General features: G+C 65.7%; 52 protein-coding genes and 4 tRNA genes (2 of these 56 cut by a window edge). 16 read left to right on the top strand and 40 right to left on the bottom strand.

Annotated elements, in window-relative coordinates; genetic code table 11:
* The 13 genes from FURADRAFT_RS16315 to FURADRAFT_RS16375 form a co-directional block, all read right to left on the bottom strand.
* On the bottom strand, positions 1-76 hold the beginning of the coding sequence (locus FURADRAFT_RS16315) for an ABC transporter ATP-binding protein (protein WP_008955267.1). The gene continues 971 nt to the left of window position 1, outside the view; only the first 76 of its 1047 coding nucleotides appear in the window; the start codon lies at positions 74-76; its stop codon lies beyond the left edge, outside the window.
* Positions 77-79: 3 nt separating this feature from the next.
* On the bottom strand, positions 80-1690 hold the full coding sequence (locus FURADRAFT_RS16320; RefSeq protein WP_008955268.1) for an ABC transporter permease: 1611 nt from the start codon (positions 1688-1690) through the stop codon (positions 80-82).
* Between the two features lie 140 nt (positions 1691-1830).
* Positions 1831-2823: a Fe(3+) ABC transporter substrate-binding protein gene (locus tag FURADRAFT_RS16325; protein ID WP_008955269.1), complete on the bottom strand. Its 993-nt coding sequence runs from the start codon at positions 2821-2823 to the stop codon at positions 1831-1833.
* 209 nt (positions 2824-3032) lie between these two features.
* Positions 3033-4133, bottom strand: a complete 1101-nt coding sequence (locus FURADRAFT_RS16330) for a 2Fe-2S iron-sulfur cluster-binding protein (protein ID WP_008955270.1) — start codon at positions 4131-4133, stop codon at positions 3033-3035.
* Positions 4134-4238: 105 nt separating this feature from the next.
* Positions 4239-5876 carry an ethylbenzene dehydrogenase-related protein gene (locus FURADRAFT_RS16335; protein WP_236261614.1) on the bottom strand — a complete coding sequence of 546 codons (1638 nt, stop codon included), beginning with the start codon at positions 5874-5876 and terminating at the stop codon, positions 4239-4241.
* Positions 5877-6539: 663 nt separating this feature from the next.
* The gene (locus tag FURADRAFT_RS16340) at positions 6540-7808 is read right to left on the bottom strand and encodes a flagellar assembly protein T N-terminal domain-containing protein (protein WP_008955272.1); all 1269 of its coding nucleotides are present in this window, start codon (positions 7806-7808) and stop codon (positions 6540-6542) included.
* On the bottom strand, positions 7808-8434 hold the full coding sequence (locus FURADRAFT_RS16345) for an LPP20 family lipoprotein (RefSeq protein WP_008955273.1): 627 nt from the start codon (positions 8432-8434) through the stop codon (positions 7808-7810). Before FURADRAFT_RS16345 ends, FURADRAFT_RS16340 begins: the two co-directional genes overlap by 1 nt.
* A 105-nt stretch (positions 8435-8539) precedes the next feature.
* On the bottom strand, positions 8540-9454 hold the full coding sequence (locus FURADRAFT_RS21270; RefSeq protein ID WP_008955274.1) for a GlxA family transcriptional regulator: 915 nt from the start codon (positions 9452-9454) through the stop codon (positions 8540-8542).
* Positions 9447-10352 (bottom strand): O-acetylserine/cysteine exporter, encoded by a 906-nt coding sequence (locus FURADRAFT_RS16355; protein ID WP_008955275.1) that lies wholly within the window; start codon positions 10350-10352, stop codon positions 9447-9449. Before FURADRAFT_RS16355 ends, FURADRAFT_RS21270 begins: the two co-directional genes overlap by 8 nt.
* Before the next feature lie 19 nt (positions 10353-10371).
* Positions 10372-10821 carry a hypothetical protein gene (locus FURADRAFT_RS16360; RefSeq protein WP_008955276.1) on the bottom strand — a complete coding sequence of 150 codons (450 nt, stop codon included), beginning with the start codon at positions 10819-10821 and terminating at the stop codon, positions 10372-10374.
* A gap of 15 nt (positions 10822-10836) precedes the next feature.
* Positions 10837-11145 (bottom strand): DUF1272 domain-containing protein, encoded by a 309-nt coding sequence (locus FURADRAFT_RS16365; protein ID WP_008955277.1) that lies wholly within the window; start codon positions 11143-11145, stop codon positions 10837-10839.
* A 42-nt stretch (positions 11146-11187) separates the two neighbouring features.
* On the bottom strand, positions 11188-11739 hold the full coding sequence (locus FURADRAFT_RS16370) for an isochorismatase family protein (RefSeq protein ID WP_008955278.1): 552 nt from the start codon (positions 11737-11739) through the stop codon (positions 11188-11190).
* Positions 11740-11838: 99 nt separating this feature from the next.
* Positions 11839-12450 (bottom strand): LysE family translocator, encoded by a 612-nt coding sequence (locus tag FURADRAFT_RS16375; RefSeq protein WP_008955279.1) that lies wholly within the window; start codon positions 12448-12450, stop codon positions 11839-11841.
* A gap of 164 nt (positions 12451-12614) precedes the next feature.
* On the opposite strand from FURADRAFT_RS16375, the gene FURADRAFT_RS16380 reads away from it, so the two are divergent.
* On the top strand, positions 12615-14060 hold the full coding sequence (locus FURADRAFT_RS16380) for an aminotransferase-like domain-containing protein (RefSeq protein ID WP_008955280.1): 1446 nt from the start codon (positions 12615-12617) through the stop codon (positions 14058-14060).
* A gap of 8 nt (positions 14061-14068) precedes the next feature.
* Here FURADRAFT_RS16380 and FURADRAFT_RS16385 read toward each other — a convergent pair whose 3' ends face one another.
* Together FURADRAFT_RS16385 and FURADRAFT_RS16390 are read right to left on the bottom strand one after the other, a co-directional pair.
* Entirely contained in the window at positions 14069-15100 is a 1032-nt protein-coding gene (locus FURADRAFT_RS16385) for a hypothetical protein (RefSeq protein WP_008955281.1), read from the bottom strand.
* Positions 15101-15225: 125 nt separating this feature from the next.
* A complete protein-coding gene (locus FURADRAFT_RS16390; protein ID WP_008955282.1) occupies positions 15226-16386 on the bottom strand; it encodes a benzoate/H(+) symporter BenE family transporter in 1161 nt (386 codons plus the stop codon).
* A gap of 165 nt (positions 16387-16551) precedes the next feature.
* On the opposite strand from FURADRAFT_RS16390, the gene FURADRAFT_RS16395 reads away from it, so the two are divergent.
* On the top strand, positions 16552-16944 hold the full coding sequence (locus FURADRAFT_RS16395; RefSeq protein ID WP_008955283.1) for a DUF4399 domain-containing protein: 393 nt from the start codon (positions 16552-16554) through the stop codon (positions 16942-16944).
* Between the two features lie 438 nt (positions 16945-17382).
* Here FURADRAFT_RS16395 and FURADRAFT_RS16400 read toward each other — a convergent pair whose 3' ends face one another.
* The 5 genes from FURADRAFT_RS16400 to FURADRAFT_RS16420 form a co-directional block, all read right to left on the bottom strand.
* Positions 17383-17937, bottom strand: coding sequence for a YIP1 family protein (locus FURADRAFT_RS16400; protein ID WP_236261615.1), 555 nt, complete (start codon positions 17935-17937; stop codon positions 17383-17385).
* A gap of 103 nt (positions 17938-18040) precedes the next feature.
* Complete coding sequence (gene bfr / locus FURADRAFT_RS16405) at positions 18041-18505, bottom strand: bacterioferritin (RefSeq protein ID WP_008955285.1); 465 nt, start codon at positions 18503-18505, stop codon at positions 18041-18043.
* Between the two features lie 194 nt (positions 18506-18699).
* Positions 18700-19560 (bottom strand): hypothetical protein, encoded by an 861-nt coding sequence (locus FURADRAFT_RS16410; protein ID WP_008955286.1) that lies wholly within the window; start codon positions 19558-19560, stop codon positions 18700-18702.
* Positions 19561-19878: 318 nt separating this feature from the next.
* Positions 19879-21276, bottom strand: a complete 1398-nt coding sequence (gene gltX / locus FURADRAFT_RS16415) for a glutamate--tRNA ligase (RefSeq protein ID WP_040653126.1) — start codon at positions 21274-21276, stop codon at positions 19879-19881.
* Positions 21277-21373: 97 nt separating this feature from the next.
* The gene (locus FURADRAFT_RS16420; protein WP_008955288.1) at positions 21374-22003 is read right to left on the bottom strand and encodes a LysE family translocator; all 630 of its coding nucleotides are present in this window, start codon (positions 22001-22003) and stop codon (positions 21374-21376) included.
* Positions 22004-22172: 169 nt separating this feature from the next.
* Between FURADRAFT_RS16420 and FURADRAFT_RS16425 the strand changes: the two genes are divergently transcribed.
* On the top strand, positions 22173-23606 hold the full coding sequence (locus tag FURADRAFT_RS16425; RefSeq protein WP_008955289.1) for an aminotransferase-like domain-containing protein: 1434 nt from the start codon (positions 22173-22175) through the stop codon (positions 23604-23606).
* Between the two features lie 51 nt (positions 23607-23657).
* On the opposite strand, the gene FURADRAFT_RS16430 is transcribed toward FURADRAFT_RS16425, so the two are convergent.
* Positions 23658-24575 carry a L,D-transpeptidase gene (locus FURADRAFT_RS16430; protein WP_008955290.1) on the bottom strand — a complete coding sequence of 306 codons (918 nt, stop codon included), beginning with the start codon at positions 24573-24575 and terminating at the stop codon, positions 23658-23660.
* 124 nt (positions 24576-24699) lie between these two features.
* Between FURADRAFT_RS16430 and rlmD the strand changes: the two genes are divergently transcribed.
* The 4 genes from rlmD (at position 24700) to FURADRAFT_RS16450 (ending at position 28037) form a co-directional block, all read left to right on the top strand.
* Positions 24700-26250 (top strand): 23S rRNA (uracil(1939)-C(5))-methyltransferase RlmD, encoded by a 1551-nt coding sequence (gene rlmD, locus FURADRAFT_RS16435; protein WP_008955291.1) that lies wholly within the window; start codon positions 24700-24702, stop codon positions 26248-26250.
* A gap of 185 nt (positions 26251-26435) precedes the next feature.
* The gene (locus FURADRAFT_RS16440; protein WP_008955292.1) at positions 26436-27125 is read left to right on the top strand and encodes a YecA/YgfB family protein; all 690 of its coding nucleotides are present in this window, start codon (positions 26436-26438) and stop codon (positions 27123-27125) included.
* Between the two features lie 88 nt (positions 27126-27213).
* Positions 27214-27687, top strand: coding sequence for an NUDIX domain-containing protein (locus FURADRAFT_RS16445; RefSeq protein WP_014086405.1), 474 nt, complete (start codon positions 27214-27216; stop codon positions 27685-27687).
* Positions 27684-28037, top strand: a complete 354-nt coding sequence (locus FURADRAFT_RS16450; RefSeq protein ID WP_008955294.1) for a thioredoxin domain-containing protein — start codon at positions 27684-27686, stop codon at positions 28035-28037. Before FURADRAFT_RS16445 ends, FURADRAFT_RS16450 begins: the two co-directional genes overlap by 4 nt.
* Here FURADRAFT_RS16450 and FURADRAFT_RS16455 read toward each other — a convergent pair.
* The 3 genes from FURADRAFT_RS16455 to folD all read right to left on the bottom strand — a co-directional run bounded on the left by FURADRAFT_RS16455 (position 27998) and on the right by folD (position 30479).
* Positions 27998-28597 carry a hypothetical protein gene (locus FURADRAFT_RS16455; protein WP_008955295.1) on the bottom strand — a complete coding sequence of 200 codons (600 nt, stop codon included), beginning with the start codon at positions 28595-28597 and terminating at the stop codon, positions 27998-28000. The genes FURADRAFT_RS16450 and FURADRAFT_RS16455 overlap by 40 nt on opposite strands.
* A gap of 3 nt (positions 28598-28600) precedes the next feature.
* Positions 28601-29464 (bottom strand): formyltetrahydrofolate deformylase, encoded by an 864-nt coding sequence (gene purU, locus FURADRAFT_RS16460; RefSeq protein ID WP_008955296.1) that lies wholly within the window; start codon positions 29462-29464, stop codon positions 28601-28603.
* Positions 29465-29627: 163 nt separating this feature from the next.
* Positions 29628-30479, bottom strand: coding sequence for a bifunctional methylenetetrahydrofolate dehydrogenase/methenyltetrahydrofolate cyclohydrolase FolD (folD, locus tag FURADRAFT_RS16465; RefSeq protein ID WP_008955297.1), 852 nt, complete (start codon positions 30477-30479; stop codon positions 29628-29630).
* A gap of 114 nt (positions 30480-30593) precedes the next feature.
* Between folD and FURADRAFT_RS16470 the strand changes: the two genes are divergently transcribed.
* The 5 genes from FURADRAFT_RS16470 (at position 30594) to FURADRAFT_RS16490 (ending at position 31808) form a co-directional block, all read left to right on the top strand.
* Positions 30594-30670, top strand: a tRNA-Pro gene (locus FURADRAFT_RS16470).
* 26 nt (positions 30671-30696) lie between these two features.
* Positions 30697-30773, top strand: a tRNA-Arg gene (locus FURADRAFT_RS16475).
* A gap of 22 nt (positions 30774-30795) precedes the next feature.
* Positions 30796-30871: transfer RNA gene (locus FURADRAFT_RS16480), tRNA-His, on the top strand.
* A 45-nt stretch (positions 30872-30916) separates the two neighbouring features.
* A tRNA-His gene (locus tag FURADRAFT_RS16485) sits at positions 30917-30992 on the top strand.
* 141 nt (positions 30993-31133) lie between these two features.
* Entirely contained in the window at positions 31134-31808 is a 675-nt protein-coding gene (locus FURADRAFT_RS16490; protein WP_008955298.1) for a GntR family transcriptional regulator, read from the top strand.
* A gap of 56 nt (positions 31809-31864) precedes the next feature.
* Here the strand turns inward: FURADRAFT_RS16490 and FURADRAFT_RS16495 are convergent, their stop codons facing one another.
* Positions 31865-33034 carry an ABC transporter substrate-binding protein gene (locus FURADRAFT_RS16495; RefSeq protein ID WP_008955299.1) on the bottom strand — a complete coding sequence of 390 codons (1170 nt, stop codon included), beginning with the start codon at positions 33032-33034 and terminating at the stop codon, positions 31865-31867.
* 166 nt (positions 33035-33200) lie between these two features.
* Here FURADRAFT_RS16495 and FURADRAFT_RS16500 point away from each other — a divergent pair, with 166 nt between their 5' ends.
* Both FURADRAFT_RS16500 and FURADRAFT_RS16505 read left to right on the top strand, forming a co-directional pair.
* Positions 33201-35864: a PAS domain S-box protein gene (locus FURADRAFT_RS16500; RefSeq protein WP_008955300.1), complete on the top strand. Its 2664-nt coding sequence runs from the start codon at positions 33201-33203 to the stop codon at positions 35862-35864.
* Positions 35861-36484: a response regulator transcription factor gene (locus tag FURADRAFT_RS16505; RefSeq protein ID WP_008955301.1), complete on the top strand. Its 624-nt coding sequence runs from the start codon at positions 35861-35863 to the stop codon at positions 36482-36484. The genes FURADRAFT_RS16500 and FURADRAFT_RS16505 overlap by 4 nt, the downstream gene beginning before the upstream one ends.
* Positions 36485-36707: 223 nt before the next feature.
* Here the strand turns inward: FURADRAFT_RS16505 and FURADRAFT_RS16510 are convergent, their stop codons facing one another.
* The 5 genes from FURADRAFT_RS16510 to FURADRAFT_RS16530 all read right to left on the bottom strand — a co-directional run bounded on the left by FURADRAFT_RS16510 (position 36708) and on the right by FURADRAFT_RS16530 (position 42401).
* Positions 36708-38060, bottom strand: coding sequence for an MFS transporter (locus FURADRAFT_RS16510; protein WP_008955302.1), 1353 nt, complete (start codon positions 38058-38060; stop codon positions 36708-36710).
* Positions 38061-38097: 37 nt separating this feature from the next.
* Positions 38098-38604: a gluconokinase gene (locus FURADRAFT_RS16515; protein WP_008955303.1), complete on the bottom strand. Its 507-nt coding sequence runs from the start codon at positions 38602-38604 to the stop codon at positions 38098-38100.
* A 194-nt stretch (positions 38605-38798) separates the two neighbouring features.
* Entirely contained in the window at positions 38799-39818 is a 1020-nt protein-coding gene (gntR, locus tag FURADRAFT_RS16520; RefSeq protein WP_040653114.1) for an HTH-type transcriptional regulator GntR, read from the bottom strand.
* 203 nt (positions 39819-40021) lie between these two features.
* On the bottom strand, positions 40022-41089 hold the full coding sequence (alr, locus tag FURADRAFT_RS16525; RefSeq protein WP_008955305.1) for an alanine racemase: 1068 nt from the start codon (positions 41087-41089) through the stop codon (positions 40022-40024).
* Between the two features lie 7 nt (positions 41090-41096).
* Complete coding sequence (locus FURADRAFT_RS16530) at positions 41097-42401, bottom strand: D-amino acid dehydrogenase (RefSeq protein WP_008955306.1); 1305 nt, start codon at positions 42399-42401, stop codon at positions 41097-41099.
* Between the two features lie 137 nt (positions 42402-42538).
* Here FURADRAFT_RS16530 and FURADRAFT_RS16535 point away from each other — a divergent pair, with 137 nt between their 5' ends.
* Positions 42539-43027 carry a winged helix-turn-helix transcriptional regulator gene (locus FURADRAFT_RS16535; protein ID WP_008955307.1) on the top strand — a complete coding sequence of 163 codons (489 nt, stop codon included), beginning with the start codon at positions 42539-42541 and terminating at the stop codon, positions 43025-43027.
* 267 nt (positions 43028-43294) lie between these two features.
* Positions 43295-44494, top strand: a complete 1200-nt coding sequence (locus tag FURADRAFT_RS16540) for an ammonium transporter (RefSeq protein WP_008955308.1) — start codon at positions 43295-43297, stop codon at positions 44492-44494.
* A gap of 101 nt (positions 44495-44595) precedes the next feature.
* Here the strand turns inward: FURADRAFT_RS16540 and tssA are convergent, their stop codons facing one another.
* From tssA to FURADRAFT_RS16585, 10 genes are all read right to left on the bottom strand, one after another.
* Complete coding sequence (gene tssA / locus FURADRAFT_RS16545; RefSeq protein ID WP_008955309.1) at positions 44596-45693, bottom strand: type VI secretion system protein TssA; 1098 nt, start codon at positions 45691-45693, stop codon at positions 44596-44598.
* A gap of 43 nt (positions 45694-45736) precedes the next feature.
* Positions 45737-46000, bottom strand: a complete 264-nt coding sequence (locus tag FURADRAFT_RS16550; protein ID WP_008955310.1) for a PAAR domain-containing protein — start codon at positions 45998-46000, stop codon at positions 45737-45739.
* A complete protein-coding gene (locus tag FURADRAFT_RS16555; protein ID WP_008955311.1) occupies positions 45997-47421 on the bottom strand; it encodes a hypothetical protein in 1425 nt (474 codons plus the stop codon). The genes FURADRAFT_RS16550 and FURADRAFT_RS16555 overlap by 4 nt, the downstream gene beginning before the upstream one ends.
* A gap of 14 nt (positions 47422-47435) precedes the next feature.
* Positions 47436-50063, bottom strand: a complete 2628-nt coding sequence (gene tssH, locus FURADRAFT_RS16560; protein ID WP_008955312.1) for a type VI secretion system ATPase TssH — start codon at positions 50061-50063, stop codon at positions 47436-47438.
* Between the two features lie 62 nt (positions 50064-50125).
* Entirely contained in the window at positions 50126-51142 is a 1017-nt protein-coding gene (gene tssG / locus FURADRAFT_RS16565; protein WP_008955313.1) for a type VI secretion system baseplate subunit TssG, read from the bottom strand.
* Positions 51106-52962, bottom strand: coding sequence for a type VI secretion system baseplate subunit TssF (tssF, locus tag FURADRAFT_RS16570; RefSeq protein WP_008955314.1), 1857 nt, complete (start codon positions 52960-52962; stop codon positions 51106-51108). Before tssF ends, tssG begins: the two co-directional genes overlap by 37 nt.
* A gap of 1 nt (position 52963) precedes the next feature.
* Positions 52964-53137 (bottom strand): hypothetical protein, encoded by a 174-nt coding sequence (locus FURADRAFT_RS20735; RefSeq protein WP_008955315.1) that lies wholly within the window; start codon positions 53135-53137, stop codon positions 52964-52966.
* Positions 53134-54294: a DUF6708 domain-containing protein gene (locus FURADRAFT_RS16575; RefSeq protein ID WP_008955316.1), complete on the bottom strand. Its 1161-nt coding sequence runs from the start codon at positions 54292-54294 to the stop codon at positions 53134-53136. The genes FURADRAFT_RS20735 and FURADRAFT_RS16575 overlap by 4 nt, the downstream gene beginning before the upstream one ends.
* A gap of 192 nt (positions 54295-54486) precedes the next feature.
* Positions 54487-55641, bottom strand: a complete 1155-nt coding sequence (locus tag FURADRAFT_RS20260; RefSeq protein WP_008955317.1) for a DUF6708 domain-containing protein — start codon at positions 55639-55641, stop codon at positions 54487-54489.
* A gap of 1 nt (position 55642) precedes the next feature.
* Positions 55643-56619, bottom strand: the end of a protein-coding gene (locus FURADRAFT_RS16585) for a T6SS effector BTH_I2691 family protein (protein WP_008955318.1). Its footprint extends 1609 nt past the window's final position; the window shows 977 of its 2586 coding nt (coding positions 1610-2586); its start codon lies beyond the right edge, outside the window — the gene reads right to left on this strand; its stop codon occupies positions 55643-55645.

Consider the following 56619-nt stretch of genomic DNA (forward strand, 5'->3'; position numbering starts at 1 on the left):
CAAAGCTCATCGCCTCGACCACCGTGGTGGCGCCGTAGGCCTGGCTGACGGAATCCAATTCAAGCAAGGCAGTCATGATTCAGAGCGGGTCTTTCTGACGGGACAGCAAGATGACCGGCACCAGGCCGGCCAGCACGATGGCAACGGCCGGCAGCGCGGCATGCTCCCACTGACCTTCGGTGGTAAAGGAGAACACCCGGACGGCCAGGGTGTCCCAATCGAACGGACGGGTCATCAGCGTGATCGGCATTTCCTTCATCACGTCGACAAACACCATCAGCACGGCGGTAAGCAGGCTGCCCTTCAACAGCGGCAGGTGCACGTGGCGCAGCAGCCCCCAGCCGGCGTAGCCGAGGTTGCGCGCCGCTTCTTCCTGGCTGCGGGTGATGCGCCCCATTGCGCTATCGATGGCGGAATGGCCCACCGCCAGGAAGCGCGACACATAGGCCAGCAGCATCACCAGCAGCGTGCCCTTGAAGATGGCGGTGACGTCGGGACCGAGCGCGCCGCCGAACCAGCCCAAGAGCAGGTTGTCGAGCCAGGCGACCGGCACGAACACCCCCACCGCCAGCACCGTGCCGGGCACGGCGTAGCCCAGCGTGGCCAGCTTGGCCAACAGCCGCGTGGCGGGGTGCGGGTCGCGCCGCTGGGCGTAGGCCAGCGCCAGCGCCACCACGGCCACCGCCACGGCCGCCATCAGCGACAGCGCCACCGAACGCAGCGCGTAGCCCAGCAAGTCGGCGTTGAACTCCTCCGCCACCAGTTGCCACGCCCACCACACCAGTTGGCCGAACGGCAGCACGAAGGCCAAGAGCAGCACCAGCCCCGCCCACAGCGTCGCGGCCCAGCGCTGCCAGCCGGTCAGCCGCAAACGCGGCAACGGTGCGGCACGGCCGGTCTGGGTATAGGCGCGCCGACCGCGCGCACGCTGCTCCAGCCACACCAGCACGAACACCATCAGCACCAGCAGCGACGCCAGTTGCTTGGCTGCCGGCAGCGAGAACAGGCTGAACCAGGCCTTGTAGATGGCCGAGGTGAAGGTGTCGTAATTGAAGATGGCGACGGTGCCGAAGTCGGCCAGGGTTTCCATCAGCGCCAGCGTCACGCCGCCGATGATCCACGGCCGCGCCATCGGCAGCGCCACGTGCCAGAAACCCTTGACGCGCGACAGGCCGAACGATTGCCCCACTTCCAGTGCCCGCCGTCCCATGCTGGCGAAGGCGTTGCGCGCGAGCAGGTAGACGTAGGGGTAGAACGCCAAGGTCATGACCAGCGCCACACCACCGCTGGAACGCAGCGACGGCACCCAGCTGGAATCGCCGGTGGCGGCACGCAGCCAGCTTTGCAGCGGTCCGGTGAAATCGAACAGCCCCAGCTGGGAAAACGCCATGACGTAGGCCGGCATGGCCAAGGGCAGCATCAACGCCCAGTTGAAGAAGCGACGGCCGGGAAACTCGTAGAGCGCGGTGAGCCAGGCCAGCGGCACGCCGACCAGCAGCACCCCGCTGCCGACGCCCAGTACCAGCCACAAGGTGTTGCGCAGCAGTTCCGGCAACAGGTGGTTCTGCAGGTGAGCCCAGACCGCCCCGTCCGGGACCGCCAGTGCCGCCAGGATAACCGAGAGCGGGATGACGGTGACGAGGCTGACCAAGGCCGCCACGGGGCGCCAGCGGCGCGCGGAAGACAGCATGGATTGGTTCAGGAAATGATAAGGATTTGCAATTATCCCGCGAAAGCCCCACGCGGGACACCCGGCACGGCGCACCGCGCCCAAAAGGCAAAAACCGGCGGGAAGCCCCGCCGGTTTGGCAAGCGGACCGCCGCCGGCGCTTATTTGTAGCCGACCCGGTCCATCAGCATCACCGCCTCGGCCTGGCGCGCCCCGGCGTTGGAGACGTTGATCAGGTTGTGCTTGAAGGCGCCCCAGGCGGCCACTTTCGGGTCCGGCTTCACTTTCGGGTTGACCGGGAATTCCATGTCGACGTCGGCGAACAGGTTCTGCGCCTTGTCGGACGACAGCCACTCGATGAACCTGACCGCGCCGCGCTCGTTCTTGGCGTACTTCGCCACCCCGGCGCCGGAGATGTTGACGTGGGTGCCCTTGCCCTTCTGGTTGGCCCAGAAGATGCCGACCGGCAGATTGGGATTCTTGTTCATCAGGCGGCCGTAGTAATAGGTGTTGGCGAGGCCGACTTCGCACTGCCCTGCGGCGATCGCCTCCAGCATCTTGGTATCGTCCGCGAACACGTCGGTGGCCAGATTGTCGACCCAGCCGCGCACGATCTTCTCGGTCTTGACCGGACCATGCTCGCTCAGCAGCATCGCCACCAGCGACTGGTTGTAGACCTTCTTCGAGGTGCGCAGGCACAGCTTGCCCTTCCACTTCGGATCGGCTAGGTCCTCGTAGCTGGAGAGCTGGGCCGGCTGCACTTTCTGGGTGTTGTAGAACAGGGTGCGGGCACGGATCGACAGGCCGAACCATTCGTTCTTCGGGTCGCGCAGGTGGGCCGGGATGTTGGCCTCCAGCACCTTGGAGCTGACCGGCTTGAGCAGGCCCATCTTCGACGCTTGCCAGAGGTTGCCGGCGTCCACCGTCAGCAGGATGTCCGCCGGGCTATTGCTGCCTTCGGCACGCATGCGCTCCATCAGCGGGCCTTCCTTGTCGGACACCAGCTTCACGTCGACACCGGTTTCCTTCTTGTAGGCCTCGATCAGCGGCTTCACCAGTTGCTCGGCACGCGCGCTGTAAACCACGATTTCTTCCGCCATCGCCGAACCGGCAAACGCCGCCAGCACCGCGGCAAACATCAGCTGCTTTTTCAAGATCTGGCTCCTGCTTCGATGGTTATTGAGAATAAATATCATTAGCCACTATATCACAATAGGAATGATTATCAAGCCGGCATGAATCAGGTTTGAGTTCGGAACAAATCAAACGCCCGGCAGCAGCACTGCCCCACGGCCTGGAGGGGGCCCACAAGGAGTCGATCGGCCGCAACCGTGCCCAGACGCTATGCTCCCGAAGAGCTTGATCACCCCTCCTGCGTTGCCAAGCCTGCTAGCTCGAACGGCGGGCGGCGCCAGCGCCCGACAAAGCGGCGCAGCCCGCTGGTGAATGCACCGTCGAGCTTGTGGTCGGCGGCATCCGAGAACGGGTCGGTGTGCAGATCCCGTGCGGCGAGCCCCAGTTCGCGCGCGGTGACGGCGACCGCCTCGACCATCTTCGGCGGGCCCGCGATGTAAAGCTTGGCGCCGGCAAGGCTGGGCCAGTCCTGTGCGAGGCTTGCGGTCACGCGCTGGTAGCGGCGCGGCAACGGCCCCTGCTCCGACGGCTCGGCACGTGACAGCGCACAGTCCACGCGCAGGTTTGGGTACTGGCGCGCGAGCGCGGCAAGTTCGGCTTCCCAGTACACATCCGCTTCCACGCGTGCCGCGTAGTAGAGGTGCACGTGGCGGTGCGCGTTCGCGGCGAGCGCGGCGCCGATGATGGACAACACCGGTGCCAGCCCGGTGCCGCCGCCGATGGCGACAATCGGGCCGCCGTGGTTCTGGCGCCAATAGCCGTGGCCGTGCGGGCCGTCGACCGTGACCTCACTGCCGACCAGGTTGTCACGGCTCACGTAGCTGGAGGTTTTGCCCCCTTCCACCAAGCGGACGTGAAATTCCAGCTCGTCGGCGCCGGGCAGCGAGGCAACCGAGTACGCGCGCTGCGGCAGGTTGTCGAATTTCAGATAGAAGAACTGCCCGGCAAGGTAGTGCACCGGTTTGGCAGGCTTCACCCGCAGCACCACCACGTCGCCCTGACGGTGTTGCCGGGAGACGACCCAGCCACGCTGGCGACGCGCTGCGGGCAACGCGACCAGTTCATCCAGCGCCTCGATGCGCAGGTCGCCCTTGGGCGTGCAGCGGCAGGCGAGTACGTAGCCGTCGGCACGCTCGGTGGCGGAGAGGATGCCTGCGGTGGCGCTGTCGTGCGCGACCTCGCCACACAGCACCCGGCCCTTGCACGCGCCGCAGTCACCACTGGCGCAGGAGTAGGGAAACGGCACCCCATGGGCAATCATGGTTTCCAGTACGGTTTCACCGCCGTTCTCCAGCGGGATGGGCCAGTCCTTGAGTTCGATACGGGCCATGCTCGGCTTTCCTGATGATGGCGGCAGCCTGCCGCCGTGATGAGGTTTCGGATGTTGTCGGCCCCGCCATCGCTCACGCTGGCCGGCGACGGAACCGGAGCGGGGTTAGTGGGGCAGCCGCAGGCGCACTGGCAGAATGTGCCAGCTGTGGCGGGTCTGGTTATGGTTGAACGCCGCGAACCACAGGTAGACGCCGTCCTTGATCGCCACATCCTGCGTATCCGGTGCATCAAGCTTGCGTGAGAACTCCACCGTCCAGCGGCCGTTCTGCCAGTAGCCACGCGCCGCGACGTCACCCGCCGGGCCACTCATCGGCTTCTTCCAGTACAGCGCGGGGATCAGGGTGCCAACCGGAATCTTGTCGTCCAGCTCCTTGGAATAGGGCACGATCTCGTCAGGCCCCATGTTGAATTCGGAGCCGTGCGACTCGTAGGGCGACTGGCTGGTGCCGAGGCGGGCCTGCAGCTTGGTCAAATCCCTGGGGAGGTACTTGGGCGTGACGATCCGGCTCGGCCAGTTGACCGACCAGCCGTGCGGACCTTTGGCAAAGTTGTCCTGATAGCCGCTGTCCTTGTCCTTCTTGTCGCTCACGTAGCCGGCCGGGTAGCGCACCTCATGCTTGACCGGGTCGTAAGGCACCGGGGGGCCGAACAGCGAGTCTTCCGCCTGGCCGGTGGCACCGGTGCGGCTGGCTTTCCAGTGCCACAGGTCAACCACGCTAGCGTCGTCGGTGAAGTGATAACCTCGGCCCTGTAGTGGCTTCTTGACGCCCGGCAACGGATCCGGACCGAAGTGCCAACCGCCGCCGAAGGGGTTCTGCTTCGGGCTGATCGCAATCGCGAACTTGTCCTCGTAGTAGTCGATGGTGTCGGCGCCGTCGTAGGTATGGCGCGGGTCGTCACCAATCATCCGGACCCAGCCCTGCGCCGTCTTCTTCAGCGGCAGGCGCATGTAGGAGCGCGTGTCGTCCGGCCAGGAGGTGGCGATGTAGATGCGGTCGCTGTGAACGGCGGCACGCACCTCGATCGGGGTTTCGCCGCCGGCCACGTTCCAGCCGTGCGAGGTGTAGACCATCTGTTTCTGTGCGTTCTGCCACACGGCGTCGTCAAGCTTGCCGTCGACTAGCGGCGCGGTGTCGGCCTTGGCGGCGACCAGGTCGCGCGTCGCGCTCCAGTCGAGAGCGGCGAAGCCCAGTGCGCCGGAGACCCCCGCCACACCCATCACTGCGCCGGCTTGCAGCAGGTCGAACCGCGGGATGAATATCTTCAGTAACTGCCAGATACCACCCATCACGAACTGGGCGATCACGTGGATCAGCATGTAGGCGACCAGCGCCCAACTGGCGATCTCGTGCACGTAGCCGACCAGTTCCAGCCAGCCGAAGAACGGTAGGAAGTACAGCCAGATGCCGGACAGCACAGCAACCACAAAGGTGGCCAGGCCCAGCCAGTACACCGCACGGTTGATCGCCTGCCAGCGCGCCGCCTTGACGGGTGCCTTGAGCATCACCTTGGATACTTTCCAGCGCGCAGCCAGCCTGGCCTTGACCAGGAAGGCGATGTAGCCGGCGACAAGGCCGGTCAGAGCGATCGACGCCCACACGTGCCAGCGCACGACGTCGCCTTGCAGCATGATGGGCTCCAGCGCAGCACGCCAGCCGCCCTTGGCGTGGTCGAAAGCGAGGCGCAGGCCAGTCACCAGGGCGAAGCCCATGAAGAACAGCAGCAAGGTATGCCAGGCCATGGTTGGAAAGTCAGCCTTGCGGTTGGCCTTAGCGATTGCTCGATGCGGCAATGGAGCCGTCATTGTTATTTCTCCCAAGTTGTTGCAAGCCGGCTGCGATACCGCGGCACGGCCGTGTGTAGTGCGCGGCATTCTACATGATAATCAACATCATTCGTATTGTTGTCGATGAAGATAAAGAGTGCTGTTGCAGCGCTGCCATGCCCCTTAAGGGGGGCGCAGCGCATTGAGACATGGGAGGGAGCGATTCCGGCAACCCCGGCGCGGGGTTTCGGTCTTGGGAAGTGCCGCGAGCAAAAACGGCCCCGGCGCAGAGGCCGGAAGCCGTTCTATGTCGGGTTTGAGGTGAGCATCGGTGCAATGTGGCTGGAAATGCGGCCACGGATCAGTGAGTCTTGCGAGCCATCACCCGATGGCCCAAGGCTGGCGAGACAGGCTGTTGGCATGGCACCCAACGGCCGTCCGCGATGAAACGTCGTAACGCGTCTCGACAGCGCTTCGCAAGTGGGAGAGAAGTTGCCGCCGTCCGTCTTGACGGCGCTCGACCGGCGGCTGGTCCAGACTATCGAGCCGCTCATCGACCATGACCGCAGGCACGGTTCTCGGCGGGCCGTCGGCGGCGGCACTGGGCTCGTGCTCCCGTCGCCCGATGGCGGGATCGTTTCAGCGTGGCGGGAGGAAGCGCAGGTAATCGCCCTCTTCCACCGCGAGCCGGGCGTTTTGCACGACGCCGATCGACAGCCCCGGCTGCACCTGGGTCAGCACCACGGTGCCGGACAGCGCTTCGGCGATGCCCAGCTCGCCGGTCGAGCCGGCGCTGCGCAACGGACTGGCCGGCTGCGGCTTGTAGAGCAGCAGGCGATCGCCCACGGCGAGGCCGGCCAGGCCGCCGGCGTTGAGGTAGACGCGCTTGCCGGCGTCGACCCGCGCCACGCGCGCCGTGAACGGGATGCAGGCGACGGTGTCGGCGGTCTGCTGCACGGCCCGTTCCAGCAGCTTGTCCACCGCGTGCCCGTAGTCGCTGTGCCAGAACGCGGTGGAACCGAACGGGCGCGGCGCCGGCGGCGCCACCTGGCCGGTGCCGCTGGTGCTGAGGTGGTGATTGGCGAGCAGGCCGCCGGTGAGGGCATCGTAGACCCAGACCTCGACGTCGAACTGGCGCACCGTGGGGCGATAGCGCACCGCGCCACCCAAGAGGCCCGAGAACGGGCCGTTGTAGAACACGCCCTGTTCGCCGCCGTGGTCGCCGTCGAACAGCGAGGCGCGCAGCCCCTTGGCGGCGACCGCGGTATCCAGCACGCGCCCGGCGATCACGAACTGCGCCCCCTCGCGCCGTCCGATCTCGCGCACGGTGTCGGCACCGGCCTGCGGCTCGGCCAGGCGCGGATCGGTCAGCACCGAGACCTGGCCTGCGGCGCTGGCGAGGAACGGTCCGCCCACCGGCAGGCGGCGGGCCAGCTCGACCGGCAGCTGGGTGGCCAGCTCCGGCATGTCCGAGGCGTCGGCGGGGTGCTCGACGTTGAAATAGGTGGCGACCACGCGCCGCTTCAGTTCTCTGCCGCCGGACGGGGCGCAGCGTTGCGGGGCGGCGCGCATGGCGTCGGTGTCGACCTCGACCTCGACGTAGTAGAGATCGTCACGCTGGTATTCGCGCAGCACCGTCACTTTTCCCGACAGCGGTGCGGCGGTGAGCCGGGTGCTGTCGCCGAGCTGGCCGTTGTCGGCGTATTCGGTCGACTGCACGCTGGCGCCCTGCGTCAAGGCGGCCTGGCGCACGGCGTCCTGGATGGCCAGTTCGCGCGCCGCCGGCACGCCGTTGTCGAGCGTGGCCATGCCGGTACCCAGCAGCTTGGCCGCACCGGCGGGCGCCAGCGGCAAAACAAATGCCGCCACGAGGGCGGCAAGGCGGCAGGTGCGGCGCAGCGGCTTCATCACTGCGCTACATAAAAGTTGCTGTCGTAACGGCTGGCACCGCAGTTGCCGTCGGTGCAGGCGACACCGTCGACCGCGCTTTGCTGCGCCGCCTTCATCACGCTGCCGCTGCGGTCCAGCGCCTTCTTGTATTCGCGGTAGAAGTCGTTGTCGAGCACGATCTCGGCCACCGCCTCGGTGGTGCCGTCCGGCGCCATGGTGTTGGAGAGCACCTTGACGCCGCGCAGGTAGGCATCGACGTAGGTGCGGAAGGCGTCGTTGGTGGCCAGCATGTTGGACACCGAGCTGTTGCCGACCAGCTTCATGCCCTGCACTTCTTCGGCGACGGCGCGGAAGGCGTCGAGCTTGGCGGCGCGCAGCCCCAGCAGCTTGCGCTGCGACGGGCTCAGGGTGGTGCCGAGCGGCGCGGCGCCGACGCCGGTGACGCGGATGGTGACCGGCTGGTAGGGGTTCACTTCCTTCACCACGACCTTGGGCGCTTCCGGCTCGATGCCGGCCCCGACGTAGCCGGCCCCGCTGATCGGATCGCTGCCGGCGGCGGCGGTCGTCTGGCGCGGCGCGGCGCAGGCACTCAGGGCGAGCGCCAGGGTCAACACGGAGAGGGGAAGCAGCAAGGCAGGTTTCATGGCAATTACCGAAGATTATTTTGACCGGATGGTATGAATCAACGTCATGAAGCGTCAACCGGTTTATCGGCGCTGCGGCAAAAAACTTGAGCCGGCAGTGCGGTTTTACGCCCCGTGCCGCTCGGCCCGCCCCAGCTGGCGCGCCGACGAGAAGCCGGCCGACAGCGCCGCCTTCTCGCGCGACAGCCCGGCGGCGAGCCATTGCCGCGCCCGCGCCAGCCGAATCTGCTGCTGGTAGTCGTGCACCGACACCCCGGCGTGCTGGCGGAACAGCCGCGCCAGGTGGCGCGGGCTGACGTGCACCGCTTCGGCCAACGTTTCCACACTCCAGGTCTGCTCCGGCTCGCCGGCGATCAGGTCCTGGGCGCGGTGCACCGCCGGGTGCAGGTGGTTGCGGTGGCTGAGCCAGGGCGACAGCTCCGGGTCCTGCGGCGAGCGGCGGAAGTACACCACCATGTGGCGCGCCACGTCGCGTGCCAGCGCCGGGCTGGCGAGACGGGCGATCAGATGCAGCGCGAGGTCGATGCCGGCGGTGACCCCGGCGCTGCTGAACACCGGGCCGTCCTCGACGAACACGCGGTTCTCGCGCACTTTGGCGCTGGCGTCGAACTGGCGCAGGTGTTCGAGGTGCACGTGGTGGGTGGTGCAGTCGCGTCCGGCGAGCAGGCCGGCTCGTGCCGCCAGCAAGGCGCCGGAGCACACCGTCGCCAGCAAGTGGCGGCGCGGGTCCACGCGGGTGGCGAGCCAGCGCGCCATCTGGCGTGCCGCGTCGCAGTCGTATACCTCGGCCGAACCGGTCACGCCGGGGATCACCAGCAGCGTGCCGTCGGTCAGCGTCTCCGGCAGGGGTTCGATGCCGCCCAGCGGCAGGCCGAGCGAGGAAGTGACGCTGCCGCCGACGCCGAGGTAGCGCAAGGCGAACTCGGCGCCGAACTGGTTGGCGATGCGGAACGCCTCTGCCGGGCCGGCCAGGTCGAGCAGCAGGAAGCCCGGCGTCAGCAGGAAACAGACCTCACGCACCGGCGGCCTCCCGCTGGCGCCAGTAGTCCCGCAGGCGCTCGCCCAGCACGTTGATCACCAGCCCGCCCAACAGCAGCAGACTGCCCACCGCCTGCCCGGCGCTCAAGCGCTCGCCCAGCAGCAGGCTGGCGGCGGCCAGCCCAACCACCGGCACCAGCAGCGAGAACGGCGCGACCTTGTTGGCGGCGTGGCGCGCCAGCAGCCGGCTCCACAAACCGTAGCCGAACAGCGTCGCGACGAAGGCGAGATAGGCCACCGCCAGCAAGGACGACAGCGAGAAATGGCCGAGCGCGGCGGCGATGCGCTCGCCGCCTTCCAGCCACAACGACAGCAGCAGGAACGGCACGGGCGGGATCAAGCTCGACCACACCACCAGCCCAAGCGGCTCGACGCGGTAGCCGGCGCGGCCGATCAGGCGCACCACCACGTTGGACGCGGCCCAGCTCAACGCCGCCGCCACGGTCAGGGCGAAGCCGATCAGCGTCATGTTGCCGCTCTTGCCCACGCCGATCAGTGTCAGCCCGGCCAGCGCGCACAACAAGCCGACCAGCTGCGCCGCCTTCCAGCGCTCGCCCAGCACCAGCGAGGCCAGCAGCAGCGTGAAGAAGGCCTGCGCCTGCAGCACCACCGAGGCGAGGCCGGCCGGCATGCCGAGCTTGATGGCGGAGAACAGCAGGCCGAACTGGCCGACACCGACGGTCAGCGCGTAGGCCGCCAGCCAGTGCCACGGCACCGCCGGGCGGCGCACCAGCAGCACCGCCGGCAACGCCGCCAGCGTGAAGCGCAGCGCGCCCAGGAGCAGCGGCGGCACGTCGGCCACGCCCCACTTGATCACCACGAAATTGACGCCCCACACCAGCACGATGGCCAGCGCCTGGGCGATATCGGTCAACGGCATGTCGCCTCCAGTCGATTGATTACAGGGTATCGGCGAGATACCCGTCCATGTCCGGCGTGTCGACCAGCAGATGGCGCACACAGACTTCACGCTCGTGCCAGATCACCTGCAGATCCCACACGCAGAACGACTCGGCACGCGCCGCACGCCAGCCGTTCTCGTCGCGCACCCAGACCCGCACCAGGCACTCGTTGTCGTTATCCCAATAGACTAACACCAGATAGTCCATGCCGCGCCCGGCGTGGCGGATCAGCGCGCCGACGCCGGGACGCTGTGCCGTCAGCGCCGGCTGCGGCAACCCGGCCAGCGCGCCGTCCACGCCGATGGCGAAGCGGGCCTCGTCGAGCGGCAGGGCATCGTAGGCGATGTCGTACAGCTTGAGGCGCCAGCCGCCCGGCGCCGCCAGCACGCCACGGGCGGCCAACGGACGGGGTTGGTAAGGCGTTGGCCGAAACAGGTCCTGAATCATGATGGGACTCTTCCTCTAGCGCTGCTCGGGTGGCAACGCACCGAGCGACGCGACGAAGGCCGCGTGGGCCGCGACGTCGACCGGACGGAAAACCCCCCGTTCGCCCGCGGGGTAGTTGCCGAGGTGGTTGCCACGCCCCCAGTCCCGTGCCGGGCGGATCGGCCGGGGCGCGAAGCCGCCGCCGCAGTTCGGGCAGACATTGCCCAGCACCTCGTCGACGCAGCGGGCGCAGAAGGTACATTCGAAGCTGCAGATGCGCGCTTCCGGCGAGTCGGGCGGCAGCGCGGTGTTGCAGTGTTCACAGCTCGGTCTGAGTTCCAGCATGGTGTTGGCTCCGTATCTTGGCTCCGTATCGGGGGATCGGGCTCACAGCGCCGCCAGCGCGTCCTCGACGCTGGCGATGCGGGCGAAACGGCCGGCGAGCACCAGCTCGGTCTTGTCGCGGATCTCGGCGGGGCTGTAGCGGCGGCCGCTGACCGGGTGCGTCATGGCGAAGGTCAGGGTGGCGTCGGTGACGAAATCCACCTGGTAGCCGAGATCGGAGGCGACGCGGGTGGTGGTCTCGCAGCACTGTTCGGTGCGGATGCCACTGATTACCAGCCGGGTGATGCCGCGCTCGTCCAGCCACTCCTTCAGGCCGGAGCCGATGAGGGCGTTGTGCACGTGCTTGACGAAGGTGGCGGCCGGTACGTGGCTCAGCCAGTCGAGCGGCGTGACCAGGCCGGAGGCGGCGGAGAACGGGCCGTCGCCGTCTTCGTGCAGGATGTTGACCACCGGCACGCCGCGCGCCTCGGCCCCGGCGATCAAGGCCTGCAGGTGGTGGCGGAACGCCGGCAGCTCGGCCTCGTCCCAGTACGGGCGGTGCAGGAAGGATTGCTGGACGTCGATCACCAGCAGGGCGGTCTTCGGCTTGCTCATGGGTTTGGGCTCCTGTAGGAAACAGCCCTCAGCATAGCCATCATCTGGCCTTGCCACGAGGCCGCCGGCGGACAACACCCTGCCAAAAACGGACATCGTTCACAGCAGGCCGGCGTGGCGGATTTCGTCGCCCAGCAGCCACAGCGCGGTGCCGGCCATCAGCACGGCCATGACCGTGTTGAACAGCCGGCGCGCCCGCTCGCCGTCCAGCCAGCGGCGCAGCCGGTCGCCGGTCCAGGCCCACACCCCGATGCAGGGCAGGTTCACCAGCGCGCAGGCCAGGCTCAACAGCGCCGCCGCCCACAACACCTGACCGGCCTGCGGTGCGAACAGGATGGAGGTGTTGATCACCATGACCCAGGCCTTGGGATTGAGCCACTGGAACAGCGCGGCGCCCAGGAAGCCCAGCGGCCGGGCCTCGCTATCGGCCTCGGGACGGCCGGCGCGCAGGATGCACCAGGACAGCCACAGCAGGTAGAGGCAGCCGGCCACGCCGAGCGGCAGGCGCAACGAACCCAGGCCGTTCAGCACGTAGGCCAGCAAGGCGGCGGTGATAAACAGCTGCAGCGCCACGCCCAGGCTAATACCGAGCATGTGCGGCACGGTGCGGCGAAAGCCGAAATTGACGCCGGAGGCGGCCAGCATCAGGTTGTTGGGGCCGGGGGTGATCGACATCACGGCGAAATAGGTCAGCAAGGGCAGTTCGAGCATGGCGGCGCTCCTTCATGAGTGGGTCTGTCCACCATGCTAATGAGTCGCCGTGCCTTGATACAGTCGCAACAATGGCAAATTGTCATGGTGACAGTTTGTTCTTCCATCACTCTGTCACCTTCGCCTATCATGGGCTCTGTCACCGTCCAAGACCCTGCCCCGCCATGGAAACGCTCGCTTCGGCCAACCTCACCCTGTATCAGCAACTGGCGGAAGACCTGTCGCTGGCGATCAGCCGCGGCACGCTGCCGCCCGGCTCGCGCCTGCCGTCGGTGCGGCGCACCGCCGAGAGCCGCCGTCTCAGCCTCAACACCGTGGTGGCGGCCTACCGCGTGCTGGAGGACCGCGGCCTGATCGAGGCGCGGCCGCAATCGGGCTACTACGTGCGCTCGCGCCTGCCGCTGCCGGCGCGCCGCGCCGCGCAGGCCGCCGGTCCGGCGCGCGGCACCGACGGCGCGGTGCTGGACCTGATCGGCGCCTCGCTCAAGGCGCAGCAGACCCCCGGCTACATCGACATGGCGCTGGCCTGCCCGCACGGCGGCGAGTTTTACCCCGGCGCCAAGCTGGCGCGGCTGATGGGCCAGCTGTTGCGCAAGAACCCCGGCCTGGTCAGCACCTACGCGCTGCCGCCGGGATCTGAGCGGCTGCGCACCCAGATCGCCCGGCGCGGGCTGGAGCTGGGCATGGCGCTGCAGCCGGACGACATCGTCCTCACCCACGGCTGCATGGAGGCGCTGCAACTGGCGCTGCGCGCCATCACGCGCCACGGCGACACCGTCGGTATCGAATCCCCCACCTACTTCAACCTGCTGCCGCTGTTCGCCAGCTTGGGACTCAAGGCGGTGGAGATTCCCACCGACCCGCAACAGGGGCTGTCGCTGGACGCGCTGGAACGACTGCTGGCCGAGGGCCGCCTCAACGCCGTGATCGCCATGCCCAACGTGCACAACCCGCTGGGCTCGACCATGCCGCTGGAGAACAAGAAACGGCTGGCGGCGCTGGCGAACCAGTACCGCGTGCCGCTGATCGAGGACGCGCTGTACGCCGAGTTGCAGTTTGCCGACTCGCTGCAGCCGGCGGTCAAGGCCTTCGACCGCGACGGCTGGGTGATCGTGTGCGCCAGCTACACCAAGACGCTGGCGCCGGACTTCCGCGTCGGCTGGCTGGAAGGCGGCCGCTTCACCGAGGCCATCCGCAAGCTGAAGTTCGCCACCTCGATCGCCGAGCCGCTGGTATTGAGCGAGACGCTGGGGCTGTTCCTGGAGTCGGGCGGCTACGACCATCACCTGCGCGCGCTCAAACGCCGCTACGCCGTGCACGTCGACAAGGTGCGCGCGCTGATCGCCGACCACTTCCCCGCCGGCACCCGCGCCACCCGCCCCTCCGGCGGCTTCCTGCTGTGGGTGGAATTGCCCGAACCGTGCGACACGGTGGCGTTGTTCCACGCCGCCATCGCCGAGCGCATCAGCATCTCGCCCGGCCCGCTGTACTCGCCCAGCGGGCGCTACCGCAATGCGCTGCGCCTGTCGTGCTGCCAGCCGCTGGACGAGCGCTTCCTGGCGGCGCTGGTGCGGCTGGGCGAGCTGGCGCGACAGCAGGCCGGCGGCTAGGACGCGCCTCAGCCGCGCCGCTCGATCAGCTCGCGCAAGGGCCGCGGCAGGGGCTGGCGCAGCCACTGGCTGATCGCCGCCTCGTGGCGCTGCCAGACGATGCCGAGCGCCACCACGCCCAGGCCGAGCAGGGTCAGCGCGAACGGAAACAGCAGGCTGTCCTTGAACACGTCGTAGGCCAGGTGGCCGAGGTAGCCCGCCGTGCCCAGCGCGCCGTACACCACGAACACCCGGCGCGACAGCACCGCGCCCACCACGATCATCCCCAGGTTGACGCACAGGTAGAAGAACTTGCCCAGCTCGCTGTCCGAACGCAGCAGCGACAGGCCACACCAGAACGCCATCACGCCGAACAGGTAGAGCCAGAAGGCGAAGTCCCAGTCGCGGCGGCTGCGGATATCCACCCACAGCGCCAGCAGCACCACGGCCAGGCCGAACCACAGCGACACCAGCTTGCGCAATTCCCAGCCCACGTCCGGGTCGCCGGCCAGGAACGGCGTCAGGTCCATGCTCATGTACCACAGCGTGACGGCGACGGGCATCACCAGGAAGGGCAGACGGTAGCGCCACAGGGCAACGGCGCCGGCGGCGAGCGTGGCCAATTCCATCATGAGCCAGCGCCCGTCGATGAACACGTGGTAGTCACGGTAAGTGAACGGTCCGGCCCACCAGCCCAGCAGCTGCTGCAGGCCGTACACGGCGAGCGGCGTGAGCACCACCACGAAGGTGGCGGTGATGCCGGCCGGAATTGGCAGCCGCCGGCGCAGCAGCCACTCGGTGAGCGCGATGCCGGCCACGGCGTACACCAGGCAGATCAGCAGCAAGCCGCCGCCGCCGAAGCGCTCCCAGCCCAGGGTCATGAACAGGCTCATGGCGCCGATCGCGATCAGCCCGCCCAGGTAGTAGAGGATATGGACGAAACGGAAGCTCGGCGTGTCGTGGCCGCTCTCCGCCAGGAACTGCCACAGCCCCTCCGCCTGCTCGGCGCTGATCACGCCGCACTTCACCGCCTGGTCCAAGCGCTCACGATCCAATTCCATGCCCACCCCTCCGTTCGGCCGCCGGCCCGCACGGCCGGTCTTGCAAGCACTATAGCCAAGCCGGCGCAGTGCGCTCCTTAAGCGCCCTCTTCGGCCAACGTTGGCCGAAGCACGCAACCCGGCCGTCAGCCGCGCCGCGCGTTCAGCACCAGCAAGGCCAGCGTGCCGCCCACCAGCCCCCAGAACGCCGAGCCGACGCCGAACAGCGTTACCCCGGAAGCGGTAATCAGAAAGGTGATCAACGCCGGTTCGCGCTCGGCGTCGTCCCTCATCGCCGTGGTCAGGCCGCCGGCGATGGTGCCGAACAGCGCCAGCCCGGCGATGGCCAGCACCAGCTCCTTGGGAAAGGCCGCGAACAGCGCGCCGACGGTGGCGCCGAACACGCCGAGCAGCAGGTAGATGCCGCCGGCCGCCACGCTGGCGAGGTAGCGCCGCGCCGGGTCCTCGTGCGCCTCGCGGCTCATGCACAAGGCGGCGGTGATCGCCGCCAAATTGACGGCAAAGCAGCCGAACGGCGCCAGCACCAGGTTGACCAGCCCGGTGCCGGTCATCAGCACCGAGATCGGCGGACGATAGCCGGCAGAGTGCAGCACCGCCACGCCCGGCACGTTCTGCGAGGCCATGGTCACCACAAACAGCGGCAGCCCCACGCCGAGCAGCACGCCGGGCGAGAACACCGGCGTGGTCCACAGCGGCGTCGCCAGCTCCAAGGCCAGGCCGCCCAGATGCAGGCCGCCCTGCCCCGCCGCGATCAGTCCGCCCAGCAACAGCACCAGTACCACCGCGTAGCGCGGCAGCAGACGCTTGAGGAACAGGTAGGCGACGAACATCGGCAGCACCAGCGCCAGGTTGGCCTGCATCGCGCCGAACACGTTCATGCCGAACTTCACCAGGATGCCCGCCAGCATCGCCGCCGCCATCGGCAGCGGGATGCGGCTGATGGCGCGCTCGAACAGCCCGGTGACGCCGGACAGCGTGATCAGCCCGGCTGAAAACACGAAGGCGCCGATCGCCTCCGGCAGGCTCACCCCGGACAGGCTGGTGATCAACAGCGCCGCGCCCGGCGTCGACCACGCCGTCACCACCGGCACCTTGTAGCGCAGCGACAGGCCGATGCAGGTCAGCCCCATCGCCAGCCCCAGCGCCATCAGCCACGAGCTGATTTCAGCGGGGTTGGCGCCGGCGCTGCGGGCAGCCTCGAACACGATGGCGGCGGAGCTGGTATACCCCACCAGCACGGTCACGAAACCGGCGGTGAGCGCGGGAAGGTCTTGGCGGGTCAGCATGGTGGCATCAGAAGCAGGAAAAACGCCCAGCCTGCCGTGCCGGCGTCATGTTGTCCAGCCCGAACAGGCACTCCGCGCGGAGGGTAGCCAGAACGGCCAACGTTGCCTCAACCAGCATCCTGGCATACAACGAAACGTTACCCACCCTCCGTAACGGACCCCACCATGAAGAAAATCCTGTTGGCCCTGAGCCTGTCCCTCGCCGCCGCCACGGCGCTGGCCGCGGAACGCGTCTACTTCGTCGAACCGGCCGATGGCGCTGCCGTGAAGAGCCCGTTCAAGGTGCGCTTCGGCGTCGAAGGCATGGCGATTGCCCCCGCCGGCGACATGAAACCCGGCACCGGCCATCACCACCTGATCATCGACGGCAGCCCCGTGCCCCTGAACGAAGTGGTCGCCACCGACGACAGCCACCGCCATTTCGGCAAGGGCCAGACCGAAACCGAGCTGACGCTGCCACCAGGCGAGCACACCCTGACGCTGCAGTTCGCCAACGGCGCGCATCAATCGTTCGGCCCGGCGATGAGCAGCAGCATCAAGGTACGGGTTGTCCCCTGAGAACCTGCTCACGCTCTTTTTACGCGCTGCGCGGGGCCGGCACATGGCCAGATACGAGGCGGACGAGGCGGCTTTGGCATTCCAAGACCAAGTCGACCGACGACGCCGATGGCCGTTTGCCGGCCCCGCCCCCGCAGCGGGAGCCCCCTCCGCCCTCCTCTCGCCCCGTCGGCATTGCCCACGCGCCCGCTTCGGCCAACGTTGGCCGAAGACACCTCCAGGTGGCATGCGCCAACGGCCGGCTTAACCGACACCGCCGGGACAGGACACAACGAGGCCGCACCGGCCAAAGAAATGGCGGAAGACCCCTGCCGGGCCTTCCGCCTTGCGCTTCCTGCCGTGACATTGTTCCGAGACCCCAGTCCTCCCATGACAAAAGGCCAGGGACGTCCCGACGTCCCTGGCCCTTGATCGGTTGCCGCCCGGAACGCTAGCGCGTCACAGCAGCGGCACCACCAGAATCGCCACTACCAGCGCCCAGATCAGCGCCCCGAACGAAAAGATGGTGTAGGCGCGCGATACCGTGGTCACCGACTCGTCATGCTGGAACCAGCCATCCAGGCCGTGATAAATCAGTCCACCGGAGGCCAGCAGGGCCAGCAGGGCGACCACCACGTTGAGTGCCGGCGACGGCACGAACAGCGACAGCGACGACAGCCAGATGGGGATCGGCGCATACGCCGCCAGGCGGAAGCCGTCGCGGTACTCGAGCGGGTGGTCCCGGCTTTCCACCGACTGGATCAGCCAGCCCATGGCAAACACGCAGCCCCACTCCACCACCAGGAACACCAGCGAAATCCACACCCAGTTCATCAGCGTGGTATCCGGGGCGTATACCGCGCGGTGCCAGGTGGCGGCGTAGAGGATCATCGCCACCGGCAGCAGCGACAACGGCAGCACTACCTTGAAAAAGGTTGCCATCACGGAAGGGTGTTGCCTGGCCAACTCCGGCCAGCCCTCATGCGACGACCAGATCATTTTGGGAGCATTCATCAGGTTCACGGCATTCCCTCCGGGTGACAAAAAACTGCACGCATTACTTTAAAGCTAATGCAGCAGGTCACAAATTCAAGGTCGACTCCGGGAATGCCGCGCCCTAGGTCTGCGACTGCAGATAGTTGGGCAGGCCGATCAGCTTGATCAGCCCCAGCTGCTGCTCCAGCCAATGGGCATGATCCTCCTCGGTATCGTCCAGCTGGGCCTCCAGCAACTCGCGGCTGACGTAGTCGCCCTCCTGTTCGCACACGGCAATCGCCGCACGCAGCAAGGCCACCGTGTCGTACTCCAGCTTGAGGTCGTTGGCCAGCATGCTCTCGACGTCCTTGCCGATGTTGAGCTTGCCGGGGCTCATCGCCGGGGTGCCTTCGAGAAACAGGATACGGTTGATCAGCCCGGCCGCGTGCCCGGTCTCCTCTTCCATTTCGTGGTTCAGCCGCTCAAACAGCTTGCCGAACCCCCAGTCGTGGTACATGCGCGAGTGGATGAAATACTGGTCGCGCGCCGTGAGTTCACCGGCCAGCTGCTTGTTGAGCGCCGCGATAACGGCCTTGTTGCCTTTCATGGTCGGTCTCCTGAGGTGAGGGAATTCCACCTGCCGCAAGGCGCACCGGCACCCGCGCTCCGAGCGGAGGCAATCCCGTTACTGAAAACGGCACGCAGCGGGCGACGGCAGCAGGCGGCTCGCACGCAACTGCCGCCCAAGGAGTCGGCACGCCGCAGCCCTCTCCCGGAGCGGCGGAAATTCAGCATGCAGGTCTAGTCATGATGCTCAAAACGGTGGTCACAGCTCGGACACTTGGCCGCGGCTTCCACCGTCCAGAACACGTGGGTCACCGTCTTTGACCCGTCCGTGTTGTAGCGCTCGTACAGCGAGCTGCGGCCGTTCACCGACTGGCGCACCAAGGCCCCCCAGCTGCGCGGGTCGTCGGTGATATCGACCCCCGCCGAGGCCGCCGTGGTCGCGGCAACGGTAGTCGTGCTGTCGAGGTGAGCATAGACGATGTTCAACTCTTCGAAGTCATGGGCATTGGGGTGCGTGCTCAGCGTGCTGCCGGCGTTGCTGCCGGTGTTGGAGAAGTAGTCCATGCAGGTGTTCAGCGAGCTGCCGTCGGTGGACTGGTGGTCGAGACCGAAGGTATGCGCTGTCTCCTGGCAGATCACGTGCAGCTTCTCGTTGGGATTGTTGTAGGTCGCCAGGTTGAAGTACGAGTCGTTCATCTTCGCGGTGCCCTGGGTGATGTGGGTGCCGCCGGTGATGTTGATCGAGGCCAGCCCGAGCCAGCCGTTGTAGCCGTACTTGCCGTTGCACACCTGGGTGGTGCCGCTGACCATCGAGCACCGTTTCGTCGACTGTCCGGCAACGACGGCGGTGAGCAGCGGGGTCGAACTCGCCCCGAAACTGGTCGGGCTGTTCCAGTCGCTGGACGCCTGATGGAGATAACTCACCCAGTCCGCCGCGGTCAGGTTGTTGCCAAGCGACAAGGTGAACTGGGCGCTCGTGCGCGCCCAGTGGTAGCCGCCCCAGGAATGGGTCGCCATGGCGGCCCCCGGCAGCGCCGCCAATGCCGACCCCATGGCCAGCCACAACAGTGAACGTCGATACGTCGCGTCGAACATGGTGCTCCCCCCGATGGTTTCAGCGACAGCGGCCGGCCCCGTTACCGGGGCGCCGGGCTGGCGCGCATTCTTCCCGGCAAGCCGCCCCGCCGCCGTCGCGGCGATCTCGGCTCTCCATGTTCAATAGTTATAGTGGGGTGCCTGCAAAATCCAAACTGCAAGTGCATGCCGTGACACGATGCGGCCGTTTCTCTCTTCCTGGCACGAGACAGGGCCGCCGCGTGCGCACTCCGAAATGAAAAACCCCCGCCCTCCTCTCGGAGCGGCGGGGGGCATCGTCATTCGCCTTCGGCCAACCTTGGCCGAGGCGTCAACGCATCAGGCCTGAGCCTGGCCCATGCGGCGCAGCACTTCGTCCTTGCCGATCAGCGCCAGCACGGCGTCGACCGACGGCGTCTGCGTGGTGCCGCACACCAGCACGCGCAGCGGCATGCCGAGCTGGCCCATCTTGATGCCTTCGGCGGTGCAGAACGGCTTGAACAGGTGGTGGATCGCCTCGGCGTTCCATTCGGTCAGCGCGGCGAGTTGCTCGGCGAAGCGCGCCATGCGCGCCTTGCTGTCGTCGGCCAGGTGCTTTTCGACGTCGGCGGCGGCCGGCTCGCGCGTCTTGTAGAAGTAATCGCACTCGGCGGCCAGCGCGTTGAGATCCTGCACCCGCTCCTTGACCAGCGCAATGACGTCGCTCAGGCACGGGCCGCTGGACGGATCGATGCCGGCCTCGGCCAGTTTCGGGGCGATCAGTTGCGCCAGGCGCAGGTTGTCAGCGGCCTTGATATGCTGGGCGTTGAGCCACAGAAATTTCTCGTTGTTGAAGCGGCTGGCCGAGGGGCTGACGTCCTTCAGGTCGAACCATTCGACAAACTGTTCCAAGGAGAAGAACTCGTCGTCGCCATGGCCCCAGCCGAGGCGCGCCAGGTAGTTGAGCAGCGCTTCCGGCAGGATGCCTTTGGCGGCGTAGTCGACCACGCTCACCGCGTCGCGGCGCTTCGACATCTTCTGGCCGTCCTCGTTGAGGATCATCGGCAGATGGCCGTACACCGGCAGCGGCGCGTTAAGCGCCTGCAAGATGTTGATCTGGCGCGGGGTGTTGTTGACGTGATCGTCGCCGCGGATGACGTGGGTGATGTTCATGTCCCAGTCGTCCACCACCACGCAGAAGTTGTAGGTCGGGCTGCCGTCCGGGCGGGCGATGATCAGGTCGTCCAGTTCCTCGTTCTGGAATTCGATGCGGCCCTTGACCGCGTCGTCCCACGCCACGCTGCCGGTGAGCGGGGTCTTGAAACGCACCACCGGCGGCACCCCCTCCGGCGGTGCCGGCAGGGTCTTGCCTTGTTCCGGGCGCCAGCGGCGGTCGTAGCGCGGCTTTTCCCCCTTGGCTTCCTGCTCGGCGCGCAGGGCGTCCAGCTCATCCTTGCTGCAGTAGCAGTAATAGGCATGGCCGGAAGCCAGCAATTGCTGGATCACCTCTTTGTAGCGGTCGAAGCGCTGGGTCTGGTAGAACGGGCCTTCGTCGTAGTCGAGACCGACCCAGTGCATGCCGTCCAGGATGGCCTTCACCGATTCCGGCGTGGAACGTTCGAGATCGGTGTCTTCGATGCGCAGCACGAAGGTGCCTTGGTTCTTGCGGGCGTAGGCCCAGGAAAACAGTGCGGTGCGCACGCCGCCGATATGCAGGAAGCCGGTCGGGCTGGGGGCGAAACGGGTACGGATCATGATGGCCAGGGTCTGACGAAAAGACGAAAGCGCTATTGTACGCTGCCCGCAAAAAAGCCCGCAAACGCGGGCTCGATGATAGCGGCAGGCTCTGGCCCCCTCACACGAACGGCACGCCGTCCAGCACCCCCGCCGGCAGCTTGTCCGCCACCAGCCACAGCGCCATCCCGGCCAACAGGCCCGCCATGATCCAGTTGAACGCCGCCAGCCGGCGCGGCGAGCGCAGGAAGCGCGCCAGCGCCACCCCGCCCCAGGCCCACACCCCAATGCACGGCAGCGCCACCATGAAGGCCACCACGGCGAACAGGCCGCCCGCCTGCCACAGCGGCATGCCGGAAGGCAGGAACAGCAGCGCCAGGTTGACGCCCATCAGCCAGACGTTGGGATTGAGCCAGTTGAACAGCACCCCGCCGGCAAAACCCATCGGTCGCGCCGTGTCGCCGGCTTCACCGGGCTGGCCGGCACGCGTCATCTGCCACGCCAGCCACAGCAGGTAGCTGCAGCCGGCCAGTGCCAGCCACAGTTGCAGGTCGGTCATCAGTTCCTTGATATGGCCCAGCGCCACCGCCAGGATGGCGATCTGGCAGGCCAGCCCCAGCGCCATGCCGAGCAGCGCCGGCAGGGTGCGGCTGAAGCCGAAGCGCACACCGGACGAAGCCAGCACCAGGTTGTTGGGACCGGGGGTGATGGTCATCACCATCAGGTAAAGCGTCAGCGGGACGAAGTTCATGCGGGTTCCAGCAAAAAACAGGGGGTTTCGATGGAGACATGGTAGCGAGCCTGCCATTACAATAACAGATTCAAAAAAAACGCATTGCAACCATAACAGTTTGGACAATTCCAAACTGTTATGGTCGAGTCAGCCGCCAACTGTACCGCTTGACGTCAACGGAGCCCCCATGAATCACGAGCCGCTCTACCAGCAACTGGTCAACGAATGGATCACGCTGATCCAGAACGGCGTGATGCGCCCGGGCGAGCGCCTGCCCTCGGTGCGCCAGGCCTGCGCCATGCACAAGGTCAGCCCGTCCACCATCCTCGCCGCCTACCGCGCGCTGGAAGACCGTGGCGTGATCGAGGCGCGGCCGCAGTCGGGCTTCTACGTCAAGTCTTCGGCCAACCTGCCGCTACCGCGCATGCGCCGCCAGAGCACGGCGCTGCCGACCAGCGACGACGTGCTCGACCACATCGAGGCCTTCATGGCGGCGCAGACCGGCGAAGACTTCATCGATCTGTCGCTGGCCAGCCCGCGCGGCAGCGACTTCTACCCCACCGGCCGCGTCAAGCAGATCCTCAACCAGCTGATCCGCCAGCAGCCCGAGCTCGCCACCGACTACCCCTTCCCGCCCGGCTCGGCACGCCTCAGACGCCAGATCGCCCAGCGTGTGGTGAGCTGGGGCTGCGTGCTGGCGGCCGAGGATATCGTCATCACCAACGGCTGCTCCGAGGCGCTGTCGCTGGCGCTGCGCGCGGTGTGCAAGCCGGGCGACACCGTCGGTCTCGAGTCGCCCACCTACTTCGCGCTGGTTCCGCTGCTGAAGAGCCTGGGCTTGTCGGCGATCGAGATCCCCACCCACCCCACCACCGGGCTGTCGCTCGACGCGCTGGAGCTGCTGCTGTCGGAACAGCGCCTCAACGCCATCGTCGCCATGCCCACGGTGCACAACCCGCTCGGCTGCAGCATGCCGCTGGAGGCCAAGAAGCGCCTGGCCCAGCTCGTCAACCAGTACCGCGTGCCGCTGATCGAGGACACCCCGCACGCCGAGCTGTTCTACGGCCAGGCGGTGCCGGACGCGGTCAAGGCCTACGACCGCGACGGCTGGGTTCTGCTGTGCTCGAGCTACAGCAAGACGCTGGTGCCGGGCTTTCGCATTGGCTGGATCGCGCCGGGGCGCTACCTGAAGGAAGTCACGCGGCTCAAGGTGGCCAGCACGCTGGGCCAGCCGCGGCTGCTGGAAGAGACGGTGGCGGAATACCTGGAAAGCGGCGGCTACGACCACCACCTGCGCGGGCTGCGCCGCCATTTCATGAGCCAGATGGAGCGGCTGCGTGGCATGGTGGCCAGCCACTTCCCGGCCGGTACGCGCGCCACCTCGCCCTCGGGCGGCTGCCTGTTGTGGGTGGAACTGCCCTCCGCCACCGACACCCAGCAGCTGTTCCGCGCCGCGCTGGCCGAGCGCATCACCGTGGCGCCGGGCACCATCTACTCGGCCAAGGGGCGCTACCGCCACTGCCTGCGGCTCTCCTGCTGCTACCCGTGGAGCGACGCCTTCGAGCGCGCGCTGGTGCGCGTCGGCGAGCTGGCCGGCCAGAGCCGCAACACGACGGCATGAAAAAAGCCGCGGCCCGACGGGCAGCGGCTTGTTGGCGAAGAACGCCGGCGCTCACACCTTGGCGGGCTTTTTCGCCGGGCGCGGCTCCAGTTTGTTGACCGTCTCCGGCAGCGCCTCCGGCGCGGCGGGAGCCGTTTCGGCCGGCGCCAGCTCCGGCGCCTTGCTGCCGCCACTGAGCCAGCGCAGGGCCGACAGCTCGCCGCTGATGCGAGCCTTGTCGGCCGACTTGCAGCTCAGGCACACCGGCTTGCCGTTGCGCTCCCTGAGCGCCACGTCCACGCGCTTGCCGTGCACCGCCACCTGGCGGCTGGACTGCCACGCCAGCAGCACCTGGGCCAGCTGCTTGAACGACGGATCGTCGTACTTGTACGGATTCTTCAGCGCGGTCAGCCACAGCTCGCCGGCGGCATCCTCATTCAACAACACGGTCTGGTAGGCCACCGTCACCGCCGCTCCCGGCGACACGGTGCTGGCCAGCTCGTCGATGTCCTCGTTCTTGAGCCGCACGCAACCGTGGCTGCGGAAGCCCGGCACGCTGGTCGGAACGTTGGTGCCGTGCATGCCGAGCCCCAGCCGCGGGTCGCCAAAGCGCACGAAGGCGTTGCCGAGCGGATTGTCCGGCCCCGGCGGCACCGAGGTCAGCACCGGCTTGCCCTGCTGCTTCATTTCCTCCTGGATCGACTTCGGCACGTACCAGATCGGCTTGGGATAAATGCCGGTCACGGCGTAGGTGCCGGTCGGCGTCTGGGTCAGCATCTTGCCCACCGCCACCGGGTAGGATTTGAGCAGCGTACCGTCGCGATACACGAACAGCCGGGTCTGCGGCAGGTTGATCACCACGTGCAAGCCGCTGCCGTTGATCAGCACATCCGGCGCCGGCACCTGGGCCCGCGCCAACGCCGCGGCCACCAGCATTGCCGCCGCGACAACCCGCTTACTCCTTGCACCCACCATACCCATTCGTTCCATCAATTATCCGGTCGCGCCATTTTAGCAGAAACCCCGCCGTACACCCGCTTGCAAAAAACCCAGCGCGGCACGGCGTATTTTGCGAAAATTACCGTTTTACCGTTTTGATTTGACACGGAAAACGATGAATCCATCCCAACCAGTCGCCCTGATCGAATCCCTCGACTACGAAGGGCACGGCGTCGCCCATGTAGAGGGCAAGACGATCTTCATCGATGGGGCGCTGCCGTACGAAACCGTCAGCTACAGCTCCTATCGCAAGAAACCCAGTTACGAGAACGCCGACACCTGCGCGGTACTGAAAGAAAGCTTCCTGCGCACCACGCCACGCTGCCCGCACTTCGGCGTTTGCGGCGGCTGCTCGATGCAGCACGTCGAATTCTCGGCCCAGGTCGCCATCAAGCAGCGCGTGCTGGAAGACAGCCTCAAGCACATCGGCAAGGTCAGCGCCGAACGCATGCTGACGCCGATCGCCGGCCCGGCCTGGGGCTACCGCCACCGTGCCCGTCTCTCGGCGCGCCTGGTCGAGAAGAAAGGCGGCGTGCTGGTCGGCTTCCACGAGAAACGCTCCAGCTACATCGCCGAGATGAGCGAGTGCCACATCCTGCCGCCGCACATCTCGGCGCTGATCGTGCCGCTGCGCGAAATGATCTACACGCTGTCGATCCGCGACCGCATGCCGCAGATCGAAGTGGCCGTCGGCGAAAAACTCGACATTTTGGTGTTCCGCAACATGGACGCCATCAGCGCCGCCGACGAGACCATCCTGCGCCGCTTCTCCGACACCCACTCGCAGCCGGGCCGTCCGCTGCAGATCTGGCTGCAGCCCAAGGGGCCGGACACCTGCTATCCGCTCTACCCGCTCGACGCGCCCAAACTGACCTACACGCTGCGCGACTTCAGCGTCGAGATGCCCTACTACCCCACCGAGTTCACCCAGGTGAACCCGGAGATCAACAACGTCATGGTGACGCGCGCCTTGAGGCTGCTCGACCCGCAGCCCGGCGAGCGCATCGCCGACATGTTCTGCGGCATCGGCAACTTCACCCTGCCGATCGCCCGCTCCGGCGCCGACGTGCACGGCATGGAAGGCAGCGAAGCGCTGGTCAAGCGCGCGGTGGAAAATGCCAGCCACAACCGCCTCGAGCATAAGGTCAGCTATGAGATGGCCAACCTGTTCGACGTCACCGAGGAGAGCTTCGCCGCACTCGGCAAGTTCGACAAGATGTTGGTCGACCCGCCGCGCGATGGCGCCGTGCAGTTGCTCAAGGCCCTCACCGACGACACCGCGCCGCAACGCATCGTCTACGTCTCGTGCAACCCGGCGACGCTGGCGCGCGACGCCGGCATCCTGGTCAACACCAAGGGCTACACGCTGAAGGCGGCCGGCATCATCAACATGTTCCCGCACACCGCCCACGTCGAGTCGGTGGCCTGGTTCGAGAAGACCGGCCCGTGCAAGTCCAGGAAGGAAATGGACGAGATGGAAGCGGCCGAAACCGCCGCCCGCGAAGCCGCCAAGGCGGCCAAGAAGGCGCGCGAAGCCGAGGCCGCCCGCAAGAAGGCCGAGGAAGAGGCCGAGCGCGCCGCCAAGAAGGAAGCGCGCCGTCAGCACTACCTCGCCAATCAGGCCTACTACGACGCGCGCAACGCGGCCAAGAGCGGCGAGCAGTAAGCCGGTCACGGCAGCCTCCCGACGCAACGACGGGTTGGCTGCCCCGGCCCCTGGGGCGGGCAGCGCCAAGGACCGTGCCGCACTCGCGGCGCGCTTTCACACCGGTCCGGCATTGTTTTACCGCCACCCCGCCTCAAACGGCTGTTTTGCCCGATAATAGCCATCCTTTAGCGACGCCGATCACCATGAGCCACAAACCCCTCACCGACCGCGACTACCAAAACCTGGCCACCACCCTGGCCCGCTTTCGCGCCCAGCACTGCATGGGCCTGGAGCAGCTCGACGGCTTCTTCGCCGCCCTGCTGTGCGGGCCGGAACCGATCAAGCCGAGCGAGGTGCTGCCGCTGATCCTGGGCGACGCCTTCGACGACGAGACCGCCTTCAGCTCGCAGAAGGCGCTGGAGCAGTTCGTCTCGTTGCTGATGGGCCATTGGCTCGACATCGCCGATACCCTGCACTCGGGACGCGAGTTCCACCCCTGGCTGGAGCCGGATGAGCACGGTGTGGTGCACGGCAACGACTGGGCGCAGGGCTTCACCGCCGGGATGGAGCTGATGAACGAGGACTGGGGCTTGCTGTTCGAAGATGAAGAGCAGGCCGAGGCGCTGGTACCGATCATGGCGCTGGCGTTCGAACACCACCCCGATCCGGAAATGCGCCCCTACGTGGACAATGCCGACGCTGGACAGCGCGAGCAATGGCTCGCCGGCATCTCGCCGGCGGTCGAGGCGATCTACCGCTTCTTTGCCGCCATGCGCCGGCAGATGGAGCAGGAGAGTGCGGCGGCGGAACAGGCAGAGACGGCGAAACCCGCCGCCCAGACCCCGCGCCCGGTACGCCCCGGCAAGAAAAGCAAGGACGGCGGCCGGCGCTGAGCCGGGACGCAACCGCGCCACCCGGCCCACCCGGGGTGGCGACAGGCCGCCGGCGAGCGGTCCGACATAACCCAAAGAATCACGAGAAATGACGATACAGGAAGCAAGAAGACCGGAGCAGCGACTGCCGCCAACGCTGGCACGGCGCGCCACGGCGATCATCGAGATGCCGGACGGGGTGCTGGTGGCGGCGACGCGCGGAGGGCGCTACCAGTTGCCGGGGGGCAAGGCCAACCGTGGCGAGCTGCGCTCGCAGGCGCTGATCCGCGAGGTACGCGAAGAAACCGGCCTGCGCATCAACTCGATGCTGTACCTGTTCGACCACATCACCCCGCACGCCGCGCACAAGGTCTACCTGGCGATCGCCCAGGGCCAGGTCAAGCCGCAGGGCGAAGTCGAGCGTATCGCCCTGGTGACCTCGCCGGACAGCGAGCTCGACCTGATGCACGACGCGCGTGCCATCCTGCGCCGCTACGCCCGCGTGCGCAGCGACACCACCCCCAAGGGCGAGGCCTTGCGCGCCTTTCTCGGGCTGGCGCGCTACATCGCCAAGGTGGAATGAGCAGCGCCACCCTGCCCTGGCTGGAACTCGACGAGTTCCGCTTTCACCACATCCTTCCCACCCTGCCCGGGGCCACGCTGGTGCTGTTCGGCCAACCCCATTGCGGCGCCTGCCGGGTGTGGCACGCCCGCCTGCCCCGGCTGGTCCCGCCCCGCATCCGCCAGCTGTGCTACGTCGACATCGCCGTGAGCAGCGCGCTGGCGCACGAATTCGAGCTGTTCCACCTGCCGGCGCTCGCCCTATACGACAACGGCGCGTTTCACACCATGGTGAACGCGCCGTTGGAACGGGCCAAGTTGGCCGAAGCGATTCAGATCGCGTTGGCGTCGCCGCCGTCGGAAGCCCCCTGAGCCGCATCCCCCTGGTTCAGCTCGAGCCCCAGCTCGGGCGGCACCTGCACCCAGTCGAGCGACGCCGCCAGCGACAGCGTCGAGCCCATCAGCATCATCGCCAGCGGCGAGAACAGCAGCACGCCGACCAGCACGCGCAGCCGCGACACCCCGGATACCGCGGTCAGGGCATGCACCAGGATGGTAATGGTGAGCACCGACAACGCGAAGGCCCCGATCAGCGCCGCATCGTCCGGCAGCCAGCTGGTCAGCGGCTCGAGAATCTGCACGCTGTTGGCCGCCACCACCAGCCCGAACAACGAACCGCTCGGCTTCCACTTGCCCAGGCGCAGCCACAGCCCCATGAACTGGGTGAACAACAGCGTCTCCAGCCAGGTGAACAGCAGGAAGAACGCCACGCGCCCCTCGACGTTGTCACCCAAGCCGTCGGCGCCGGCGCTGGCGATGATACCGAGCGCCGTCAACAACAGCGCCGGCTGCCAGAACGCATACTGGTAGTGTTGTAGCGGCCGGACACGGAAACGCACCAGGTCCAGGGCATCGTCAAAGAGGATACGCATGTCTTAATCGAACACCACGGTTTTGTTGCTGTAGGACAACACGCGATCGTCCAGGTGCCAGCGCACCGCGCGCGACAGCACCACCTTTTCCAGGTCACGCCCCTTCTGCACCAGGTCCTCGACGTCGTCGCGGTGCGAGATGCGCGTGACCTCCTGCTCGATGATCGGACCATCGTCCAGCACCTCGGTCACGTAGTGACTGGTGGCGCCGATCAGCTTCACCCCGCGCGCGAACGCACGATGGTAGGGCTTGGCGCCGTCGAACGCCGGCAGGAAACTGTGATGGATATTGATCACGCGGTTCGGGAAACGTTCCACGAAACGCTGCGACAGCACCTGCATGTAGCGCGCCAGCACGATCACGTCCACCCCGGCTTCCTCGAGCAAGCGCCACTGCTCCGCCTCGGCCTCTTCCTTGTTGGTCTGCGTCACCGGCACCACGTGGTAGGGGATGCCGTTGAATTCGGCCATGCGGCGGCAGTCCTCGTGGTTGGAGATGATCAGCGGAATGTCGCAGTTCAATTCGCCGATGCGCCAGCGGTGCAGCAGGTCGACCAGGCAGTGCTCGTATTTCGAGACGAAGATCGCCATGCGCGGCTTGCGGCTCGACAGCGACACACGCCAGGTCATGCCGTGCTTGTCGGCAATCGGCTGGAACGCTGCGGCGAAGCTCTCCATCGGCAGCGTGAAGCCGTCGAGGCTCCACTCGATGCGCATCAGAAACAGGTTTTCGCTGACATCCTGATGCTGGTCGGCATGCATGATGTTGGCGTTGTAGGTCATCAGGAAGTTGGCGATAGCCGCCACCAGCCCCTTCTTGTCCGGGCAGCTGATCAGCAGCGTGGCCGAATTCTTGTTATGACTCATTGTTCACTCCCAGAAACGAAAGCCGATGTGCCGGCGGCGGCATTCCGCGCGCCAGGCAACACCGCATGTCTCACGGCAGGGGCAGTGCACGCGAAGGGGATAAACCAGCGCCCCGCACCGTCACGCCGCCGATACGACCCGGCGCCCTCCTGCCCGCAAGGCCTCAGGCGTTCAGGTTGGCCGAATCCAGCGTGTTCTGCAGCAGGGTGGCCACGGTCATCGGACCCACGCCGCCCGGCACCGGAGTGATGAAGGCGGCACGTTCGCTGGCGGTGGCGAACTCCACGTCGCCGCACAACTTGCCGCTGTCGAGGCGGTTGATGCCCACGTCGATCACCACCGCACCCGGCTTGACCCACTCGCCCTTGATGAAGTTGGGGATGCCCACCGCGGCCACCACGATGTCCGCCTCGGACACTTCCTTGGGCAGGTCGGTGGTGGCGCTGTGGCACACCGTCACGGTGGCGCGCGCCAGCAGCATTTCCAGCGCCTGCGGGCGGCCGACGATGTTGGACGCGCCGACGATCACCACCTTCTTGCCCTTCGGATCGATACCGTACTCTTCTAGCAGGGTCATCACGCCGCGCGGGGTGCACGGACGCAGCAGCGGCATCTTCACCGCCAGACGGCCCATGTTGTAGGGGTGGAAGCCGTCCACGTCCTTCTTCGGGTCGATGCGCTCGATCACCGACTGCGGATCGATCTGCTTGGGCAGCGGCAGCTGCACCAGGATGCCGTCGATGCTGGCGTCGGCGTTGAGCTGGTCGATGATCCCCAGCAGCTCTTCCTGCGAGGTGGAAGCGGGCAGGTCGTAGGCCACCGAGCGGATGCCGGCCTTCTCGCACGAGCGCTTCTTGTTGCCGACGTACACGCCGGAGGCCGGATCGTCGCCGACCAGAATGACGGCCAGTGCCGGAGCACGCTTGCCCGCCTTGAGGCGTGCATCCACGCCTTCGCGTACGCGCCCGATCAATTTTTCTGCTACTGCTTTGCCATCAATGAGTTGTGCCGTCATGCTCTGTCCCGAAACCAAACCAACCAAAAACGGCATTTTCTCATTTTTCACCCCCTAAGCTCAACGGGTATTGACAGCATTATGCTCGATCCGTATAGTTGCGCTCTCTGTCGTCGGGGTGTAGCGCAGCCTGGTAGCGCACCTGATTTGGGATCAGGGGGTCGAGAGTTCGAATCCCTCCACCCCGACCAGAAACTCCGCGCACTCGGTGCAGGATGCGCCCGTAGCTCAACCGGATAGAGCACCGGCCTTCTAAGCCGGGGGTTACAGGTTCGAGTCCTGTCGGGCGCGCCAGTAGTACAGCAGTAAGACAGTGGTGGATATAGCTCAGTTGGTAGAGTCCCGGATTGTGATTCCGGTTGTCGTGGGTTCGAGTCCCATTATCCACCCCAAAATTCCTGATTGAAGCGCCAGCTTCAGTCGTACCGCTTACGGCGGTGGATATAGCTCAGTTGGTAGAGTCCCGGATTGTGATTCCGGTTGTCGTGGGTTCGAGTCCCATTATCCACCCCAGTCTTGCAAAAACCGGCCCGAGGGCCGGTTTTTTTGTTGCACGTGCTCCTGCCGGCCGCAGTTTCACTTGTCTCCCCTGCCCCGCTCCGTAATAATTGAATACATTTGTATGTATCCGATTGACTGACAGAGCTTCCACCCATGACCACCCTGCAGCCGATCAAGCGCCAGACGCTGACGAGTGCCGTAACCGAATCCCTGCGCCAACGCATCCTGTCGGGCGAGTTTGCCGACGGCCAGCAATTGCGCCAGGAAGCGCTTTCCAATGAATACGGCGTGAGCCGGGTGCCTGTGCGCGAGGCGCTGCGCCAGCTCGAGGCCGAAGGCCTGATCCAGATCATCGACCACAAGGGTGCCCTAGTATCCAAACTGTCGCTGGACGACGTGCTGGAACTGCTGGACATCCGCGCCATGCTGGAAAGCTCGCTGCTGCGCGCCGCCATCCCGCGCCAGACCAAGGCCGACCTGGCCATGGCCGCCGACACCCTGAAGCAGTTCGAGATCGCGCTGCAGACCAACGACATCCGCCACTGGGGTGAGCTGAACTCGCGCTTCCACCTGGCCTTGTACCGTGCCGCCAAGCGCCCCAACACGCTGGCGCTGATCGAGCAGTTGCACAACAAGACCGATCGCTACACGCGCATGCAGATCCTGTTCACCCAGACCATGGAGCGCGCGCACGCCGAACACACCAAGCTGCTGGAGCTGTGCCAGCAAGGCGCGGCCGAGGAAGCGGCCGAGTTCATCCGCTTCCACATCCTGTCGGCCGGCAACGCGCTGGAAAGCTACCTCAAGAACCAGGGTTCGCCGCGTTAAAAACGCTTCGGCCAACCTTCTAAGGTTGGCCGAACGCGGCAGCAACTCTCACCGACTTACTTCATGCCCTTCAGCCTGTCCTCGCGATAGGCATGCACGACCTCCCCCCCCGCTACCTTGCCGATCACCGGCACGGTTTCGTCGATCGCCTCATGACTAGTCGGGCTGAACGGACGCCGGTAGCGCGTGATCACGCCGTCGACCGGCCGTTGCAGCTGCTCCAGCGCCCGGCGGATCGCGGCCCGGTCGGTACTGCCGGCCTGCTGGATCGCCCCCGCCAGCAGCAACATGGCGTCGTAGCCCTGCGCCGCCGAAGGCGGCGACGCAATGCGCCGGCCATGGCTCAGCGCCAGGTAGGCGTCGATGAACGCCTTGCGCCGCCCGCCGGCCCCCTCCGGAATGAAGGTCTGCACCATGCGCGTGCCGTCGGCGTTGGGACCGGCGTTGTCGATGAAATTCGACATCGACAGCGTCCAGCTGCCGATCAGCGGCACCTGCCAGTCCATCCGCGCCATGCCGTTGGCGATTTCCACCAGCTCCGGGCCGATGGCGTAGGTCAGGATGACCTGGGCCCCCTGGCGCGCCGCCTGGCGCAATGGCTCGTCCATGTCGCGCTCGTGCAGGTCGAAGCGTTCCACCGCCACCGGCCGCACGCCGTAGCGCGCCAGCGCGGCGGTCAGTTCCATCACCCCTTGCTCGCCGTAGCGGGTGGTGTCGGCGAAGATGGCGATACGGCGATAGCCGGCGCGTTCCACCGCCTCGCGCGCGATCAGCCGCGCCTGCACCGTGTCGGACAGCGCGACGCGAAACACATAGCCGTCGCGCGCAGGCTGGGTCAGCTTTGCCGCCGTGGCCACCGCGATCACCAGCGGCACACGCGCCTCCTGGTAGAGCCCCACCACCGCTTCGGCCACCGCGGTATTCACCAGGCCGACCGTCGCCACCACCGGCTGACGGATCAGCTCGGCGTTGACGCGCCGGCCGCGCAGCGCGTTGCCGCCGTCGTCGCGCTCGACCAGCTGCAGCGGCCGCCCCAAGACGCCGCCACGGGCGTTGATCTCCTGCGCCGCCAGCCGGATGCCGTTGCGCATGCTGAGTCCCATCGGCGAGGACCCTCCGGTATACGCCCCCGGCACACCGATGCGGATCGGCTCGACGGCGCCGGCCAGCGTCGCCCACAGCAACCCCGCCAGCATCAGAGCGCGCTTCAAAATAGTTGTTTTCATTGTCTCTTTTCTCCGGAGCGCAAGCTTAACGGGGCGCACGCCAATCAACAAGCCCGACGCTGCGGGCTAACCCGGCTTATCTTCGGCGTCGGCTTGGCCTACACTCACGTTCTGTTGCCGGCACCACGCCGGTGGTACAGGACCACCTCGTCCGGACACCTTACGCATGCTTCGCTACCACTCCACCGCCCAGCGCCAGCGCCCGAGCTGGTACCGGCTGTTCCCCAACGCCAGCATCGTGCTGTTCTTCCTGACCATGGCGGTGATGCTGTGGGCGCTCGATTCGCGCGAAGCCGAGCAGCTGCGTACCGCGCTGGCGCGCGACGCGCTGTGGGCGGAACAGACGCTGCAACTGCACCTCGAAGACAATCTCAACCAGCTCACCGAACTCGCGCGCGAAGCGGGACGCGACGATCTCGACGAAAGCGGCTTCCAGCTCCAGGCGGCGCAATTCATCGGCAACACCCCGGAACTCTTGGCGGTGGTACGCGCCGACACCGGCATGATCCTGCGCTGGATCGCCCCCTATGAAGACGGCCCGCTGACGCTGGGCGACGGCCTCTCGGGCCCCAGCGCCGACGCCTTCGTCAAGGCGCGCATCGAGAGCCGGCCGGTCTACAGCCGGCCCTACCAGAGCGCGGACGGCCAATGGCGCATCGAATTGCACGTGCCGGTGCTGCGCAACGGCCAGTTTGTCGGCACCATGATCGCCGTGTTCAACACCGGCACGCTGATCCGCCGCCTGCCTCCGTCGTGGTTTGCCGAGAAATACCAGCTCGAGCTTATCGACGCCGAGGGCCGTGACATCGGCCACAACGCCCAGCAGCGCCTGAGCGGCACGCTCTCCGAAAAGCTCGACCTGCCCGGCACCGGGCTCGCCATCATCGCCCGCCCGGTAAAGACGGCGACCAGCCCGAGCCGCGTCCTGCAACTGGGGCTGATCGTCGGCCTGACCCTGCTCACCCTGATGAGCCTGCTCAGCCTCAACCGCCATATCCGCCGCCGCGTCAGCGCCGAAGAAGAGCGCGACCGGGTGTACCGCCTGTCACAGGATCTGCTCGGCATCATCAGCCCCGAGGGCACCCTGCTCGAGGTCAACCCGGCGTTCGAAACCGTGCTCGGCTACACGCAAGCGCAACTCATCGGCACCTCCTTCCTGAGCTACCTGCACCCCAGCGAGCGCGACATGCTGAAGGAAGGTTTTTTCGACATGCTCGGCGCCGACCAGAGCCATCGCTACGTCGAGACCCGGGTGCTGACGCGCGAGGGCGCCACGCACTGGATCGTGTGGGCGCTGAGCCCGCTGCCGGAGAGCGGCGTGATCTACGTCTCGGGCCGCGACATCACCGCCAAGAAGGAAGCGCAGGAAGCGCTCTGGCAGGAATCCACCTTCCGCAAGGCGATGGAAGATTCGCTGGTGGTGGGGCTGCGCGCCATCGACCTCGAAGGGCGCATCACCTACGTCAACCCGGCCTTCTGCGACATCACCGGCTACCGCGAGCAGGAACTGCTGGACCAGCTGCCGCCCTACCCCTACTGGCGCTCCGGCGAAGCCGCCGAACTGCACCAGCGCCACATGGCGGCCGCACTGACCGGCAACGCGCCACAGGATGGCCTCGAGACCCAGATCCGGCGCAAGGACGGCAAGGAAATCCACGTCAACCTGCTGATCTCGCCGTTGATCGACCACGATGGCCAGCACACCGGCTGGATGACGGCGATGACCGACATCACCGAGCGCCAGGAGGCCAAGCAACGGCTGGAGGCCTCGCACGAGCGTTTCGTCACCGTCATCGAGGGCCTGGACGCCGCGGTGGCGGTGGTCGACCCGGCCAGCCACGAGCTGTTGTTCTGCAACCAGCACTACCGCCAGTGGTTCGACCCGGACAACGTGCTGGGGCAGGAGGAGAGCGCGAGCTGCTGCGACCTGCGGCTGGCCTTCCTGATGCGTGACGCCGAACGCTCCGAACTCGACCTCCAGCTGCAGCTGGCCAACCCGCCGCGCTGGCTGTCGGCGCGGCGCCGCCAGGTACGCTGGGTGGACGGCCGGCCGACGCTGATGGTGATCCTCACCGACATCACCCAGCAGCACGAGGCGGAGCAGCGCTACGAACAGCAGATGGAAAAGCTGCAGGCCACCTCGCGCCTGGTCACCATGGGCGAGATGGCCTCGACCCTGGCCCACGAGCTGAACCAGCCGCTGTCGGCCATCGCCAACTACCAGGCCGGCTGCATCGAACGGCTGCGCCAGGGCCGCGCCAGCGCCGAATCGCTGCTGCCGGTGATGGAAAAGATCACCGCCCAGGCCGAACGCGCCGGCAAGATCGTGCGCCGCGTACGCGAATTCGTGAAACAGAGCGAACCCGACCGCAAGCCCTGCCAGTTGACGGATATCGTCGAGGCCACGCTCGCCATCGCCGACATCGAGGCGCGCCGCTACGCCGCCACCATCGACCTGCAACTGCCGCCACGCCTGCCGGAAGTCTGCGTCGACCCGATCCTGATCGAGCAGGTGCTGCTCAACCTGATCAAGAACGGTATCGAGGCGATGCAGGACACCGAACCCGCCCGACGCCAGCTCATCGTCAGCGCCGACGTGCTCAATCCGCGCCGGGTCGAGGTCGCCATCGCCGACCGCGGCCACGGCGTGCCGGCGGATCTCAAGGAGCGCCTGTTCGACGCCTTCTTCACCACCAAGAAGGAAGGCATGGGCATGGGGCTCAACATCTGCCGCACCATCATCGAATTCCATCAGGGTCAACTCTGGGTGGAAGACAACCCGGACGGTGGTAGTATTTTCCGCCTGACCCTGCCGGTGACCGAAGCATGAACACGACCAAGCAAGCGCCCATCCACATCATCGATGACGACGAACCGTTCCGCGACTCCCTGCTCTGGCTGCTGGAAAGCCATGACTACCAGGTGGAGTGCCACGGCAGCGCGGAAGCTTTCCTGGGCCGGGTGGTGCTGTCCGGCGTCGGCTGCCTGATCGTGGATATCCGCATGCCCGGCATGAGCGGACTGGAACTGTTCGAGGAGCTGGACCGGCGCGGCAACCCGTGGCCGGTGATCTTCATTACCGGACACGGCGACGTGCCGATGGCGGTGCAGGCGGTCAAACGCGGTGCCCACGACTTCCTGGAAAAGCCGTTCAACCAGCAGGCCCTGCTCGACGCCGTGGACAGCGCGCTGGCGACCTGCCGTCAGCGGCTCGACAGCACCGCCAGCCTCAGCAAGATGGCGGAACGGCTCGACTCGCTCACGATACGCGAGCGCGAGGTGCTGGAAAAGGTGATCGAGGGCAAGATGAACAAGGTGATCGCCGACGACCTCGGCATCAGCATCAAGACGGTGGAAGCGCACCGCGGCAAGATGATGGACAAGATGGGCGCGCGCTCGATCGCCGATCTGGTGCAGGCGGTGGTGGCCTATCGCCAGCAGAAGGGCTGACGCCCCATAGAGCCGCTAACAGAACCCTCTTGGCGTTGTTGCGCGGCCTGGCCGTACTACCTTGTACTGTCTGCGGCCGCGCGCCTAGCCAAGACCGCTGCGCTGGGTTTTGTTAGCGACTCTTGATACTCAAGCCGGAGCACACAAGGCCGCCCGTCGCTGGGCGGCCTTGTGCGTTTGCGAAGCGTCTCGCCCACAGCCGGGGCAGGACGCTTTCACTCCTCTAGCGCGTCGCGGAAGGGGTGCCGGCCTTGGCGGCCCCACCGACACGGCGCACCGCATCCTTGCCCGGCTCCGGAATCGGCTCGATCTTGCCCAGCAGGAACACGAAGGCGAACACGCCGATCACCAGCACCACGCCGGCCACCAGGAAGGCGTTGGAAAACGACTGCGTGGCGCCGACGATATAGCCGGTCACGATCGGCGCCACCGCACCCATCATGTTGTTGGCGAAATTCATGATGCCGCCGACCGTGCCGGTACCGCCGTGCGGGGCGATCAGCGACGGCAGCGACCAGCCCACCGGCGCCGCGGCGGCCAGGCCGCTCAGCGCGATGGTGATCCAGACGATGGCGACGTAAGGATCTGTGGTAGTGGTGGCACCGAACACCGCCAGGCCACACAGCATGCCGGCCACCAACACGCCCTTGCGCACCCGCGTTTCGTCATGACCCTTGGCGATCAGATGATCGATCAGCCAACCGCCGACCAGGAGATCGGACAGCGTGGCGAACAGCCAGGGGATGGCGGCGAACGTCGCCGACTTGAGGATGCTCATGTGCATCGCCTGCACCAGGTAGCCCGGCAACCAGGTCAGGAACAGGTAGAACACGTAGCCGTAGGCGGCAAAGCCGATCGACAGCCCCCAGATTTTGCGTTGCTTGAGCAGGTAGCCCAGCATGTTGAGCGAACTCTCCTGGCTTACCCCTTCCGGCGTGGCGCCGCCCTGGACGATGTAGTCGTGCTCGGCCTTGGACAGCTTGCTGTCGGCGCTGGGGTCACGATAAAGCAGGTAGAAGGCCAGGAAGTAGCACAGGCTCAACAGGGCGGACAGGCCAAAGCCCCAGCGCCAGCCGAGATGCACCACGGTCAGGGCGACCAGCGGCACGCCGATCACGTTGGAGAACTTGGCGGCGGCATCGAACAGCGCGGTCGCCATGGCGCGCTCACGGCGCGGGAACCAGTAGCCGGTGGCCTTCGAGCTGACCGGGAAGCCCGGCGCCTCGGCCACCCCCAGCAGGGCACGCGCGGCGAACACGCCGCCGAAACCGCCGGCACAGGCGGTCAGCGTGGCCGCGATGCCCCACAGGAAAGCCCCCCAGCGCCCGACCTTGGTGACGCCGAAGCGGTCGAGCACCACCCCGGTGGGAATCTGCAGCAAGGCGTAGGCCCAGAAGAAGGCACTGAACAAGAGGCCGATGTCCCCGGTCGTGAGGTGGAACTCCTGCTGCAACTGCGGCGCCGCCACCGACAGGCTGATGCGGTCGAAATAGTTGACCAGCACGCCGATGCCGAGCAAGGCACCGATGCGCCAGCGGCGCGTCGGCACGCGGGCGGTGGTGTTGTGGGTCGTCATTGTGTTCTCCTCCGTGTAGTTATGACGTGTTTGGGTGCTACTTGCTGTGCAACTGCTCGAGCACGCGATCACGCAAGCTGGCGAGCGGTTGCTGAATGTCACAGACGATGGCCTGCTCGTCCGACTGCAGCGCCTCCAGGTCGCTGAACTGGCTGTCGATCAGGCTCTGCGGCATGAAATGGGCGGAACGAGCGGCCATGCGCTCGGCGATCAGGCTGCGCGAGCCGCTCAGGTGGACGAACAGCAGGCCGGGGTCGCCCTCGCGCAAGGCGTCGCGGTAGCGGCGTTTGAGCGCCGAGCACGCCAGCACCATGCGCTCTCCCCCTGCCCTTCCGCTGGCTAGCCGTGCCGCCAGCACGCCGAGCCAGCTGGCGCGGTCGGCATCGGTGAGCGGGATGCCGGCGGACATGCGGGCAATGTTCTCGGCGGGGTGAAAGGCGTCGCCTTCGATGAAAGTGGCACCGAGGGTTTCGGACAGAGCCTCGCCGAGACTGCTCTTGCCGCAACCGGCAACCCCCATGACCACGATGTTCGGCATTTTCATGTTAGCGCTAACATTTCAGGTTGAGAAAAACGCCTGCGGTAAGCGCGGGCGTTGGCTGTTTTTTCGAATGTTAGCGCTAACAAATCGAAGCAGGCAAGAATTTGCTTCATGCCGCAGACAGAGTGCGAGCGGGTGTTGCAAAACTGCCCACGCCGGCGCAGGCAGCCGGTACGACTGGAAACGGTTGTCGGCTGCTACGAGCTGGCCCGCGGCATGACGGTGAAACCCAGGTCATGGCAGGTCACGGCATCGGCTTCGCCGGCGATGCTCGCCAGCAGCAGCCTGGCCGCTTCGGTGCCGATGCGGTAGCGCGGCGTGGCCACCGTGGTCAGCGGCGGCGTCACCCAGCCGGCAGGCTGCAGATCGTTGAAGCCGGCGATCGCCATGCGCTGCGGCACCGCCAGGCCGAGTCGCTGGCAGGCGGCGAGCGCGCCGATGGCGAGGTCGTCGTTGCAGCAGAACACGGCGTCGCAGTCGGGATGGGCCTGCAGCAACCGCGTGAGCGCATCGGCCCCCATCTGCATCGTGGACGGCGCCGGGTCGAGATCTTCCAGTGCCGCGTCGTAGCGGCCGGCGGCGCGCAGCGCCTTGCGGTAGCCGTCCAGGCGCTTGAGCACGCGCTCGTCGAGCTGAGCCCCCATGAAGGCGATGCGCCGGCGCCCGCGCTCCAGCAGGTGGCGGGTGATCGCTTCGCCCGCGTCTTCCTGGGAAAAGCCGACGCAACGGCGACCGTCGGCGGTGAGGTCCATCATGTACACCGCCGGAATCCCCTGCCGCTCCAGGGTCTGGGCGAATTCCGGCGGCTGCGACAAACCGGTCACCAGCACCCCGTCCGGCTGATGCTCGAGGTAGGCGCGCAGCAGTTGCATCTCTTCGCCCGCGCTGTAGTGGGTATTGCCGATCAGCATCTGGTAGCCGGCGGGGCGCAGCACGTCCTCGATGCCGGCCAGGGTGTCGATGAAGACCGTGTTGGTCAGCGAGGGGATCAACACCAGCACGGTCTGCGAGCGCGCCGAGGCGAGCGCGCGCGCCGAGCGGTTGGGCACGTAGCCCAGCCGGTCGACGGCTTCCAGTATCTTGCTGCGGAGGGTATCGGAGACGCGCTCCGGCGAGTACAACGCGCGCGATACGGTGATCGCGCTGACGCCGACGGCCAGCCCGACATCGTGCATGGTGACGCCGCTTCCGGAGCGCAGGCGCGGTTTTCTAGACATGGTTGAACGGCTTGATTCGGTGAACGGGAGGCGGCGCGGCCGCCTTGCCGTGGCAGTGTATCAAACCACACTGCCGCCGCCCTATGCCTTTTGGCTGCGGCCCGCCCCGGCGGTGCCTGCCGCTTCACGGATCACTTTGGGAAGAGTCAAAAAAAAACCCGGCCAAATGACCGGGTGAAGCAGAGTGCACACGACTTTACAATTCAGCAATACACGAAATGGGCGCGCTTGACGTTGCAGAGCAGCTCGTAGGCGATGGTGCCGGCCTGAGCCGCCACCTCGTTGACGTTGACGCTGTCGCCCCACAGTTCGACCTCGCTGCCGATGCCGGCAGCCGGCAAGTCGGTCAGATCGACGGTGATCATGTCCATCGACACGCGGCCGATGATGCGCAAGCGCACGCCGTCGATCGCCACCGGGCTGCCGGTGGAGGCCAGCCGCGGGTAGCCGTCGGCGTAGCCGCAGGCGATCAGGCCGACGCGGGTCGGACGCTCGGTGACGAAGGTGGCGCCGTAGCCCACCGGCTCGCCGGCAGCGAGCTCGCGCACACCGAACACCCGGCTGGTGAGACGCATCACAGGCTTGAGCGCGGCATCCTGTGCGTAGCCGGCCGGCAGCGGGGTGGCACCGTACAGCATGATGCCGGGACGGCCCCAGTCGCGCCGGGTGCGCTCGTGCACCATGATGGCAGCGGAGTTGGCCACGCTGACCTCGCCCGGCAGACCGGCGCAGGCGGCATCGAAGGTTTCCATCTGCTGCGCAGTGGCAGACAGCGCCGGTTCGTCGGCGCGGGCGAAGTGGGTCATCTTGACGATGCCGTCCACCTTGCCGCTTTCGGCCAACCTTTGGTAGGCGGCCGCGTAGTCCTGCGGGAAGAAACCGGCACGATGCATGCCGGAGTCCATTTTCAGCCACACCCGGTAGGGCTTGGCGGGTTGGCTGGCGAGCAGCATGTCGAGCTGCTGCTGGCTCTGCACCACCAGCCACAGGCCATGCTGCTCCACCTCGCGCAACTCGGCCGCCTCGAACACCCCTTCCAGCAGCAGGATGGGCAGGGTCAGGCCGGCTTCGCGCAATTGCAGCGCCTCTTCCAGGCAGGCCACGGCGTAGCCGTCGGCGATGTCGGCTACGGCCTGGGCGCAGCGTACCGCGCCGTGGCCGTAGGCGTTGGCCTTGACCACGGCCAGCGCGCGGCCGCCGTGCTGGCGGCGTGCTAGTTCATAGTTGTGACGGAAGTGCTCGAGTCGGATCGAGGCAATCAACGGACGCATGCGAACCTCAGTGGCTGGTGACGATACGGGCGGTCGGTACCACCAGCTTTTCGCCGCCTTTGGCGTAACGCTGCATGGACAGGCCGTCGACGCTGATTTCCGGCTTCACACCCATAATCAGGTCGGCCAGTACCTTGCCGGAACCGGCGCTCATGGTCCAGCCCAGGGTGCCGTGGCCGGTGTTGAGCGAGAGGTTGGCGAAGCGGCTGCCGCCGATGATCGGCGTGCCGTCCGGCGTCATCGGGCGCAGGCCGGTCCAGAATTCGGCCGCCGGGATGTTGCCGCCTTCAGGGAACAGATCGCCCACCACCATTTCCAGCGTTTCGCGGCGGCGCGGGTTAAGGCACAGGTCGTAGCCGGACAGCTCGGCCATGCCGCCGACACGGATGCGGTTGTCGAAGCGGGTGATCGCCACCTTGTAGGTTTCGTCCATCACGGTGGACACCGGGGCGGCACTGGCGTTGGTGATCGGCACCGTCAGCGAGTAACCCTTGACCGGGTAGACCGGGATGTCGATGTCCAGCGTCTTCAACAGATCGCGCGAGTAGCTGCCGAGCGCCACCACGTAGTGGTCGGCACGGTGCTCGACGCCGTTGGCGCGTACGCCGGTGATCTTCTTGCCGTCGTGCTGGATGGCGTCGATGGTCTGACCGAACAGGAACTTCACGCCCTTGGCGCGCGCCAGTTCGGCCAGACGGGAGGTGAACAGCTGGCAGTCGCCGGTTTCGTCGTTGGGCAGTTGCAGGCCGCCGACGATCTTTTCCTTGACCCGTCCCAGCGCCGGCTCGGCCTTGACGCAGCCCTCGCGGTCGAGCACGTTGAACGGCACGCCGGTTTCCTTCAGCACAGCAATGTCCTTGGCCATGCCGTCGAGCTGGTACTGGGTGCGGAACACCTGCAGCGTGCCCATTTCGCGGCCTTCGTAGGCCAGACCGGTCTCGGCGCGCAGTTCCTTGATCTTGTCGCGGCTATACTCGGCGAGTCGCACCATGCGCGACTTGTTGGTGGCGTAGGCGGCTTCGGTGCAGTTGGCAAGCATTTTGCTCATCCACTGCCACTGGTACAGGCTGCCGTCCGGCTTGAAGGCCAGCGGGGCATGACGCTGGAACAGCCACTTGATGGCTTTCTGCGGAATGCCCGGTGCGGCCCACGGGGCGGAATAACCCGGAGAAATCTGGCCTGCGTTGCCGAAGCTGGTTTCCAGTGCGACGCCGTCCTGGCGCTCGATCACGGTCACATCGCAGCCAGCCTTGGCCAGATACCATGCAGTGGAAACACCCAGGACACCACCGCCCAGCACGATAACCTTCATGTTCTCTACACTCCCGACGTAGGGTTTGAACGTTTAGTGATTTCCGGTAGTATATTTACTTTAAGGCAGTTTTATTTACTGTTTTTTTACAAAAAAACAAATAAATTCAACAAAATATAGACAATACACAGGAAATTATGAGAGACAAACAAGTAGTGGAGCGCCCGCTCGACAAGATCGACTTGAGGATATTGAAATACCTGCAAAACAACGGCCGCATGTCGATGACCGAACTGGCCGACAAGGTCGGCCTGTCGACCACGCCCTGTACCGAACGGGTACGCAAACTGGAGCGTGACGGCATAATTGAAGGTTACTACGCCCGCCTGAATCCGCAAGCGATGAACTCCTCGCTGCTGGTATTCGTCGAGATCAAGCTGGCCGCCAAGTCCGGCGACATCTTCGACTCCTTCCGCCGCGAGGTGCAGAAGCTGCCGGAGGTGATGGAGTGCCACCTGGTATCCGGCGAGTACGATTACCTGCTCAAGGCGCGCATCTCGGACATGTCGATGTACCGCAAGCTGCTGGGCGACATCCTGCTCAAGCTGCCGCACGCCAACGAGTCGCGCAGCTACGTGGTGATGGAAGAGGTCAAGGAAACGCTGGCGCTGCCCATCCCCGACTGACCTGACCGCCATGGCATCGGTGAAACGATACCGACGCACCAAAACAGAACGCACCAAATGAAGTCACGTGCACCATGACGTGATCTCATTTGGTGCGATTTGACTTGAGTCGCCGCGAAATTCTCTCGTCGCGACGCCTCCCTATCCCCTCCCATCGTCCCGATACGCCAATCCGGTGCAGGCATGCCCCGTCATGCATCACGTGCACCATGAATTGGCACTGCTTTTGCTACAAGGCGAAGCACAAAAATATCTTTGGGACCGTTCATGACTCACTCCTCGACTTCCGACGTGCTATTCCTGCTGCTGGGGGCGGTGATGATCCTGGCCATGCACGCCGGCTTCGCCTTCCTCGAACTGGGCACGGTACGCAAGAAAAACCAGGTCAACGCGCTGGTGAAGATCCTCACCGACTTCGCCGTCTCCGCCATCGCCTACTTCTTCATCGGCTACGGCGTGGCCTACGGCGTGCACTTCTTCCAGCCCGCCAGCGCGCTCAACGCCGAAAGCGGCTACGGCCTGGTGAAGTTCTTCTTCCTGCTCACCTTCGCCGCCGCCATTCCGGCCATCGTCTCCGGCGGCATCGCCGAGCGCGCCAAGTTCCATCCGCAATCGGCCGCGACCTTCCTGCTGGTGGGCTTCGTCTACCCGTTCTTCGAGGGCATCGCCTGGAACAACCACTACGGCGTGCAGGACTGGCTGACGCACGCCTTCGGCCAACCTTTCCATGACTTCGCCGGCTCGGTGGTGGTGCACGCCGTGGGCGGTTGGATCGGGCTCGCCGCCGTGCTGAACCTGGGCGCACGCCGTGGTCGCTACAGCAAGGAAGGCCGCATCGCCGCTCATCCGCCGTCCAGCATCCCGTTCCTGGCGCTGGGCGCCTGGATTCTGATCGTCGGCTGGTTCGGCTTCAACGTGATGAGCGCGCAGAAACTGGAAGGCATTTCCGGGCTGGTGGCGATCAACTCGCTGATGGCCATGGTGGGCGGCACCCTGACCGCGATGTGGCTCGGCAAGAACGACCCCGGCTTCATCCACAACGGCCCCTTGGCCGGACTGGTGGCGGTGTGCGCCGGTTCCGACCTGATGCACCCGGCCGGCGCCCTGGTGGTGGGCGCCATCGCCGGCGCGCTGTTCGTCCAGCTCTTCACACTGACGCAGAACCGCTGGAAGATCGACGACGTGCTCGGGGTGTGGCCGCTGCACGGCCTGTGCGGTGCCTGGGGCGGCATCGCCGCCGGCCTGTTCGGCCAACCCTGGCTGGGCGGCGCCGGCCACGTCAGCCTGGTGTCGCAGCTGATCGGCACGCTGGGCGGCATCGCCGTCGGCTTCGGCGGCGGCTACCTAGTGTACGGTCTGCTCAAGCGCAGCGTCGGCATCCGCCTGAGCGAGGAAGAAGAGTTCAACGGCGCCGATTTGTCCATCCACCAGATCACCGCCACGCCGGAGCGCGAGAGCAACTGGTAGGTGCGGCCCGGCAACGTTCCGGCAAAGACAAGAGCAACACCAGCGAAAAGCCCACCTGAAGGTGGGCTTTTTGCCAATCGTGACACCGCCGTCCTGGCCGTTCAGCTGTGGTTGATATCCAGTAGCTCCTGCAATTGGCGCAGTGTCGAGTCATCCTTCACCACATGCTGCAGCCATTCTTCCAGGCTCATTTCCGCCCAGCGTGCAGCACGCTCGGCCAGCAACGCCACCGGGCTGTGCGGTTCGTTGTGACGAAAGTAACGGGCGACCTCGGCCAACATCTGTACTGCCTGCTGGCGGCTACGGACTTGGCCGTCAAAAGTGGACGCCGGTGCCGTCACTGATGGAGTTGTCGGAATGGCAGAAGGCATGGCGGTGTTCTCCGGCAGCGCGGTATGGGAAGGCGGGGCGCTGGGTGTAGCGACCGCCGCAGCGCCGCCCAGTTGCAGGCGGTAACGCAGCACCAGCTCCTGGCAGGCGTAAATGGCGTTGCGCACCTCGGCAAGACTCGGTGCTTCATCGCCGAAACGCTCATCGAGTCGCTTGTCCAATGCCTCGTAGGCACTCAGCGACGCCAACAGCAGCTCGGCCTGGCTGGCGAACCAGGCATGACCCGACAAGGCAGCCCCCTTGTCGAAATCCTCCCCGGCAAGCTTTCCCTCGGCCAACGCCGCCAGTTTCGCCTCCGGATCTTTCAGGCCCAGATTATCCACCTCGCGGGACTGCCTCCACTGCTGCCAGCTGTAACCGCCATGCTCGGGCTTGACGAGTGGGCTACTGCGGATAGCCACGCCGAGTTGCAGGTTGAGCCACTCCAGCTTGCCCACCCGCTCATCCAGATCATACGGGGCGAACTCCGGGTAGCCACTCTCCCAGTAATGCTCCAGCCAGTCGGCCAAGGCTGCCAGCCCCTGCGCCAGCCCGGCCAGACCATGTACCTGCACTTGGGCTTCGGCATACCAAACCAGCAGTTGCAAATCCTTGCTGCGCTGGCTCAGGGCCTCCTCGCACAGGCGGATCACCTTGGGCCATTCGGCCACTTTCAAAGCCTGCTCCCAGTCGCCTTGGGACAGCAACGGATCATCGCTGCGCCGGGCCTCGCGGATCTGGTCGAACAAGGGGGAATAAGCCAGGTCTTCCCCGGCGGGATGACCGCCCGGCAAGGGGGCCAGCAAAAGCGCAACAGAAGGGTTCTGCATCGTTGTGGTGATATCTCGGAAAGAAAAAGGAAAACGGAACGGACTAGCCCTTGCCCAACTCCGGCAGGGTGGCGATCAGCGTGGCGCCGCAGCTGACCTTGTGGCCTTCCAGCGCCACCGGCTTGCCGCCGACCAGCCAGCTACTATCGCCCTCCACGATGGTGCAGTTGCTGTGCCCCTGCTGCGGGCAGGTGACCTGATCGCCCAGCAAGGCCACCGGCTTGCCGAACAGCACCGTGCCGGAGGCGGCGCTCACCACCGTGCCGCCGTGGCTGGTCGGGTCCCCCAGACGAATGACGCGTTTCATGCGAGGTTTTCCTGTACTGCCGGCCGGGCCAGCGCCAGCGCGGCTTGATCGTGGTGAAACTGGGTGATGATGGCCGGTGCCTGCAGCCGGGCGCTGTGCGTCACCGCCAGTGCCGCCAGCATGGCGGGCGCGGCGGCCCCGACATCGCCCCAGTCACGCACCAGGTTGCTGGCGTCATCGATGGGGTGCAGGCCCACCTGGTAACGGGTGAGACTGCTGGAGATGGCGGCCAGGCGCGTGCCGCCCACCTCGACATCGCCGCAGTTATGCACCAGCCAGGCCACACTGTCGGCCTGGTTGCGCTTCGGGTCGGCCTCCTCGGTGCTGAACGGATAGTCCAGCAGTGCGGCATTCACCAGTGCATTGTCCAGCAAGGGCTGCAGTTGGCGTGTCAGCTGCAAGCTGCCCTGTCGCGGCACCTCGCAGCTGCTGGACTGGGCCAGGCTGGCCAGGTGCGGCAAGGCCGCCAGCGCCGCCCGGGTGTGTTCCGGCACTCGCCCCCAACCGGCGGGAGACGTCACGCCCTCGCGCTCCCAATACGGCAGATAAGGGTCGCGCCCGGCTTCCAATGCACTGTCCGTCGAAACGGCAAGCCCGTCGCGCAAGAACAGCAACAGCACCACGGCGACCCCCGGGCGGCCCAGTTGCAGCCATTGGGCCCGAATCGCCGCATCCGGCTCCTCCTCATCCGGCCAGGCCGGTGGGGCGTCAGCTGCAAGCACCACCGCCCCCGGCAGCTCGGGGTCTTGCGCCAGGAACTGCATCACGCGGTCGGCCACGGTGCCGCTGCCGGGCAGGAAACGGCAATCGCTGGTGGGCAGGGGCCCCTCCCCCTGAGCGGTCAGCCACGCCACCTCCTGGCATCGCCTGACGCGGCCGACCTGTTCGATCCCCGATACCCGCGGCAACACCTCCAACAGCAACGGCAGCGAGGCGGCCCCCGGCAGCTCGGCGTACAAGGCCTGCAAGCTCTCTTCCAGCCACGACATCAGGCCGTCCAGCACCTCGTTGCCAGGCTCCCACTCGTCGCGCGTCCGCATCATCCACTGGCAGGCGGGGGGCAACTCGTCCAGCCAGGCCGGCTCCTCTCTCTGCACGACAGCCTGCACCGACAACCAGCGGCAGCTCACCATCTGTTGCCGTTCGCGCAGCACGGCCAGATGCGTCTCCCGGGCTTCGTCACGCCGGGCCTGCTGCGCCGCGGCCTCCGACTCGGCTTGCGCCTGGGCGGCGGCCTGCTCGCGTTTTTCCTGACGCAATCGCCAGGCATACCCCAAGGCGGTGAGCAGCAAGGGCGGCAACAGGTGCGCCAGCAACATGACGGTGGGGCTGATCTGCTGCCACTCCACTGGAATCAGCAGCCACAACGCCCCCCACCACAGCAGGAAGATCAGGGCCAGTACGGCCAGCAGTTTCAGCATCTTGCCGCCCCCCCCTAGCTGACGCGAACCTTGAGCTGCTCGCCCTTGAGCGCCACAGCGATCTTCTTCACCGGTTTGCCGCTGGCCATGCGGGCGAGCAGGTCGCTCGAAATCTGTGCCAGCAACGTGCGTGTGAGGATGGCGTCGGCGTTGCGCGCACCGCTGTCCACGTCCAGGCAACGCGCCGCCATGATGCCTGCCAGCTCATCCGGAAACTCCACCTTGGCACCGTGGTTGTCCGCGATGCGCTGGCGGATTTTGTCCAGCTTCAGACCCACGATGGCGTGCAACACCTCGTCGCCGATCGGGAAGTACGGCACGATGGCCAAGCGTCCCAGGAAGGCCGGTTTGAACACCTGCTGCAGGGTGGGCCGCAGGATTTCCACCAGGTTATCCGGCGTCGGCTCGCGCGTCTCGCCTTCCACCGTCACACCGTGCTCGCAGGCACGCATCACCAGCTCGGAGCCGGCGTTCGACGTCAACAGGATGATGGTGTTCTTGAAATCCACCTCGCGCCCTTCGCTGTCCTCCAGCACCCCCTTGTCGAACACCTGGAAGAACAGCTCCAGCACGTCCGGATGCGCCTTCTCCACCTCGTCCAGCAACACCACCGAATACGGCTTGCGGCGTACCGCCTCGGTCAGCACTCCACCCTCGCCATAGCCGACATAGCCCGGCGGCGAGCCCTTGAGCCCGGACACGCTGTGCGCCTCCTGGTATTCCGACATATTGATGGTGATGAGATTGCGCTCGCCGCCGTACAAGGCCTCGGCCAGCGTCAGCGCGGTCTCGGTCTTGCCGACACCGGACGGCCCCACCAGCAGGAACACCCCCTTGGGCTTGCCCGGATCTTCCAGGCCGGCCTTGGCAATCTGCACCCGCTCGGCGATCTGCTCGAGCGCGTGATCCTGGCCGATCACCCGCTCCCCCAACAGCCGCGCCAGCTGCTGTACCTGAGCCAGCTCGTTGCTGACCATGCGCCCCAGCGGGATACCGGTCCAGCCGGCAATCACGTCGGCGATCACACTCTCGTCGACGCACTCGAACGCCAGCGGCTGCTGCTTGTGCAGCTCACGCAAAGCCTGGCGCTTGGCCTGCAGCGGGCTGACCTTCTTGCCCTTGGCTGGCTTAACCTCCCCCTGCTGCTGTTTCAGCTCGTCAATCTCGGCCACCAGTTGCTGCTGCGCCTCCCAGACCGTGTGCAGGCGCTCCAGGTCGGCCTGCAACTCGCCGCGCCGGGCTTCCAGCTCGGCGATACGCTCAGCATGGCCCTCCTCGCGCTGCAAGGCGGCAATCTCGCGCTCGGCATTGGCGATCAGCACCGCCACGTCCTCGATCGGTCCCGGCTTGCCGGCGCGCGACAGCGCCACGCGGGCGCAGGCGGTATCCAGCACGCTGATGGCCTTGTCCGGCAACTGGCGGCCGGTGATGTAACGGCTCGACAGATGCACGGCAGCGGCGACCGCCTCGTTGAGGATTTCCACCTGATGATGGGTGGCCATGGCGTGCGTCAGCCCGCGCACCATCTGCACCGCCACCTCCGGCGCCGGCTCCTCCACCTTCACCACCTGGAAGCGGCGCGCCAAGGCGGCGTCCTTCTCGAAATACTTCTTGTACTCGGCCCAGGTGGTGGCCGCGATGGTGCGCAGCTCGCCACGCGCCAGCGCCGGCTTGAGCAGGTTGGCCGCGTCGTTCTGACCGGCCGCGCCGCCGGCGCCGATCAGCGTGTGCGCCTCGTCGATGAACAGGATGATGGGCACCGGGCTCGCCTTCACCTCGTCGATCACCTGACGCAGACGGTTTTCGAACTCCCCCTTCACACTGGCACCGGCCTGCAACAGCCCCAGGTCCAGTGTGCGCAGACAGACACCGGCCAATACCGGCGGCACCTCGCCGTGCACGATCTTGCGCGCCAGCCCTTCCACCACCGCGGTCTTGCCCACGCCGGGCTCGCCGGTCAGGATGGGGTTGTTCTGCCGGCGGCGCATCAGGATGTCGATCATCTGGCGGATCTCGCCATCGCGCCCCAGCACCGGATCGATCTTGCCGGCACGCGCCTGGGCGGTCAGGTCGATGGTGTATTTGTCGAGTGCCACGCCGCTGCGGACCCTACCGGCCGGCATCTCCGCCGGCTGATCGGGCTCGGTGGCCGCCACCGGCCCGCCGCCCTCCCCGCCATGCTGGCGCAACGCGGCGTAAGCCGGTTGCAAGCGACCCGCTTCGACGCGCAGCAGGGCCGGGCAGCCGCTTTGCACCGCCGGACGCAGCGACTCATCACGCAACAGCGCCAACAGCAGATCCAGCGTGGACACGCTCTCCTGCCCGAACTCCGCACTGGCCAGCAGCCAGGCTTTCTCCAGCCACTTGGGCAGCCAGACCGACAGCACCGGGTTGCGGGTATTACCGGTGCGGAAGCCATCCAGGACGGCTTCCAGCCCCCGTTGCAAATCGGCCAGATCGATGCCGGCCGCCTGCAAGGCGGCGCGGGCGGCATTCATGTCCTGGTCGAGCAGGGTCAACAGCACATGCTCAATCTCGATCTCGTAGTGGGTGCGGGACAAGGCGCGGCTGGCGGCCTGCTCCACACTCTGCCGCGCCAGCGGCGTCAGGCGCTCGATCAGGGATTTCAGGGATACCGACATAGAGTTTCCATCAGATAAAGTGAATAAGGTCGGGTCAGGCTAGGCGCCATGCCAGGCAAGGCTCAGTGCAACAGCGCATAGCGCACGTCGTCCGGGTCGGCTGCCCGCGCCCCCAGCCAACTGCTGGCCCCCAGCCGCAATGGGGCATCTGCATCCAGCCGTGCCGGCGGCACATCGCGCTTGTCGAGCACCAGGCAGACATCCACCGCCAGTTGGTGCCCCACGGCAAACTGCATCAGCGCTTGCAAGGCGCGAGCTCCATCTCCCCCCGGCAGCAAGGCCTCGAATTGCGCACGACGCAAACACCCCAGGCGCAGTTGCAGCTTGGTCTGGCGATCCCACTGCCGCTCGCCGGCGAACAGCGACACCCCCAGTTCGCAGGACTGGCCACCCAGCTGGCTTTGCTCGGCCAACGGCACCTCCAGCCACAGCCCCGCAAACTGCTGCAACTGGGCACGGGTGCCGAACAGCCCCTCCACCAAGGTCTGCAGCGTCAGGGCCGACAGCGGCTTCTGGCTCAACAGGCCTGCGTAATAAATGAACAGCCGCTCATCCAGCAGGCCGTCCTGCGCCGCCTGCCCACGCAACCGGCTCAAACCGACCCCGGCCAGATCCAGCAGGTTGCGGCTGAAGCCATCCTGCTCGCCGGCCTCCTCGGCCAGCCAGAAGCGGTACTTGCGCCAGGCCGCGTAGAACAAGGCGATGGCGCGGTGGCTGAACAGATCGAGAAAGGAATGAAGAGTGGTGTCGCGGTATTGCTGCCGCCGCTCTAGCAAGAGCTCGGTATACGCCATCGGCAACACCCCGCTGGGCCCGGTCAGCCCCATGAAGCTGACCGTCATCTCGGCGGGAGCCGTGCCCTCCTCCGCCGCTGGCTGGTACTGCACCAGCTCGCTGGCTGGAAACGACAGCGACGCCAGGGTGCGGAAGCGCAGTTGAGCCGGCAGCGTGCGCCGCTGGCGACGCGCGCCCTCACACAAGCCTAGGAGGCGCACCGCCTGGAAAAAGCCGAACTGGCTGGCATCCCTGGCCAGCGCCAGCTTCAGATCACGAGGGCTTCGCCGGCTCGGGCTGGCCATGCCGCCACCTCCTCGTCACGTTGCACCGTCCTGACACGCAGGCGGGTAAAACTGTTGGGGGCGCAGTACAGCGCGAAGAACCGCTCCAGCAGGGAGGCGAACAGGTAGACGCTGCCGCCGACGTAGTAATCGGCATCCAGCGTCAGGGTGATCTCGGTACCGCGCACGAAACCGGAGAAATGCCGGCCGTTGACGCGCTGTACCGCCGGTTCGCTGCGGATGCCGACAATGCCCTGGATCTGCCGTACATTGGCCGCCGCATCGCCCAGGTTGTACAGCGTCAGCATTTCCTGCAGCGCCTCGCGTCCGGAATCGACGATAGACATGTAATTGAGCGACAGGTGCGAGATCAGGCGCCACTGCACCGCCCGCCCCAGCGGACTGCGCTGGCTGGCGCCGGGCTTGCGCAACAAGCGCACCCGCTTCACCACCGAATGCCCCGGCAACTGGAAATCCGTGCGCTGGGTGGCCTGGCTGCCGCCGAAGGGAATCTGCTCCGGCAGATCGCGGTTGCAGCACAGCAAGTCCAGACTCAGCACCTCGCCGGCCGGGCGTACCGCGTCGAACTGCAAATCCACCAGGTGCAACGCCATGTCGGTGCCACGGTCGCCCTGGCGCACCGATGGCTCGCGGGTGGCATGCCAGTAGAAGCGCGGTGCCTGGCCGCTGCCGTGCCGGGTGGCATAGAACGGTGGCACTTCCTCGCTGCTGTCGCCATCGCCGGATTTTTCCACCCGCACCACGCGGCGGATCTGCACCACCTCGTAGGCCTGCTGCTTGCGCGCGTCGGCCAGCACCGGGTAGCTGCTTTTCTGGTGCGTCACGCGGATTGGCTCGCCCGGCTGGGTAAACAGGTTGATCAGCGGCGTGCAGCCCAGCTTGAGGTGCGCCGGCTGCAGCTGGCTTTGCAGCCGGTGGTGGCGCTCACTGTCCGGGTAGTCGCGCAGCTGGATGCGCAGCAGCAGCGTGTCGCCCTGCAGCCGGGCCACCAGCGGCGCCAGGTTCAGCAGGTCGATGAACAGGAATTTGTCCGGGTAGCTGAAGTATTCCGACAGCAAACGGTAGCCCAGGAAGGAGCGCTCGTCGTACTCCAGCATGCCTTCATCCGCACCAAAGCCGACCGCCTGCAGGCTGTCTGCGGCCAACATGCGCGTACGTGCCGGGTCTTCGCTGCCATCCCCCACCTGCACCCGCAGCACGCTGGATAGCAGCAGCTCGTACAGCAGGTGCATCAGCGCCGGCTCACCGTCCAGGAAAAAGCGCAGCGACTGCAAATCGATGGCATTCAGCAACACCCCGCCCTGGGTCTGCAGCTTCAGCGTCAGCACCGCCGCCGCATCCGGCGCCAGGCTGCGCAGGTAGGGAGAGCCGCTGGTCAGCTCCAGCCGGGCCTCCTGCAGCTGCAGCGGGTACAAGTCCACCGGGTAGACGCTGCGAAACTTGCAGTTCACCCCCTGGATGGCCGGCGCCAGCACCTGCTGCCCGCGCTCGATACGGTAGCGTTTGCCGATCTCCGGCCGCTGCGCATCGCACTCGAACTGCACCACGGTGGCCGCCGGCATCGGCTGCAGGTAGTGCGGGTACATCACATCCAGAAAGCTGGTGGCCACCTCCGGGTAGTCGTCATCCAGCTTCTTGTGCACCCGCGCCGTCAGGAAGGCAAACGCCTCGATCAGCCGCTCGGTATGCGGGTCTTCGCACTGGTCGCCTTCCAGCTGCAACCGGCCGGCAATCTTGGGGTAACGGCGGGCGAACTCGCCCGACAGCTCGCGCAAATGGCCGAGCTCACGTTCGTAGTAAGGGAGGAGGGATTCGAGCATGTCAGGTATTCCGGGTTACAGGATTGCGCACCTGTTCATAGCGGCAGGTGCAGGCAAGCTGCTGTTCCAGATAGTTGGCAATGGCCATCAGCGCGCTGGTAACTTGCGCGCTGACGAACCAAGCCAAGGGTTGGCCGTAGCGGCAATAGCCAGGACAGGAACGGCGCAAGCTCATGGCGACAGCCACCCCAGTTGTTGCCGTGGTAAACGCCAGTCCAGACCGTGCTGCCAGGCGTAGTACAGCCACAGCCCTGCCGCGGTATACAGCGGCGGCAGCAGGTTGTAGCCCAGCAGCGCCAGCAGGGAACGGGCTTCGGAGTCATGACTGGCGGCACGGATGGCCTTGGGGAAACGCGGCTCGTAGCACAGCAGCAAGGAAGCGTAGTGGCCCAGACCCCAGATCACGAACACCGGGGTCAGCACCAGCCGCAGCCACAGAAAGCTGCGCCCCAGGTCGAAACCACCGGGCAGACTGAGCCGCGACACTGTCCACATGCTGGCCAGCGGGTTGGGCCACTTGCTACGCCGGCGGCGGGGTTTCGGCACCGCGTCCGGGCCATCTTCCATGAAGCGACGGATGTACTCCCAGAACGACAACAGATGCTGGTAGTCACGGCAGGCGTTGCCGACGAAAGCGCCATCGACACCCAACAGCTTGTGCGGGCTGTCGTTCTCTTCCGCCTTGGCAACCAACACCAACATGCCGCCTACACCCTCGTGGTTGGGCATATCCTTGGGGAGGCCTGCGTCAATAGCCTCCCAATCGTAAGCCTTCACACCCCCGAGAAAGCTTGGTCGCAGGAAATACACCTTCCGGGTATTGCGATTGAAGCGCACCACCAGCCGACGCATGGTGAAAGCTTCGAGCCGCCAAATTCGAGCCAGGTAGCGATAAAACGCATAAGCAACTGCAAAGATCATTACCCAGCTGACCAGCCCCGCCAGCAAGGATATTGGCTCAAGTCCCCCTTCCTCTGGCGAGACGGCAATGTTGTAGCTGATAACTGCCGTCGTGATGGAAAATGGCACCATGCCATATAGCAGGGCTCCAAACACCAGCGTCAGCAGGCCACGCTTGTCGTCGTTGTAGGTGCAGACATCCAAATAGCTGGCTGTCTTACAATAAATGGCCGCGTTGTCGTCCACTGATTTCGATCGACACTCACGGATATCCACTTCCTTAAAGTTCAGGTCATAACGAAGGCCGCGAGCCAGCATTTTTCTTGCGTCGGCCTCTCCTTCTTCAGCAACCTCTTTTTGAATATTGTCCAGCCACGAGCCCGGCTTGTGCCTGCGCCGCCCCATGGCGACCGACCACTCCAGAAAATACATCTCAACTCACCTCCAGCACTGCCGCACACAGCGCAGCCATGTGCCCAACCATGCCCAATGGGCTGCAGCTCCGCTGCTGGTAGAAGCCGGATGTTTCACCGCTACTTGCCGCAATTCCGGCATGGCAGAAGCAAGCAGCTAAAATGGCTGACTGCATGCGAAACGGGGAGGAAGTGAATTGCCTGCTCATGTCTACAGCCATCCCACCAGTTGCAGCGGCAAACGCCAGTCCAGACCGTGCTGCCAGGCGTAGTACAGCCACAGCCCTGCCACGGTATACAGCAGCGGCAGCAGGTTGTAGCCCAGCAGGGCCAGCAGGGAACGGGCTTCGGATTCATGACTGGCGGCACGAATGGCCTTGGGGAAACGCGGCTCGTAGCACAGCAACAAGGAGGCGTAGTGGCCCAGCCCCCAGACCACGAACACCGGGGTCAGCACCAGCCGCAGCCACAGGAAGCTGCGCCCCAGGTCGAAACCGCCGGGCAGACTGAGCCGCGACACTGTCCACATGCTGGCCAGCGGGTTGGGCCACTTGCTGCGTCGGCGGCGTGGCTCCGGCACCGCGTCCGGGCCATCTTCCATGAAGCGACGGATGTACTCCCAGAACGACAACAGATGCTGGTAGTCACGGCAGGCGTTGCCGACGAAAGCACCATCCGCAGTAATCTGGCTATGCGGGTTCACGCCATCTCTGGTGATAGCCCCGATAACCAACATCCCTCCCACGCCTTCGTGGTTGAGCATATCCTTTGGCAGTGCCGCATCGATCTCGTCCCAGTTATACGCAGTCACGCCCCCCAGAAAGGTTGGCCGCAGGAAATACATCTGCCGGGTCTCGCGATTGAAACGCACCACCAGCCGGCGCATAGTGAAAGCTTCGAGCCGCCAAATTCGAGCCAGGTAGCGATAAAACGCATAAGCAACTGCAAAGATCATTACCCAGCTGACCAGCCCCGCCAGCAAGGATATTGGCTCAAGTCCCCCTTCCTCTGGCGAGACGACAATGTTGTAGCTGATAACTGCCGTCGTGATGGAAAATGGCACCATGCCATATAGCAGGGCTCCAAACACCAGCGTCAGCAGGCCACGCTTGTCGTCGTTGTAAGTACAGACATCCAGATAATTCCCTGTCTTACAGTAGATAGCGTAATTGTCGTCCACCTTTTCTGCACGGCTCTCGTGGATATCCACATCCTTGACATCACCGCCGGAACTGACTCTGCTAGCAAGGCTTTTCTTTTTATTAGCAGCAAGCTTATAAGCAACATTTTTCTGAAACTTATCCTGCCACGAGCCTGGCTTATGGCGCATTCGATTTAAAGCCACCGTCCATTCCAGATAGTACATTTCAGCTTACCTCCAGCACTGCAGCATCCAAGGCTGCCATTTCTTCTTTGGCCATGCCAAACCCCGCAGTGCTTCGATCCTTGCGCAAACAAGATTTGTCGCACCAGCTTTCCAACGCATCATCACTGAACATCCAAATGGCAATCGTCAATCCGATCCCGGCAACCGTGAATAAACGAGCGCCACGCAATAGCAACAATGCAATACGCTCTGTAGCTAAAAATGCACTTACCTCGGTTGCCGCAGTCAGAATGACCTTTGCAAATTCCCCCTTACTTCTGACCAGTAACCATTCAAAGAACGGTCCTGCCGCCCCAATCGCAATACCCGCCCCAACCAAAGCACCAGAAATAGAAACCATCCCTCTCAATGCATAAACAGCTGCCAATGCACTAAATTGATTTTTTGCTGCCTTTTTCTGTGCCTCTACCGCACTATCAAAATCCACCAGTCCGCCAATAATCCCCCCAACCGCCCCCAGCGCCCCGGCACTGAGCTTGAGTGCTCCGAGCCCGACATGGCTGTTGCCGACCAGCGCGTGATTGCCGCTTTTGGCCATCCGCTCGCAAATGCCACCGGTTAACTCCAGCAGCACCGCCCCCATGCCAAGACTTGCAGCGGTGAGTTCCCATACCGCTTTCTGGCCGGGCGATTCTTTCAGGGAGTTGCTTTTCAACAGCAGGTTTGCCATTTCCAGTACTGCCACCACTGCGCCAAATCGCAGCCCGTTGAAATCGTTTCCCTTGCTGGCATCGGTAAGCAGCTTGTTGACCTGGTTACGCATGGCTTTGCTGACAGCGTATGTTTTGCTGTTGAACGCCTGCGGCGAGGGGTAGGCGGCCTCCAGGTCCTTGCTCAGAACCTTGCCCAGCGACAATTTGAGCAGGGCATGCAGCACATTGGAGCGCGCTATTTGCCTGTCGATGAGTTTCCCGCCGGGCAGGTTGGCCAGCAGCGTATGCCCGCCTTGCACCATGA

This window comes from Pseudogulbenkiania ferrooxidans 2002 (genome assembly GCF_000174355.1).
Lineage (GTDB): Bacteria > Pseudomonadota > Gammaproteobacteria > Burkholderiales > Chromobacteriaceae > Pseudogulbenkiania > Pseudogulbenkiania ferrooxidans.

Coding starts and splice junctions, on each gene's coding strand:
- FURADRAFT_RS16320 (WP_008955268.1), bottom strand. CDS start 1,690: ATGCTGTCTTCCGCGCGCCGCTGGCGCCCCGTGGCGGCCTTGGTCAGC.
- FURADRAFT_RS16330 (WP_008955270.1), bottom strand. CDS start 4,133: ATGGCCCGTATCGAACTCAAGGACTGGCCCATCCCGCTGGAGAACGGC.
- FURADRAFT_RS16335 (WP_236261614.1), bottom strand. CDS start 5,876: ATGGCCTGGCATACCTTGCTGCTGTTCTTCATGGGCTTCGCCCTGGTG.
- FURADRAFT_RS16340 (WP_008955272.1), bottom strand. CDS start 7,808: ATGAAGCCGCTGCGCCGCACCTGCCGCCTTGCCGCCCTCGTGGCGGCA.
- FURADRAFT_RS16345 (WP_008955273.1), bottom strand. CDS start 8,434: ATGAAACCTGCCTTGCTGCTTCCCCTCTCCGTGTTGACCCTGGCGCTC.
- FURADRAFT_RS16355 (WP_008955275.1), bottom strand. CDS start 10,352: ATGCCGTTGACCGATATCGCCCAGGCGCTGGCCATCGTGCTGGTGTGG.
- FURADRAFT_RS16360 (WP_008955276.1), bottom strand. CDS start 10,821: ATGATTCAGGACCTGTTTCGGCCAACGCCTTACCAACCCCGTCCGTTG.
- FURADRAFT_RS16365 (WP_008955277.1), bottom strand. CDS start 11,145: ATGCTGGAACTCAGACCGAGCTGTGAACACTGCAACACCGCGCTGCCG.
- FURADRAFT_RS16370 (WP_008955278.1), bottom strand. CDS start 11,739: ATGAGCAAGCCGAAGACCGCCCTGCTGGTGATCGACGTCCAGCAATCC.
- FURADRAFT_RS16375 (WP_008955279.1), bottom strand. CDS start 12,450: ATGCTCGAACTGCCCTTGCTGACCTATTTCGCCGTGATGTCGATCACC.
- FURADRAFT_RS16380 (WP_008955280.1), top strand. CDS start 12,615: ATGGAAACGCTCGCTTCGGCCAACCTCACCCTGTATCAGCAACTGGCG.
- FURADRAFT_RS16385 (WP_008955281.1), bottom strand. CDS start 15,100: ATGGAATTGGATCGTGAGCGCTTGGACCAGGCGGTGAAGTGCGGCGTG.
- FURADRAFT_RS16390 (WP_008955282.1), bottom strand. CDS start 16,386: ATGCTGACCCGCCAAGACCTTCCCGCGCTCACCGCCGGTTTCGTGACC.
- FURADRAFT_RS16395 (WP_008955283.1), top strand. CDS start 16,552: ATGAAGAAAATCCTGTTGGCCCTGAGCCTGTCCCTCGCCGCCGCCACG.
- FURADRAFT_RS16400 (WP_236261615.1), bottom strand. CDS start 17,937: ATGAATGCTCCCAAAATGATCTGGTCGTCGCATGAGGGCTGGCCGGAG.
- bfr (WP_008955285.1), bottom strand. CDS start 18,505: ATGAAAGGCAACAAGGCCGTTATCGCGGCGCTCAACAAGCAGCTGGCC.
- FURADRAFT_RS16410 (WP_008955286.1), bottom strand. CDS start 19,560: ATGTTCGACGCGACGTATCGACGTTCACTGTTGTGGCTGGCCATGGGG.
- FURADRAFT_RS16420 (WP_008955288.1), bottom strand. CDS start 22,003: ATGAACTTCGTCCCGCTGACGCTTTACCTGATGGTGATGACCATCACC.
- FURADRAFT_RS16425 (WP_008955289.1), top strand. CDS start 22,173: ATGAATCACGAGCCGCTCTACCAGCAACTGGTCAACGAATGGATCACG.
- FURADRAFT_RS16430 (WP_008955290.1), bottom strand. CDS start 24,575: ATGGAACGAATGGGTATGGTGGGTGCAAGGAGTAAGCGGGTTGTCGCG.
- rlmD (WP_008955291.1), top strand. CDS start 24,700: ATGAATCCATCCCAACCAGTCGCCCTGATCGAATCCCTCGACTACGAA.
- FURADRAFT_RS16440 (WP_008955292.1), top strand. CDS start 26,436: ATGAGCCACAAACCCCTCACCGACCGCGACTACCAAAACCTGGCCACC.
- FURADRAFT_RS16445 (WP_014086405.1), top strand. CDS start 27,214: ATGACGATACAGGAAGCAAGAAGACCGGAGCAGCGACTGCCGCCAACG.
- FURADRAFT_RS16450 (WP_008955294.1), top strand. CDS start 27,684: ATGAGCAGCGCCACCCTGCCCTGGCTGGAACTCGACGAGTTCCGCTTT.
- FURADRAFT_RS16455 (WP_008955295.1), bottom strand. CDS start 28,597: ATGCGTATCCTCTTTGACGATGCCCTGGACCTGGTGCGTTTCCGTGTC.
- purU (WP_008955296.1), bottom strand. CDS start 29,464: ATGAGTCATAACAAGAATTCGGCCACGCTGCTGATCAGCTGCCCGGAC.
- folD (WP_008955297.1), bottom strand. CDS start 30,479: ATGACGGCACAACTCATTGATGGCAAAGCAGTAGCAGAAAAATTGATC.
- FURADRAFT_RS16490 (WP_008955298.1), top strand. CDS start 31,134: ATGACCACCCTGCAGCCGATCAAGCGCCAGACGCTGACGAGTGCCGTA.
- FURADRAFT_RS16495 (WP_008955299.1), bottom strand. CDS start 33,034: ATGAAAACAACTATTTTGAAGCGCGCTCTGATGCTGGCGGGGTTGCTG.
- FURADRAFT_RS16500 (WP_008955300.1), top strand. CDS start 33,201: ATGCTTCGCTACCACTCCACCGCCCAGCGCCAGCGCCCGAGCTGGTAC.
- FURADRAFT_RS16505 (WP_008955301.1), top strand. CDS start 35,861: ATGAACACGACCAAGCAAGCGCCCATCCACATCATCGATGACGACGAA.
- FURADRAFT_RS16510 (WP_008955302.1), bottom strand. CDS start 38,060: ATGACGACCCACAACACCACCGCCCGCGTGCCGACGCGCCGCTGGCGC.
- FURADRAFT_RS16515 (WP_008955303.1), bottom strand. CDS start 38,604: ATGAAAATGCCGAACATCGTGGTCATGGGGGTTGCCGGTTGCGGCAAG.
- gntR (WP_040653114.1), bottom strand. CDS start 39,818: ATGTCTAGAAAACCGCGCCTGCGCTCCGGAAGCGGCGTCACCATGCAC.
- alr (WP_008955305.1), bottom strand. CDS start 41,089: ATGCGTCCGTTGATTGCCTCGATCCGACTCGAGCACTTCCGTCACAAC.
- FURADRAFT_RS16530 (WP_008955306.1), bottom strand. CDS start 42,401: ATGAAGGTTATCGTGCTGGGCGGTGGTGTCCTGGGTGTTTCCACTGCA.
- FURADRAFT_RS16535 (WP_008955307.1), top strand. CDS start 42,539: ATGAGAGACAAACAAGTAGTGGAGCGCCCGCTCGACAAGATCGACTTG.
- FURADRAFT_RS16540 (WP_008955308.1), top strand. CDS start 43,295: ATGACTCACTCCTCGACTTCCGACGTGCTATTCCTGCTGCTGGGGGCG.
- tssA (WP_008955309.1), bottom strand. CDS start 45,693: ATGCAGAACCCTTCTGTTGCGCTTTTGCTGGCCCCCTTGCCGGGCGGT.
- FURADRAFT_RS16550 (WP_008955310.1), bottom strand. CDS start 46,000: ATGAAACGCGTCATTCGTCTGGGGGACCCGACCAGCCACGGCGGCACG.
- FURADRAFT_RS16555 (WP_008955311.1), bottom strand. CDS start 47,421: ATGCTGAAACTGCTGGCCGTACTGGCCCTGATCTTCCTGCTGTGGTGG.
- tssH (WP_008955312.1), bottom strand. CDS start 50,063: ATGTCGGTATCCCTGAAATCCCTGATCGAGCGCCTGACGCCGCTGGCG.
- tssG (WP_008955313.1), bottom strand. CDS start 51,142: ATGGCCAGCCCGAGCCGGCGAAGCCCTCGTGATCTGAAGCTGGCGCTG.
- tssF (WP_008955314.1), bottom strand. CDS start 52,962: ATGCTCGAATCCCTCCTCCCTTACTACGAACGTGAGCTCGGCCATTTG.
- FURADRAFT_RS20735 (WP_008955315.1), bottom strand. CDS start 53,137: ATGAGCTTGCGCCGTTCCTGTCCTGGCTATTGCCGCTACGGCCAACCC.
- FURADRAFT_RS16575 (WP_008955316.1), bottom strand. CDS start 54,294: ATGTATTTTCTGGAGTGGTCGGTCGCCATGGGGCGGCGCAGGCACAAG.
- FURADRAFT_RS20260 (WP_008955317.1), bottom strand. CDS start 55,641: ATGTACTATCTGGAATGGACGGTGGCTTTAAATCGAATGCGCCATAAG.